The sequence below is a fragment of the Kitasatospora sp. NPDC036993 genome (assembly GCF_055607525.1).
The window spans coordinates 490958-547214 of record NZ_JBVJRP010000002.1; the positions used below are offsets into that span (position 1 = coordinate 490958).

General features: G+C 74.6%; 53 protein-coding genes (2 of these 53 cut by a window edge). 20 read left to right on the top strand and 33 right to left on the bottom strand.

Translation table 11 applies throughout. From position 1 onward, the window contains the following. Positions 1–213, top strand: partial view of a hypothetical protein gene (locus ACZ7C5_RS05545; RefSeq protein ID WP_470322041.1) — the final stretch only. It extends 1479 nt beyond the left edge of the window; 213 of the gene's 1692 nt are visible here — the last part of the coding sequence; the start codon falls outside the window, past its left edge; the stop codon is at positions 211–213. A gap of 438 nt (positions 214–651) precedes the next feature. On the opposite strand, the gene ACZ7C5_RS05550 is transcribed toward ACZ7C5_RS05545, so the two are convergent. From ACZ7C5_RS05550 to ACZ7C5_RS05565, 4 genes are all read right to left on the bottom strand, one after another. Next, a complete protein-coding gene (locus tag ACZ7C5_RS05550) occupies positions 652–1419 on the bottom strand; it encodes an HAD hydrolase family protein (RefSeq protein WP_470322042.1) in 768 nt (255 codons plus the stop codon). Between the two features lie 492 nt (positions 1420–1911). Continuing rightward, entirely contained in the window at positions 1912–3081 is a 1170-nt protein-coding gene (locus ACZ7C5_RS05555; RefSeq protein WP_470322043.1) for a hypothetical protein, read from the bottom strand. A gap of 89 nt (positions 3082–3170) precedes the next feature. Next, entirely contained in the window at positions 3171–3980 is an 810-nt protein-coding gene (locus ACZ7C5_RS05560; protein WP_470322044.1) for a leucyl/phenylalanyl-tRNA--protein transferase, read from the bottom strand. Then, positions 3977–7417, bottom strand: a complete 3441-nt coding sequence (locus ACZ7C5_RS05565) for an amino acid adenylation domain-containing protein (protein WP_470322045.1) — start codon at positions 7415–7417, stop codon at positions 3977–3979. Before ACZ7C5_RS05565 ends, ACZ7C5_RS05560 begins: the two co-directional genes overlap by 4 nt. A gap of 231 nt (positions 7418–7648) precedes the next feature. On the opposite strand from ACZ7C5_RS05565, the gene ACZ7C5_RS05570 reads away from it, so the two are divergent. After that, complete coding sequence (locus ACZ7C5_RS05570) at positions 7649–10870, top strand: putative bifunctional diguanylate cyclase/phosphodiesterase (RefSeq protein ID WP_401084969.1); 3222 nt, start codon at positions 7649–7651, stop codon at positions 10868–10870. 72 nt (positions 10871–10942) lie between these two features. Here the strand turns inward: ACZ7C5_RS05570 and ACZ7C5_RS05575 are convergent, their stop codons facing one another. Then, positions 10943–11254, bottom strand: coding sequence for an ArsR/SmtB family transcription factor (locus ACZ7C5_RS05575; RefSeq protein WP_401084971.1), 312 nt, complete (start codon positions 11252–11254; stop codon positions 10943–10945). Between the two features lie 246 nt (positions 11255–11500). Between ACZ7C5_RS05575 and ACZ7C5_RS05580 the strand changes: the two genes are divergently transcribed. Then, positions 11501–13018 carry an MFS transporter gene (locus ACZ7C5_RS05580; protein WP_401085300.1) on the top strand — a complete coding sequence of 506 codons (1518 nt, stop codon included), beginning with the start codon at positions 11501–11503 and terminating at the stop codon, positions 13016–13018. 61 nt (positions 13019–13079) lie between these two features. Here the strand turns inward: ACZ7C5_RS05580 and ACZ7C5_RS05585 are convergent, their stop codons facing one another. From ACZ7C5_RS05585 to ACZ7C5_RS05595, 3 genes are all read right to left on the bottom strand, one after another. Next, positions 13080–14876, bottom strand: a complete 1797-nt coding sequence (locus ACZ7C5_RS05585) for an alpha/beta fold hydrolase (RefSeq protein WP_401084974.1) — start codon at positions 14874–14876, stop codon at positions 13080–13082. Between the two features lie 164 nt (positions 14877–15040). Beyond that, positions 15041–15886, bottom strand: coding sequence for a helix-turn-helix domain-containing protein (locus ACZ7C5_RS05590; protein WP_401084977.1), 846 nt, complete (start codon positions 15884–15886; stop codon positions 15041–15043). Between the two features lie 180 nt (positions 15887–16066). After that, a complete protein-coding gene (locus tag ACZ7C5_RS05595) occupies positions 16067–16369 on the bottom strand; it encodes a DUF397 domain-containing protein (protein WP_401084979.1) in 303 nt (100 codons plus the stop codon). Between ACZ7C5_RS05595 and ACZ7C5_RS05600 the strand changes: the two genes are divergently transcribed. The 3 genes from ACZ7C5_RS05600 (at position 16362) to ACZ7C5_RS05610 (ending at position 19139) form a co-directional block, all read left to right on the top strand. Beyond that, entirely contained in the window at positions 16362–17051 is a 690-nt protein-coding gene (locus tag ACZ7C5_RS05600) for a CPCC family cysteine-rich protein (protein WP_401084982.1), read from the top strand. The two genes, ACZ7C5_RS05595 and ACZ7C5_RS05600, sit on opposite strands and share 8 nt — an antisense overlap. Positions 17052–17141: 90 nt before the next feature. Next, positions 17142–18233, top strand: a complete 1092-nt coding sequence (locus tag ACZ7C5_RS05605) for a hypothetical protein (RefSeq protein WP_470322046.1) — start codon at positions 17142–17144, stop codon at positions 18231–18233. Between the two features lie 27 nt (positions 18234–18260). Beyond that, positions 18261–19139 (top strand): DUF3592 domain-containing protein, encoded by an 879-nt coding sequence (locus tag ACZ7C5_RS05610; protein ID WP_401084987.1) that lies wholly within the window; start codon positions 18261–18263, stop codon positions 19137–19139. On the opposite strand, the gene ACZ7C5_RS05615 is transcribed toward ACZ7C5_RS05610, so the two are convergent. The 3 genes from ACZ7C5_RS05615 to ACZ7C5_RS05625 form a co-directional block, all read right to left on the bottom strand. Beyond that, positions 19087–19815: a helix-turn-helix domain-containing protein gene (locus ACZ7C5_RS05615; RefSeq protein WP_401085303.1), complete on the bottom strand. Its 729-nt coding sequence runs from the start codon at positions 19813–19815 to the stop codon at positions 19087–19089. The two genes, ACZ7C5_RS05610 and ACZ7C5_RS05615, sit on opposite strands and share 53 nt — an antisense overlap. 355 nt (positions 19816–20170) lie before the next feature. Next, positions 20171–20815 (bottom strand): hypothetical protein, encoded by a 645-nt coding sequence (locus tag ACZ7C5_RS05620; RefSeq protein ID WP_470322047.1) that lies wholly within the window; start codon positions 20813–20815, stop codon positions 20171–20173. Positions 20816–20894: 79 nt separating this feature from the next. Further along, entirely contained in the window at positions 20895–21278 is a 384-nt protein-coding gene (locus tag ACZ7C5_RS05625; protein ID WP_401084994.1) for a VOC family protein, read from the bottom strand. 198 nt (positions 21279–21476) lie between these two features. Here ACZ7C5_RS05625 and ACZ7C5_RS05630 point away from each other — a divergent pair, with 198 nt between their 5' ends. Further along, the gene (locus tag ACZ7C5_RS05630) at positions 21477–21818 is read left to right on the top strand and encodes a hypothetical protein (RefSeq protein ID WP_401084997.1); all 342 of its coding nucleotides are present in this window, start codon (positions 21477–21479) and stop codon (positions 21816–21818) included. 96 nt (positions 21819–21914) lie between these two features. Here ACZ7C5_RS05630 and ACZ7C5_RS05635 read toward each other — a convergent pair whose 3' ends face one another. The 4 genes from ACZ7C5_RS05635 to ACZ7C5_RS05650 all read right to left on the bottom strand — a co-directional run bounded on the left by ACZ7C5_RS05635 (position 21915) and on the right by ACZ7C5_RS05650 (position 24696). Continuing rightward, complete coding sequence (locus ACZ7C5_RS05635; RefSeq protein WP_401084999.1) at positions 21915–22553, bottom strand: flavin reductase family protein; 639 nt, start codon at positions 22551–22553, stop codon at positions 21915–21917. A gap of 181 nt (positions 22554–22734) precedes the next feature. Continuing rightward, on the bottom strand, positions 22735–23172 hold the full coding sequence (locus tag ACZ7C5_RS05640) for an arsenate reductase ArsC (protein ID WP_401085001.1): 438 nt from the start codon (positions 23170–23172) through the stop codon (positions 22735–22737). Further along, a complete protein-coding gene (gene arsB, locus ACZ7C5_RS05645) occupies positions 23165–24259 on the bottom strand; it encodes an ACR3 family arsenite efflux transporter (protein ID WP_401085004.1) in 1095 nt (364 codons plus the stop codon). The genes ACZ7C5_RS05640 and arsB overlap by 8 nt, the downstream gene beginning before the upstream one ends. Further along, on the bottom strand, positions 24256–24696 hold the full coding sequence (locus ACZ7C5_RS05650; RefSeq protein WP_401085006.1) for an ArsR/SmtB family transcription factor: 441 nt from the start codon (positions 24694–24696) through the stop codon (positions 24256–24258). The genes arsB and ACZ7C5_RS05650 overlap by 4 nt, the downstream gene beginning before the upstream one ends. Before the next feature lie 77 nt (positions 24697–24773). Here ACZ7C5_RS05650 and ACZ7C5_RS05655 point away from each other — a divergent pair, with 77 nt between their 5' ends. The 3 genes from ACZ7C5_RS05655 (at position 24774) to ACZ7C5_RS05665 (ending at position 26908) form a co-directional block, all read left to right on the top strand. Beyond that, on the top strand, positions 24774–25202 hold the full coding sequence (locus ACZ7C5_RS05655) for an ArsI/CadI family heavy metal resistance metalloenzyme (protein ID WP_401085009.1): 429 nt from the start codon (positions 24774–24776) through the stop codon (positions 25200–25202). A gap of 177 nt (positions 25203–25379) precedes the next feature. After that, on the top strand, positions 25380–26018 hold the full coding sequence (locus ACZ7C5_RS05660) for a hypothetical protein (protein ID WP_401085012.1): 639 nt from the start codon (positions 25380–25382) through the stop codon (positions 26016–26018). Positions 26019–26080: 62 nt separating this feature from the next. Continuing rightward, on the top strand, positions 26081–26908 hold the full coding sequence (locus ACZ7C5_RS05665; RefSeq protein WP_470322048.1) for a methyltransferase domain-containing protein: 828 nt from the start codon (positions 26081–26083) through the stop codon (positions 26906–26908). 103 nt (positions 26909–27011) lie between these two features. On the opposite strand, the gene ACZ7C5_RS05670 is transcribed toward ACZ7C5_RS05665, so the two are convergent. Further along, positions 27012–27278 (bottom strand): hypothetical protein, encoded by a 267-nt coding sequence (locus ACZ7C5_RS05670; RefSeq protein ID WP_401085017.1) that lies wholly within the window; start codon positions 27276–27278, stop codon positions 27012–27014. Positions 27279–27533: 255 nt separating this feature from the next. Here ACZ7C5_RS05670 and ACZ7C5_RS05675 point away from each other — a divergent pair, with 255 nt between their 5' ends. Then, on the top strand, positions 27534–28763 hold the full coding sequence (locus ACZ7C5_RS05675) for an alpha/beta hydrolase family protein (RefSeq protein WP_470322049.1): 1230 nt from the start codon (positions 27534–27536) through the stop codon (positions 28761–28763). Positions 28764–29412: 649 nt separating this feature from the next. Here ACZ7C5_RS05675 and ACZ7C5_RS05680 read toward each other — a convergent pair. Together ACZ7C5_RS05680 and ACZ7C5_RS05685 are read right to left on the bottom strand one after the other, a co-directional pair. After that, positions 29413–30180, bottom strand: coding sequence for a hypothetical protein (locus ACZ7C5_RS05680; RefSeq protein WP_470322050.1), 768 nt, complete (start codon positions 30178–30180; stop codon positions 29413–29415). Between the two features lie 92 nt (positions 30181–30272). Beyond that, positions 30273–32315: an oxidoreductase gene (locus ACZ7C5_RS05685; protein WP_401085024.1), complete on the bottom strand. Its 2043-nt coding sequence runs from the start codon at positions 32313–32315 to the stop codon at positions 30273–30275. A 233-nt stretch (positions 32316–32548) separates the two neighbouring features. On the opposite strand from ACZ7C5_RS05685, the gene ACZ7C5_RS05690 reads away from it, so the two are divergent. Then, on the top strand, positions 32549–33802 hold the full coding sequence (locus tag ACZ7C5_RS05690) for an FAD binding domain-containing protein (protein WP_401085027.1): 1254 nt from the start codon (positions 32549–32551) through the stop codon (positions 33800–33802). Positions 33803–33853: 51 nt separating this feature from the next. Here ACZ7C5_RS05690 and ACZ7C5_RS05695 read toward each other — a convergent pair whose 3' ends face one another. Beyond that, positions 33854–34429, bottom strand: a complete 576-nt coding sequence (locus ACZ7C5_RS05695; protein WP_188299563.1) for a TerD family protein — start codon at positions 34427–34429, stop codon at positions 33854–33856. Between the two features lie 213 nt (positions 34430–34642). On the opposite strand from ACZ7C5_RS05695, the gene ACZ7C5_RS05700 reads away from it, so the two are divergent. Continuing rightward, positions 34643–34936: a hypothetical protein gene (locus tag ACZ7C5_RS05700; protein ID WP_401085030.1), complete on the top strand. Its 294-nt coding sequence runs from the start codon at positions 34643–34645 to the stop codon at positions 34934–34936. Positions 34937–35025: 89 nt separating this feature from the next. Here ACZ7C5_RS05700 and ACZ7C5_RS05705 read toward each other — a convergent pair whose 3' ends face one another. Next, entirely contained in the window at positions 35026–36606 is a 1581-nt protein-coding gene (locus ACZ7C5_RS05705) for a glycerol-3-phosphate dehydrogenase/oxidase (protein WP_470322051.1), read from the bottom strand. Next, on the bottom strand, positions 36603–37265 hold the full coding sequence (locus tag ACZ7C5_RS05710; RefSeq protein WP_470322052.1) for a TetR/AcrR family transcriptional regulator: 663 nt from the start codon (positions 37263–37265) through the stop codon (positions 36603–36605). Before ACZ7C5_RS05710 ends, ACZ7C5_RS05705 begins: the two co-directional genes overlap by 4 nt. Before the next feature lie 74 nt (positions 37266–37339). Here ACZ7C5_RS05710 and ACZ7C5_RS05715 point away from each other — a divergent pair, with 74 nt between their 5' ends. Together ACZ7C5_RS05715 and ACZ7C5_RS05720 are read left to right on the top strand one after the other, a co-directional pair. After that, complete coding sequence (locus ACZ7C5_RS05715; protein WP_470322053.1) at positions 37340–38908, top strand: FAD-binding oxidoreductase; 1569 nt, start codon at positions 37340–37342, stop codon at positions 38906–38908. Beyond that, positions 38905–39813: a diacylglycerol kinase gene (locus tag ACZ7C5_RS05720; protein ID WP_401085042.1), complete on the top strand. Its 909-nt coding sequence runs from the start codon at positions 38905–38907 to the stop codon at positions 39811–39813. Before ACZ7C5_RS05715 ends, ACZ7C5_RS05720 begins: the two co-directional genes overlap by 4 nt. A gap of 145 nt (positions 39814–39958) precedes the next feature. Here the strand turns inward: ACZ7C5_RS05720 and ACZ7C5_RS05725 are convergent, their stop codons facing one another. The 3 genes from ACZ7C5_RS05725 to ACZ7C5_RS05735 all read right to left on the bottom strand — a co-directional run bounded on the left by ACZ7C5_RS05725 (position 39959) and on the right by ACZ7C5_RS05735 (position 41976). Then, the gene (locus ACZ7C5_RS05725) at positions 39959–40876 is read right to left on the bottom strand and encodes a DUF6891 domain-containing protein (RefSeq protein WP_470322054.1); all 918 of its coding nucleotides are present in this window, start codon (positions 40874–40876) and stop codon (positions 39959–39961) included. Between the two features lie 158 nt (positions 40877–41034). Then, complete coding sequence (locus ACZ7C5_RS05730) at positions 41035–41337, bottom strand: DUF6342 family protein (protein WP_401085047.1); 303 nt, start codon at positions 41335–41337, stop codon at positions 41035–41037. 207 nt (positions 41338–41544) lie between these two features. Beyond that, positions 41545–41976 carry a hypothetical protein gene (locus ACZ7C5_RS05735; protein WP_401085050.1) on the bottom strand — a complete coding sequence of 144 codons (432 nt, stop codon included), beginning with the start codon at positions 41974–41976 and terminating at the stop codon, positions 41545–41547. A 316-nt stretch (positions 41977–42292) separates the two neighbouring features. Between ACZ7C5_RS05735 and ACZ7C5_RS05740 the strand changes: the two genes are divergently transcribed. Beyond that, on the top strand, positions 42293–43441 hold the full coding sequence (locus tag ACZ7C5_RS05740) for a Cmx/CmrA family chloramphenicol efflux MFS transporter (RefSeq protein WP_470322055.1): 1149 nt from the start codon (positions 42293–42295) through the stop codon (positions 43439–43441). Between the two features lie 61 nt (positions 43442–43502). On the opposite strand, the gene ACZ7C5_RS05745 is transcribed toward ACZ7C5_RS05740, so the two are convergent. The 5 genes from ACZ7C5_RS05745 to ACZ7C5_RS05765 all read right to left on the bottom strand — a co-directional run bounded on the left by ACZ7C5_RS05745 (position 43503) and on the right by ACZ7C5_RS05765 (position 50283). Next, positions 43503–44861 carry a DUF2252 domain-containing protein gene (locus ACZ7C5_RS05745; protein ID WP_401085056.1) on the bottom strand — a complete coding sequence of 453 codons (1359 nt, stop codon included), beginning with the start codon at positions 44859–44861 and terminating at the stop codon, positions 43503–43505. Positions 44862–44994: 133 nt separating this feature from the next. Then, positions 44995–47520, bottom strand: coding sequence for an FtsX-like permease family protein (locus tag ACZ7C5_RS05750; RefSeq protein WP_470322056.1), 2526 nt, complete (start codon positions 47518–47520; stop codon positions 44995–44997). Next, positions 47517–48398: an ABC transporter ATP-binding protein gene (locus ACZ7C5_RS05755; protein WP_401085061.1), complete on the bottom strand. Its 882-nt coding sequence runs from the start codon at positions 48396–48398 to the stop codon at positions 47517–47519. Before ACZ7C5_RS05755 ends, ACZ7C5_RS05750 begins: the two co-directional genes overlap by 4 nt. A gap of 105 nt (positions 48399–48503) precedes the next feature. Further along, entirely contained in the window at positions 48504–49298 is a 795-nt protein-coding gene (locus ACZ7C5_RS05760; protein ID WP_401085064.1) for an aminotransferase class IV, read from the bottom strand. Then, a complete protein-coding gene (locus tag ACZ7C5_RS05765; protein ID WP_470322057.1) occupies positions 49291–50283 on the bottom strand; it encodes a GNAT family N-acetyltransferase in 993 nt (330 codons plus the stop codon). The genes ACZ7C5_RS05760 and ACZ7C5_RS05765 overlap by 8 nt, the downstream gene beginning before the upstream one ends. A 166-nt stretch (positions 50284–50449) precedes the next feature. On the opposite strand from ACZ7C5_RS05765, the gene ACZ7C5_RS05770 reads away from it, so the two are divergent. Together ACZ7C5_RS05770 and ACZ7C5_RS05775 are read left to right on the top strand one after the other, a co-directional pair. Further along, positions 50450–51724 (top strand): hypothetical protein, encoded by a 1275-nt coding sequence (locus ACZ7C5_RS05770; RefSeq protein WP_470322058.1) that lies wholly within the window; start codon positions 50450–50452, stop codon positions 51722–51724. Further along, the gene (locus ACZ7C5_RS05775; RefSeq protein ID WP_401085072.1) at positions 51631–52743 is read left to right on the top strand and encodes a glycosyltransferase family 4 protein; all 1113 of its coding nucleotides are present in this window, start codon (positions 51631–51633) and stop codon (positions 52741–52743) included. Before ACZ7C5_RS05770 ends, ACZ7C5_RS05775 begins: the two co-directional genes overlap by 94 nt. Here ACZ7C5_RS05775 and ACZ7C5_RS05780 read toward each other — a convergent pair. The 4 genes from ACZ7C5_RS05780 to ACZ7C5_RS05795 all read right to left on the bottom strand — a co-directional run bounded on the left by ACZ7C5_RS05780 (position 52715) and on the right by ACZ7C5_RS05795 (position 55438). Beyond that, entirely contained in the window at positions 52715–53077 is a 363-nt protein-coding gene (locus ACZ7C5_RS05780; protein ID WP_401085075.1) for a hypothetical protein, read from the bottom strand. The genes ACZ7C5_RS05775 and ACZ7C5_RS05780 overlap by 29 nt on opposite strands. Before the next feature lie 69 nt (positions 53078–53146). Beyond that, on the bottom strand, positions 53147–53803 hold the full coding sequence (locus ACZ7C5_RS05785; protein ID WP_470322059.1) for a response regulator: 657 nt from the start codon (positions 53801–53803) through the stop codon (positions 53147–53149). Further along, the gene (locus ACZ7C5_RS05790; protein WP_470322060.1) at positions 53788–55098 is read right to left on the bottom strand and encodes a sensor histidine kinase; all 1311 of its coding nucleotides are present in this window, start codon (positions 55096–55098) and stop codon (positions 53788–53790) included. The genes ACZ7C5_RS05785 and ACZ7C5_RS05790 overlap by 16 nt, the downstream gene beginning before the upstream one ends. Positions 55099–55108: 10 nt before the next feature. Continuing rightward, positions 55109–55438 carry an EamA family transporter gene (locus ACZ7C5_RS05795; protein ID WP_401085083.1) on the bottom strand — a complete coding sequence of 110 codons (330 nt, stop codon included), beginning with the start codon at positions 55436–55438 and terminating at the stop codon, positions 55109–55111. A gap of 15 nt (positions 55439–55453) precedes the next feature. Between ACZ7C5_RS05795 and ACZ7C5_RS05800 the strand changes: the two genes are divergently transcribed. Beyond that, complete coding sequence (locus tag ACZ7C5_RS05800; RefSeq protein ID WP_401085086.1) at positions 55454–55606, top strand: hypothetical protein; 153 nt, start codon at positions 55454–55456, stop codon at positions 55604–55606. Positions 55607–55884: 278 nt separating this feature from the next. Then, positions 55885–56257: the start of a chitinase gene (locus tag ACZ7C5_RS05805; protein ID WP_401085088.1), read on the top strand. Its footprint extends 938 nt past the window's final position; only the first 373 of its 1311 coding nucleotides appear in the window; its start codon is at positions 55885–55887; the stop codon falls past the right edge of the window.

Here is a 56257-nt window from a genome sequence, read left to right on the forward strand (position 1 = left end):
CCCGACCCGAACTACTGGTCCAACTACCAGAACGGCAACGCGGTCGTCCCGAACCGTCCGGTCTCCTCGACGCTCAACTGGACGGCCGGCGCGACCGTCCCGAACGTCGCGCAGACCTCGGGCGGCAAGGGCGGCATCGTCGACTTCTGGAACCAGGGCTGGGAGGACGCCGACCTCCTGGTCGACCTGCTCGGCTACTACGAGTCGAACTGACCCGTCCGACAGTCTGACGGCCTGATGTTCTGACCGTCAGGTGTCCGACGTCCGGGCAGGGGCGGCGTTCCGTACGGAGCGCCGCCCCTGTCCGCGTTCCGGACGGCCTTCGGCTGCCTGAAGCCGTCATCGTGGCCGAGAAGTCCCCAACGTCTGCCGCGGGTTGGCTCGGCGATGCCGGCCATCGCCTCCCGTGCCGGGAGGTCCCCGCCGTCAGCGAGAGCCGCTGCCCCGGTGTGCGGAGGACGAGCCGGGCCCCGCAGGTGGCGACTCACGTCGCCGACCAGAGCGATCCGCACCCGGCGCTCCACGAACCGCCACCGCCCGTCCGCGCCGCGCGCGATGCGGTCGTGGTACCGGCCGCCCGCGATGACCTGGAGCGGCAGCCCGGGCAGTGCCTGGAGCACGGTGACGTACGAGCGCGCGGCCGTCCGGTGACTACCGGCCGGGGGCCGCGGCCAGCCGGGAGATCTCGGCCGCCACGGCCTCAGGCTCGGCGGTGACGGTGACCCGGGCGACGCCGTCCAGGCCCGGGTGGGCGCCGACCCGCACCGAGTGCCGGGCGTTGCGCAGCAGGTCGAGGTCGTTGATGTCGTTGCCGAAGGCGTTGTAGGCGTCGATCCCCAGCGAGGACAGCGCCTCCCACTTGTTGGTGGTGCCCGGGGCGAAGTCGATGATCGCCTCGTCGAGGTGGTGGTTGACGGTCATCCCCAGCGTGCGGCCGGCCTCGGCGAGGGCCGCCAGGTCGGTCGCGTCGACCACCAGGAACTTGACGACGGCGGGGAGTTCGGCGAGTTCCACCCGGCGGGCGAGGCCGCCCTGGTCGACCCGGCCGCGGATCGGGTGGTCGGCCGGTCCGGTGTAGGCGTAGTCCCACGGGCCGTCCGCGAGGTAACCCGCCCGGAACCGCTCGGCCTCGGCCAGCAGCCGGCCCAGCTCATCCGCCTCGAACGCGGCCCGCGCCCGCACCCGGCCGTCGACGGAGACCAGGCTGCCGTTCCCGCCGATCAGCGTCGCGGTGGGGAACACCCCGTCCAGGACCGGCAGGAGGTCGCGGACCGGCCGGGCCGAGGCGAAGACCAGCTGGTGACCGGCCCGCTCGCAGTCCTCGATCGCGGCGAGGATCCGGCGGTCGATCGTCCGCCCGTCGAAGCAGAGGGTGCCGTCGATGTCGAAGACCGTGGTGCGGGCGCTGGTAGTGATCACCCCGCGATGGTATCCAGCCGCTGTCGTACACGACCCACCGGCCATGGCCCGCCTCCGGACCGGGCCCGCCGGCAGCGGCTGGTGACCGACTCGGCGAGGGCCCGAGGGCGTCCCTGTCCCCCTGACCTCGCCGGTCAGGCCCGGACCCGTTCCGCGACACCGCCCACGGGTTCGCCGCCGCCCGGGCCGCCTCGCCGCCACGGCCGCGGCCTTCGCACTCACCGCCCGCGGCGGGCCCGGCGGCTAGACCGCCGGGGGCAGGCCGTTCCGGCGGCGCTGCTCGGCGAACGACATCCGGCCGTGGCCTCAAGTCCCAGCTCGTCCACCACGGTCGGGAGTCTAGGACCCCGCACCGACAGAATCCGCGCCGACGGACTCCGGCCGGTCCGGCCGCCCGGCCACCCGGGAGGCGGCCCGAGGATCCGAGCCCGGCGATGACGAGGGCCCCTCGGTCGGTGAACTCGACCGAGGGGCCCATGTGATGACGAAAGATCAGCTACTGCTTGGCCGCGGGGCTGGCAGCGTCGCCGAGCCGGCGAGCAGGGGCCACTCCCGGTGGAACGGCGGCAGTGGCAGCCTGCCCTCGATGACCGGGGCGCCGAAGACCTTCAGGTGGGCGAGCAGCGAGCCGTTCAGGTCGACGCCGCCGACCAGTGACCAACTGCCCTGCGCCTTCGGCGGGTTGCCGGAGGAGTCGGCGACCAGCGAGCCTTCGGCCTGGGCGCGCAGATAGGGGGCGACGGTGGTCTCCACGCCGACGGTGTCGTACAGGCCGAGGCTGATCTCGGCGCCGAGCGCCGCCCGTACGCCCGCCTTGTCGTTGAGCCGCACGTGCACCGGGGTGATCTTGGTCTCGGCGCTGGTGACCGGGGTCCAGCCCTTGCCTCCGGTGTAGTCGGCGCGCACGCCGTCGCCGGTCAGGCCCGCGGTCGCCTTGAGGTCCTTGACCAGCGGGGTCGCCGTGATGCCGCGCGGGTCGACGGGGACGCTGCCGTCGGCCTCGGTGCTGCCGAGGAGTTCGGCCAGGGTGGCCGGACGGGTGGTCAGGGCGAGCGTGTCGCCCGCGCCGGGGCGGACGCCGGTGACGGCGACCAGCGCGCCCTGCGGTGCGGCGGCGGTGGGCGGGCTGGCGATCAGCTGCCCGGGCTGGACGGCGGCAGTCGCCGCCGTGGGGGCGGCGCTCGGGGCAGCACTCGGGACGGCGCTCGGCGAGGCCGGGGCGGTGGCGGCCCGCCCCGCCGCCGACAGCACCGCCGTCCCGCCCGCCGGGTCGTACGCGATCAGCTGGAGGTTCTTCGCCGCCGCCGCGACCGCGCCACCGTCCTTGCCGGGGTTGCCGATCGCGGCCTGCCGGTCCCCGGCGGGCGCGGCGGTGACGGGCACCTTGACGGTGGTCGGACGGCCGCCGGCGGGGCTGCCCGCCTTGGCGCGCGGGGTGCCGCCGGCGGGCTTGGCGACAGCGGCCGGGCTGCCCCCGGCGGCGGTCGCGGCCGGTTCCGCGACGGTGGCGGTGGCGGTGGCGACGGCCGGTACGGCACCGGCCTGGGAGGTACCGGGATCGGCCGGCCCGCACGCGGCGGCCCCGGCGAGGACGAGGGTGAGGGTGAGGGTGAGAGTGAGGGCGGCGGGGCCGACGGCCCTGCCTATGGAACTCTTGAACACGCGGCGTCATGTTACTGACGGGGAATAAGTTTGTCGAAGACAGACCAAAGATCGGACCGGGCTGGTCCGACCGCAGGTCAGCCCCCAGGTCAGCCCAGGCGCGCCGCCGGCAGCGGCGCCCGCTCCAGCACACCGGTTCCGCCGCCGGACAGCTCCGCGAGGTACCGCGACCGCGCCATCGGCTCGGCACCCAGGCTCCGTACGTGCGGACCGTCCCACTGGGCGTCGAGCAGCCGCCCGCCCGCCGCGGCGAACCGCGCCCCGAGGTCGGCGACGGCGACCCGGGCGGCGTCCGGGCGGCGGTGGAACATCGAGTCCAGGCTCAGCACCGGCCCGACCGTGACCCCGAACACCCCGCCGACCAGCTCCTCCCCCTCCCACACCTCCCCGCTGTGCGCCGCCCCCAGCTCGTGCAGCCGCAGCATCGCCGCCGCCAACTCATCGGTGAGCCACACCGGTTGGCGCCCCTCGGCGCAGGCCTCCAGCACCTGCCCGAAGGCCCGGTCGGCGCTCGTCCACCACGAGGACCGGTTGCGCAGCCGCCGCGCCAGCCGGCTCCCGAGCCGTACGGCGCCGGGGGCGATCACCGGCCGCGGGTCGGGCGACCACCAGGCCAGCGCGTACGGGTCAGCCCCGCCCGGCAGCAGTGCCACCTCGCCCGCCTCGACGGCCTCGCCGTACACCGCCTCGTTGTACGCGCTCGTGTAGACGTCCGCCGCCGGCAGCGGGAACAGCCCGTGCCGGTAGGCCGCCAGCAGTTCCCCGGCACCGGGCGCCCCGCCTGAGCTGCCGGAACAGCCGGAACAGCCGGAACCGAGCGACCCGCCGAAGGCCACCGGTCCTTCCCCCGGCCCGCGTCGCAGGTCCAACGCGTCCAGGGCGGCGCCGAAGGAGCTCACGACGCCGCCCGCAGGAAGCCCTCGCGCTCCAGCCCGGACAGGTAGTGGTCGATCAACCCCGCGTCCACCGGCGGAAGTTCGATCCCGCTCCCGGCCAGCGCCGCGTCCGCGTTCGTCCGCTCGAACAGCGGGAACGTCGGCCGGAAGTACATCTCGCTGATCGACAGTTCCGACCCCGGGGCGCGGTCCACGAACAGCGGGACGAACGGTGCGATCGGGTGCGTCGGGTTCCCCGCGGCGAACCGGATCATCCGCTGCACCCAGTCCCCGTACGGCAGTCGGGCGATCCGGTGCCCGCGGGCCCGCAGCCGCCCGGCGAGGTCGGCGAGGACGCCGGGCCGCGGGGAGGTGAGGTGGTAGGCCTCGCCGGCGGCGGGTGCGTGGGCGGCGATGTGGGCGATGGCCCGGGCGAAGCGGTCGGCCGGGACGAAGTCCAGCAGCAGCTGCACGTCCGGGCTGGTCCCGCTGTCGGCCAGGTAGGCGATCAGCGCGCACAGTTCGGTGCCGGTGTTCATCACCCCGTCCGCCAGGTCCCCGGTGACGTCGTTGGTGCGCAGCACGGTGACCGGCAGCCCGGCGGCCGCCGCGTTGTGCAGCAGCTGCTCGGCGACCCACTTGCTCTCGACGTAGCCGACGCCGAGCCGTTCGGGGTGGGCGAGCGGGGTCCGTTCGGTGACCTTCGGGACGCCGGCCGCGCCGAAGCCGGCCAGCACCGCGAGGGTGGAGAGGTAGTGCACGGGGATGCCCCGGCTGTGCCCGGCGAGCCGGACGACCTCCCGGGTGCCGCCGACGTTGGCCCCCCGCAACTGGTGGTACGGGTAGAGGAAGTTGACCTGTCCGCCGAGGTGGTGGATGGCGTCCAGGTGTTCGGCCATCCAGTGGAACCGGCGGTCCGTCAGCCCCAGTCGCGGCCGGGTGAGGTCGCCGGCCAGCGGCACCACCCGCGGGTCGGCGAGGTCGTGCCGCAGGAAGCGCTGCTGCGCGGCCCGCAGCCGTTCCAGCGCGTGCTCCTCGTCGGGCGCGCGGACCAGGCAGTGGATGCGCGCCCCGGTGGTGGCGAGCAGCGCGTGCAGCAGGTGGGCGCCGCAGAAGCCGGTGGCGCCGGTGAGCAGGATCTCGGCGGGGTCGGCGCGGGAGGGCGCCGGGCTCCAGGACTGCCGGATGCCCTCGGCGAGCCGGGCCTCCGCGAACCAGTCGACGGCGGCCTCGGGCCGTCCGACGCCGGCGGGGGCCTGCGCCCGCGACTTCGCACCCGCCTCCGCACTCGACTCGGCACCCGCCTCCGCGCGCGCCGCCTGCAACGCCCCCGCGAAGGCCCGCAGTACGGGTGCGCGCAGCAGCGCCCGGGTGAGCGTCCGCACCTGCCCGACGTCGATGCCGAACATGATCCGGGCCCTGGCCAGCATCTCCATCGCGAGCAGCGAGGTACCGCCGAGCGCGAAGAAGTCGCCGTCCGGGCCGACGTGTTCGACGCCGAGCAGCTCCGCCCACAGCCGCCCGACGGCCTCCTCCACCGCCCCCGCGCCGGATACCCCGGCTGCCGAGGAAGCGGGCGCCGGAGAAGCGGGTGCCGCCGGACGCACCGGGGCGTGCGGCAGCCGCCGCCGGTCGATCTTCCCCGCGGCCGTGAGCGGCATCGCCTCCAGCGGCACGAACCGCGCCGGCACCAGGTACTCCGGCAGCCGCTCGGCCAGGAACGCCCGGAGCCCCGCCGCACCGTCGGCCGCCCCGGCGGCGGGCGTGTAGTACGCGGTGAGCGTCCGGGTGCCGTCCGCCGCCTGCCCGTCGGCCGCGACCCTGGTCTGCCGGACGTCCGGGTGGGCGGCCAGGACGGCTTCGATCTCGGCCGGGTCCACCCGGTGCCCGCGCACCTTCACCTGGTCGTCGAAGCGCCCCAGGATCTCCAACTGCCCGTCCGCCCGCCAGCGTCCGGCGTCACCGGTGCGGTACATCCGCTCACCGGGCAGCGGCGCGTACGGGTCGGGCAGGAAGGACTCGGCGGTCAGCCCGGCCTGCCGCCAGTAGCCGCGGGCCAGGCCGGGCCCGCCGAGGTGGATCTGCCCCTTCTCCCCGGGCCGGACGGGGCGCAGCCGCGGGTCCAGCACGTGCACCCGCACGCCGGGCAGCGGCCGTCCGATCGGCACCGGCGCGGCGGAGGCGCCGGGACCCCCGCCCAGCAGCTCCGCCGTGACCAGGCAGAGCGTCGAGGTGACGGCCGCCTCGGTGACCCCGTACGCGTTGAGCAGCCGCGCGCCGGGCAGCCGTTCCAGGCAGCGCAGGCAGTCGTCGGCGTGCACCGCGTCCCCGCCGACCACGACCAGCCGCAGGCCCCGCGGCCCGGGGCCGCCGGGCGGGAGCAGGTCGAGCAGGTGGTGCCAGTAGGCGGGGGTGAAGTCGGCGACGGCCAGGCCGAGCCCGGGCAGCCGGCCGGCCAGCTCGGTGGGCGCCCAGGTGCCGCCCGCGCTCCCGCCGCCGCCCAGGACGACCGTCGCGCCCGCGAGCAGGGCGCCGAGCACCTGCTCCAGCGCGGTGTCGGAGCCCAGCGCGGCCAGGTTCAGGACGTGTTCGCCGGGGCGCAGCCGGTAGGCGTGGACGATCCGGTCGAGGGTGAACAGCAGTGCGCGGTGGGTGACCGGCACGCCCTTGGGGCGGCCGGTCGTGCCGGAGGTGTAGATCAGGTAGGCGAGGTCGTCGGGGAGGGCGCCGTCCTGTCCGAGCAGGTCCGCACCGGGAGGCCCTGGCACGTCCGCACCGGGAGGGCCCGACACGTCCGCGCCGAAAGGCCCCGGCACGTCCGCGCCGGAGAGCCCGGGCGCGGAGACTCGCACCACTCCCGGGAGTTCGTCACCGTCCGCGCCCCCGGCGGAACCCTCCGCGACCAGCACCCGCGCCCCGCAGTCCTCGACCAGCCGGGCCAGCCGCCGCCGCGGGTGCGCCGGGTCCAGCGGCAGGAAGGCCCCGCCGGCCTTGAGCACCGCCAGCCAGGCGGTCACCAGCCCCGCCCCGCGCTCCAGGCAGACCGGCACCACCTGTTCGGGACCGACCCCGTGCGCCCGCAGCGCGGCGGCCAACCGGTCGCTGCGCAGGTCGAGTTCGCGGTAGCTCAGGGTGGCGTCCTCGGCGAGGACGGCGACCGCCTCCGGGTCGTGCGCCGCCCGCGCGCGGAACAGCCCGTGCACCGTGTCCGCGAATCCGGCCGCCTCCCGCCGGACGGGGGTGCCGCCGGCGAAGCCCAGCCCGGCCGGGCGCCACGCGCGTTCCACCCACTCCCGGCAGTCGGCCGGGCCGGCCGGCCCGTGGACCTGCTGCCAGCCGGCCGGAACGGTCAGGCCACCGGGCCAGATCGCATACTGACCGTGGCCGTTGCGGACCACGGCGTGACGCCCGGAGTTCACATCCGCCCGTACGCCCTGTGCGCTGTCTGCTGCGTCGTCCACCGGCTTGACCTCGTGCTGTGGCGGCAGAATGCTGGGGAGTGCGACATTTCCGACTATACGCACTCCTGCCTTGTCGAGGACGTCCGGTCGCACCCCCACCGGACGCCTCGCTGCTGCGCGAAAGCGCCCATCCGTCCCACCGGGCCGGCTCCGTACCCTCCGGCCCGTCCCGCCCTCGCCCGAACTCCCCCGCCCGACCGGTGGGGTGATGTCGCGGAGGAGGTAGCTTCGTTGACTCGCCGGCGACACCGCCTGATGGTCCTTTACCTGCTCTGGATGGTGCTGTTCACCGGCATCTACTACGCGAATCCGGGCCAGCGGATCATCTGGTGGACGGGCATCGGCCTGGGCGGCGTCGTCGCCATCGTGGCCGGCGTCCGGCTCAACCGCCCCGCCCACGCGCGGTTCTGGTACGTGCTGGCGCTCGCCAACCTCAGCTTCACCGTGGGTGAGGTGGTACAGGCCGTCCAACTGGACATCCTGCACCTGCCCAACCCCTTCCCCTCCGTCGCGGACGGCTTCTACCTCGCCGAGTACGTGCTGTACGCGGTCGGCGTGCTGGGCTTCATCCGCTGGCGCACGGCCCGTCAGGACCTCGCCGGGCTGCTCGACGCCCTCATCCCCACCATCGGGATCGCCCTGCTCGCCTGGATCTACCTGATCCTCCCGTACGCCAGGAACCCGGACCTCGACTGGTTCCAGAAGGCCGTCTCGATCGCCTACCCGCTGGGCGATGTGGTCGTGCTCGCCCTGCTGCTGCGCCTGCTGACCCCGCGCGGCGGCAACTCCCGCTCGCTGCAACTGCTCGCCGTCGGCTCGCTCGGCATCCTGGTCTCCGACGTGCTGTACGGGCTGATCCAGCTGCACGGCACCTGGCACATCGGCACGCCGGTCGAACTCGGCTGGGCCGCCTTCTACACCGCCTGGGGCGCGGCCGCGCTGCACCCGTCGATGGTCGAGCTGACCCGGCCGGTGCCCACCCAGCAGCCGGACCTGGGCACCGCCCGGCTGGTGCTGCTCACCCTCGCCTCGCTCATCGCGCCCGCCATCCTGATCATCGAGGCACTGGCCGGCAACACCAGCAACGCGGGCGTGATCGGCGCCTTCTCCGCGCTGCTCTACCTGCTGGTGCTGGCCCGGCTGGCGGTGGTCGTCTCCGCCCGCAGGCAGGCCGTGGCGCGCGAACGGGCGCTGCGCGAGGCGGGCGCCCGGCTGACCGCGGCCGTCACGGTGGAGGAGGTCGCGAACGCCGTCCAGTCCGCCGCCTCCACCCTGATGCCGACCGAGCCCGGGCACGTCGCCCTGCTCACGGTGGCCGGGGACGGCGTGCTGCACGTCCGGCACGCCGGGAGCGGCGCCGCGCCGCACGCACCCGGGGACGCCGCGCGCTCCGACGAGGTGCTGGCCCTCGCCACCGCCAGAAGGACGCTGCTGCTGCCCGTCGCGTCCCTCGGCCCGAGCCCCGGGCGCGACCCCCTGGACCCCGGGCGCGACCTGCCGGGCCCCGGCCGCGACCGCCCGGGCCCCGAGGGCGAGCGGCGCACCCGCCTCGGCGGCATGCCGTACGCCCTGGTCTGCCCGCTCACCCTCGCCGAGCGCCCCTCGGGCGACCCGCTGATCGGCGCGCTGATCGTCACCGGCACCGAGCAGGAGCTGATCAGCCTCTGGGGCTCGCTGGAGATCCTCGCCGGGCAGGCGGCCCTCGCCGTCGAGCGGGTGGTGCTGAGCCAGGAGGTCGCCCGCCGCGACAGCGAGCTGTACTTCCGCACCCTGGTGCAGAACTCCAGCGACGTCATCCTGATCCTCGACGCCGACGACGGCGTGCGCTACGCCTCCCCCTCCGCCGAGACGGTGCTCGGCCACCCCGGCCTGGCGGGCACCCTGCTGACCGACCTCGTCCCGCCCGAGGACAGCCGGGAGGTCGGCAAGGCGCTGGCCCGGATGCGCGGGGCCGCCGACCAGCCCAGGAGCGAGCAGCCCCGCGAGCACTGGCGGCTGCTGCGGCAGGACCACACCCCGATCGAGGTCGAGGTCCGCTTCAACGACCTGCGCGCCGACCCGACCGTCGGCGCCCTGGTGCTCACCCTGCGCGACGTGACCGAGCAGCGGCAGATGGAGCGCGAGCTGACCCACCGGGCCTTCCACGACTCGCTGACCGGCCTGGCCAACCGGGTGCTGTTCCAGGACCGGGTCGGGCACGCGCTCTCCCGGGGCGAGCGCAGCGGGGCCGTCACCGGGGTGCTCTTCATCGACCTGGACGACTTCAAGGTGGTCAACGACACCCAGGGCCACGCGGTCGGCGACGAACTGCTGGTCGCCGTCTCGCTGCGGATCTCCACCGCGCTGCGCGCCTCGGACACCGCCGCCAGGCTCGGCGGCGACGAGTTCGCCGTCCTGGTGGAGGACGCGCGGCGGCCCTCCGACGTGGACACCATCGCGGCCGGCGTGCTGGCGGTGTTCGCCGAACCGTTCCGGCTCAAGGCGGGCGCGGTGCGGGTGACCGCCAGCATCGGCGTGGCGACCACCGAGGACAGCGTGGACGCGGCCGAGCTGCTCACCCACGCCGACCTCGCGCTCTACTCCGCCAAGGCGGCCGGCCGCCGCCAGTGGTGCCACTACCGGCCGGCCCTCCAGACCGGGATGGTGGAGCGGCACGAGCTGAACGAGCACCTGGACTCGGCGATCGCGGAATCGGCCTTCCAGCTGTACTACCAGCCGATCGTCGACCTTCGCTCGGGCGACCTGGTCGCCTTCGAGGCGCTGGTCCGCTGGCCGCACGACCGGCGCGGCATGGTGCTGCCCGACGAGTTCATCGCCCTCGCCGAGGAGAGCGGCCAGATCGTCCCGCTGGGCGCCTGGGTGCTGGAGCGCGCCGCCCAGGAGGTCGCCGCCTGGCACGCCGCGAGCTCGGCGCTCCGTACCGCCGCCGGCCGGCCGCCGCTGCGGGTGAACGTCAACGTCTCGGCCCGCCAGTTCCGCGACGCGGGCTTCGTGGAGGTGGTCCGCCAGGCACTGGCCACCTCCGGCATCGACCCGCACACCCTCGTCCTGGAGCTCACCGAGTCCGTGCTGATGCGCCGCGACGACCGCATCCACGCCGACATGGCCACCCTGTCCGGCCTCGGCGTCGGCATCGCCATCGACGACTTCGGCACCGGCTACTCGTCGCTGTCCTACCTGCGCGAGTTCCCGATCTCGCTGCTCAAGATCGACAAGTCCTTCATCGACGGCCTCGGCCACTCGCCCCAGCAGTACGCCCTGGTCGAGGGCATCACCCGGATCGCCGACACCCTCGGTGTCCAGGTCATCGCGGAGGGCATCGAGCACCCGGAGCAGCGGAACCTGCTCGCCGCGATGGGCTGCCCGCTCGGCCAGGGCTACCTCTTCGCCCACCCCATGGACTCGGCGCAGGCGCGCGCCCTGGTCCGCAAGACGGCCTACGAACCCGCCTGAGGGCGGGCCCGGGTGGGCCGGCCCACCCAGCAACGGCCCACCGCGGACGGACCCACCCGGGCTTCCGGACGCTCAGGAGTCCGTGCGGAGCAGGTCGAGCAGCCCAGGGAATCGCCGGTCGAGCTCCTCGCGGCGCAGCGTGGCCGCACGGCTGTTGCCCCGGTCGACCTGGCGGATCAGTCCGGCCTCGCGCATCACCCGGAAGTGGTGGGTGAGCGTGGACTTGGAGACCGGCAGGTCGAAGGAGGCGCAGGTGCGCGCCGCCCCCTCGGCCTCCCGCAGCAGGGCGGAGATCACCCCGTAGCGCAGCGGATCGGCGAGCGCGTTGAGCACGGTCCGCAGGTCCATCTCCTCGGTCGAGGGGTGGCCTTCCGGGTCGGGCATCGGATCCTCCATCCTCGGGCGTCCTCAGGTATGGGTTGCATCGTACCTCGGTCGCATGCCACCGTGAGGTTCGATCAAATCCTTACCTGGCCGTCGGGACCGACGGCCGGTCCGAGCCTGGAGTCACGCCCCTTGCGTACGCAGAGCCTGCCCTCCGCCGTACCCGCGACCCGCCCCGCACCACGGCCACAGCCCGGGCTCGCCCTGACGCTGGCGTCCGTCCTCCTCGCGGTGTTCGTCGTCCCGATGTCCATCTCCGGCACCGCCGTCGCCCTCCCCCGGATCGGCGCCGGCACCCACGCCGGCCTGGCCCCGCTCCAGTGGGTGGTCAACGCCTTCAACGTGGCCTTCGCCTGCTTCACCCTGGTCTGGGGCTCCGTCGCCGACGTCGTCGGCCGGGTCAGGGCCTTCGCGGCCGGCGTCGCCCTCTACGCCCTCGGCTCGCTGGCCGGCGCCGTGGCCCCCGGCGTGCTCTGGCTGGACGCCGCCCGCGCCCTCACCGGCATCGGCGGCGCCGCGATCTTCTCCTGCGGCGCCGCGATCCTCTCCACCGCCTTCGACGGCCCGGCCCGCGCCAGGGCCTTCGCGCTGTTCGGCACCGTCGCCGGCGTCGGCGTCGCCGTCGGCCCGACCCTGTCCGGTGTGCTGGTGCAGGGGCTCGGCTGGCGCTGGGTGTTCGCGGCACACGCCGTCGCCGTCGCGCTCGTCCTGCCCGCGCTGCGCACGATCTCCCGTACGGTGCCGGCACCGCCCGCCCCGTCCTCGGGGACGGCCAGGACCGGCCGCGGGCGGATCGACGTCCCCGGCAGCGCGCTGTTCGTGCTCGCCATGGTGCTGCTCACCACCGCCATCGTGCAGGGCTCCCAGTGGGGTTGGGGCAGCTCGGCGGTGCTCGGCCTGTTCTTCGGCGCGGCGCTCGTGCTGGCCGTCTTCGCCGTCGTCGAGCGCCGCACCGCCCACCCGATGCTGGACCTCGGCGTGCTGCGCGACCGCCGCTTCGTCGGCCTCTGCCTGGTGCCGGTGGCCGCCTCCTTCGGCTTCGTCACCGTGCTCACCTACCTGCCGAGCTACCTGACCGCCGTCACCGGCCGCGGCACCGGCGCCGCCGGGCTGCTGATGCTGCTGCTCACCGCGCCGGTGCTGGCGCTCCCGATGCTCGCCGCCCGGCTGGTCACCCGGGGCGTGCCCGCGCTCACCCTGATCCGCCTCAGCCTGGTCTGCCTGGTGGCCGGCGACCTCGCCCTCACCCTGCTCTCCCCCTCCGCCACCGTCCTGCTGCTCGCCGCCCCGATGCTGGTCACCGGCGCCGGGATGGGCCTGTCGGCCGGCCTGGTCGACGGGCAGGCCCTGGCACTGGCCGACCCGGCCAAGGCGGGCATGGCGGCGGGCTTCCTCAACACCCTGCGCCTCGGCAGCGAGGCCGTCGCCGTGGCGGTCTACGGCTCCGCGCTGGCCACCGTGCTCGGCGGCCGGATCGCCGACGGCATCGGCGCGCACCCGGGCGCCGCCGGCGGGGCCGCCCGGACCGCCGAGGCCACCGATGTCGCCGCGGTCACCGACCGGGCGGCCGGCGGGGACTTCGCGGGCGCCGCCGAACTGTCCGGCGCCACCGACCGGCACGCCTTCACGGACTTCCTCGCGCACGCCTACGACTCGGCCTTCCACTCCGTGCTGTGGGGCCTCGCGGTGGCCGGCGCGGTGCTGTCGGTCGTCATCGCGCTCCTGCTGCGCGACGGCGGGCGGCCGCGCCAGGACGGGGCCTGAGCGGCGCCGGTGGACGGCCCGCCGCAGAGCCGCTGCGGCGGGCCGTCCTGCCTCCCGGGGATCAGCCGAGCGGCAGCTCCAGGACGGCTTCGCCGTCGTTCGGCGAGCTGACGGTGGTGGTGGTGACGACGGTGACCGCGTTCGCGGTCGAGTACAGCGGGTCGCGGCTGTTGACGACCAGCGCCAGCCGGTGCCCTGCGGACAGGTCGTAGGAGGTGGGCTGGAGCCGCCAGCTGACGGCGGCGTCGGTGTCCGGGGTCAGGTTGTCGGCGGTGTAGGGCTCGTGGGTGATGATCCGCGCGCTGCCGTCCGGTGCGACGTCGTACAGGTACGCCACCAGCACGGCGGTGTCGGTGGTGCTGCGCACGGTGAGCCGTACGGTGGCGGCGCCCCGGATGCGCCGGGCGACGGCGCCCGAGCCGGTGAGCGCGTCGGTCTCCCAGACCAGCAGCCGGGAGGGATCGAACGTCGCCCGGTCGTAGGGCTTGGGGTTGCCGAACCACTCCTTCTGCCCGGTCTTGAGCAGCTCACCCGCGTCGGCCTCGGTCAGGCTTCCCGCGAGGAACTCCCGCGACCAGCCCGTGGCCGGCTTGTCGGTCAGCTCGCCCTCGCCGGTGAGGTGCCAGGTCTCGCCGTCCGTGGTGACCTCGTCCCACGACGCGTACGACTCGCGGCGGGCCGGGACGGTGATCCGCTTGGTGCCGATGATGGTGCCGGTGGTCTCGTAGGTGAACATGGACTGGTTGACCACCTGGGGCCAGCCCGGCACGTCGTTGTCCTGGCCGAGCAGGTGGTGGTCCAGCCAGGCGAAGGCCTCCTGGATCGGCACCGCCAGCCCGGGGAACGGGATTCCGGGCACCAGGCCGGCCAGACCGGGGCCCTCGGGGGCGCCGTGGTCGCCGATCCACAGGTTCAGGTGCTTCGGCACGGTGAGCGCCGTGAACGTGTCGATCACCGGGGCGACCGGGAACAGGGTCTCGTGCCAGGTGTTCGAGATGAACGTCGGGATGCCGCGTTCGTTGGTCCTGTCCACGTAGGTCTGCGGGGAGCGCTCGGTGCCCCAGGCGACGACCTTGTCGAGGTTCCGGCCGGCCGCGAAGTCGTCGAGGACGTCCAGGGTCTCCTGGTCGAACTTCTCCTCCCGCGGGCCGCCGGTGAAGGCGATCAGCGCCTCCACCGCCTTCACGTGCCGGGTGCCGTTGTCGTAGAGGCTGGTGGCCAGGTTGCCCCAGGTACTCAGGGCGACGACCGCGGAGACCCGGGCCTTCTCGTCGTGGGCGGCGACCAGCTGGCTGATCCCGGAACCGTAGGACTCGCCGAGGAAGCCGACCTTGCCGGGGCCGAAGTGCCGCTCCGCGAAGTCGATCACCTTCTCACCGTCGGCCCAGTCCTTCTTGCCGCCGACGTCGATGAAGCCCTGCGAGGTGGACACCCAGCCCTTGATGCCGATACCGCGCGGGGTGTACGCGAGGACGTGGTACCCCTTCCGTGCCAGCGTGAGGTACAGGTACAGGAACGGCAGCCAGCCGTACGGGTTCCAGCCCGCCGGCACGATCACGACCGGGTGCGGATTGCCGTCGCGCAGCTTGATGGCCAGCCCGGACAGCCGGACGCCGCCGGCGCCCTCGATCCCGGACAGCTCGGTCACGGCCTTCTCCCGCACCTCGCCGACCAGCTCCGCCAGCGCCGGCGGCAGCTGCACCCCCGACTCGCCCCGGAGAGCCGCGAGCAAGGCCTCGGCCACCCCGACCACGGACGCACTGGGGATCAGACCGTCGCCCCAGATGCCGTTGGTGGCGATGTCGGTGAGCGTGGCCTCGGTGATCGCCGGGATCGGCTCTCCACTGATACTCGTCATGTGAACCACCCTTTTCCGTGACGGATACTGACCGCATCCTGATCACGGCAGGGGTCATGCCAAACTGACCGCTCGTCAGATTCATCAGTATGGGCGGCGTTCTCTGTCAAGTTCCATAATGAAAAGATGAGTTGTGCTATCGGTTCACCGAGAACCGGGCACCCTCACCTCCCCGCGAGCGCATCGACCGCCGAGCCGACCAGTGCCCGGGCCCGGTCCCCGTACACGGCCATGGCGGACAACTTCTCGAAGGCGTCCAGGTAGTGGGCGATCTCGCGGGGCCTGGTCACGGTCAGGCTGGCCGTGAGGGTCTCCACCTCGACCCTGCCGCCGTCGTAGACGCTGAACGTCTCCAGCGGCCACACCTCCCGTTCCGCACCGGCCGGGATGACCCCCAGCGAGACGGCGGGCAGCGAGGTCGCGGCCAGCAGGTCCACGAGCTGCCCGCGCATCGTCCCGGCGTCGCCGACCCGGTGGCGCAGCACCGACTCCTCCATCAGCAGCGCGAACCGCTGCCTGCCCTCCCTGACGATGCGCGACCGCGCGAGCCGGGCGTCGACCGCCTCGGCGACGTCGTCGGGCGTGCCGTGGAAGCGGGTGATGGCGGACAGCAGCGCCGTCGCGTACGCGCGGCTCTGGAGGAATCCGGGGACGAGCGTGGAGCTGTAGACCCGGAAGACCTCGGTGCGCTCGAACAGCGGCACGTACGAGTTCTGCAACCGCGTGAGCCCGGTGCGCTGGAGACGCCGCCACTCCACGTACATCGACTCGGCGGACCGCGTCGCGGCGATGAGGTCGGCGGACTGCTCCTCCGCGCCGCAGAGCCGGCACCAGGTGCGGATGTCCTCGTCGGACGGGGAGGTCAGCGCGTTGATGATCCTGGAGGACTTGGAGGGGTGCCAGCCGGCCCGGAGGGCCAGCTCGCGCCCGTTGATTCCGGCGTCGCGGCACAACTCCCGGAGCCGGGAGGCGACTTCCTTCCGGGCCGCTTCCGCACTGCTGGACGGCATGACTGAGGGCATGGTTCACCTGCCTGGGAGCGTCGGGGTGGACTGCCGGAGAGCCTAGCCACACCCCGGCCCCATCACCGAGCCGATTGCATCTACGTGCAGAGGAGTTGGGCCCGGTGTCGCCGCCGCACGAGGCGCCGGCCGGCCCGACGAGTCGGACCGGCCGCCTCGCCGTCGTGCTCAGACCTCGGCGCCGGCGGCGAACGTCACGAACGCCTCCCAGGCCGTGGGCGAGAACGCGAGGTGGGGTCCGCTCTTGTCCTTGGAGTCGCGGACGAGGACGGCGGTGGTCGTCTCGGCGACCTCGACGCACTGGCTGCCCTCGTTGGTGCTGTGGCTGCTCCTGAACCAGCTGAGTTCGCTGCTCGCTTCTCCCCCTCGACGCGGGATGGCGCGGACCTTTCGACGGTACGCCGCCCGCCCGCGCCCGGAAACCGGTTCGCCGTCACCCGGGCCGGCGGGCCAGACTGCCGGGATGGACACCCGCCGACCCTGCCCCTGCTGCGGCCACCTCGTCTTCGACGTCCGGGACGGCTGGCCCGGCTCGTTCGTCGTCTGCCCGGTCTGCCACTGGGAGGACGACCCCTCACAGCTGCGCTGGCCGCTCAGGCCGGACGGCGCCAACAGCGTCCCGCTGGTCGAGGCCCAGCGGAACGTCCGGGAGTACGGCGCCTGCGACCAGCGCGGCCGCCGCTTCGTCCGCCCGGCGACGCCCGACGAGCCGCTCGACCCCGCCTGGCGGCCCGTCGACCTGGCCGTGGACGTCTTCGAGGACTGGCGGGACGCGGTGCGGCGCCCCTGGCCCGAGGACCGATCCGTGCTGTGCTGGTGGCTCCCGGCCTTCTGGGACAACACCGAGGACGAAGGCCTGCCACCGGTCCCCGACCCCCTCACCATCGACGTCGGCTCCGTCCGCGACGAGAGCGGCCTCCACGCCGTCCTGAAGCGCGAACTGCGGTTCCCGGCGTTCTACGGCATGAACTGGGCGGCGTTCCGGGACTCGATCACCGGCCTGGTCCCGATGCCGGGGGAGCTGCGCTTCGTCCACTGGGCCGAGTTGGAGCACCACGCCCCGCACGCGGCGGCGGCGCTCCGCGAGCAGCTGGCCCGATTCGCGACGCCCGACCGGGACTTCACCGTCCGCTACGACTCCGACGACCGGTAGCCGCGGACACGGCCTCGGCACGGGCACGGTGACGATCTCGTTGCGGAATCGGTCTGTCGGCCGCCATCCCCACCCGGCACAATCACCGGTATGACGACCACCACCGGCTCGCCTCCCACGCGCAACACGCCGGTCGCCCTCGCCCGCGGCTTCCTGACGGGCGGCGTGACCGGAGGATCGCTCGCCGCGATGGTCGTCGGCGTCGTCGTCGAGAACGCGCCGCTGTTCATCGCCGGGCTGGCCCTTCCCTTCGCCTACGGCGGGCTGCTGTACCTCGCCGGCATGCCGCGAAGGGCCCGGGAGGCGGCCCTCGTGCCGCGGACGGCGCTCGCGATGATCGAGAGCCGGGACGTCCCCCAGAGCGAGATGACCGACCGGCCGGTGCGGTTCGACCTCACCGTCGCGCCGGACGACGGGCCCGCGTTCCGGGTGGAGTTCACCCAGGACATCAACGTCGCTGACCTCCCCGACTACCGGCCGGGCGGCGTCGTGGTCGTCCGCTACCCGCCGGACAGCCCGGTGAAGGTGCGGATCGTGAAGCGGCCGATTCCCGAGTGGGAGGAGCGGGCGGCCGGCGCGCGGCTGGACTCGGCACCCGAGTCGACCAGGCTGAGCGAACCGCCCGACGGCTGTGCCGTCGGCTTCCTCGGGTTCGTCGGGCTGCTGCTCGCCGCGGCGGCCGTGGTCTTCCTGTTCCGCGTGGACCTGTTCGAGGACAAGGCCACCGAGTCGCCGTCCTCGTCGGCACCGCCCTCGGTCTCCTCGACCTCGTCGACCAGGGTGGTGACGGGAGGGTCCGGCACCGTCGAGCTCGGCCCCGGGCAGTCGTTCCTCACCGAGGGCGAACTGCGCGAGGACATCGACTCGGTGACCCGGCACGGTGAGCAGAACCTGGCGACCAACCTCGTCGTGCAGGACCGCCTGCTGCTGGTGACCTTCGCCTCGGACGACACGAAGGCCCAGGCGTTCCCGGTGTCGGCGCTCCCCTACGAACGCTTCCCCGCCCTGGTCGAGGAGGCGAGGAGCGGCCTCGGCGGCCGGAGCGCGCAGAGCTGGAACATCGTCGTCTCCCGGCTCGGCGGGGCCGTCACCATCGTGGTCAGCGTGACCGGGCCCGAGGGCTCCGCCGTGCTCCAGGCGGACGACCAGGGCCGGGTGCTTCGGCGCACCGCGGCGCACTGACCCCACCGAACGAGGAACGGGCGGCTCATGAGCTGGAGTTGGCACGGAGTTCTGGTCCTGTGCTGCGGGGTGTTCGGCACCCTGGCGGTGCTCGGGTACGGCCTGTCGCTGGCCGGCCTGACCAAGGCGCAACGGGCGGTCCGGGTGCCGGGGCGGATCGAGCGGGTGGGCGAGCCCAGGAACGGGGGCTCGCAGAAGGACGGGATAGCGGTGGTCGTCCGCTTCCGGGACCCGTCCAGCGGTGAGGAGCACGTCGTCACCAACGACGGCCAGTGCGGCGACCGGATCATCGCGGCCTGGGTGGGCCGGGAGGTCGGGGTGCGGTACCCGCCGCGGCGCCCGCACGCCTTCCGGTTCGTGGACGACCTCCAGGCGGGCCGGCGCGGGCTCGGCTGGCCGGCCTTCTGGACGGTCCTGGTGTACTGCGGCCTGGTGGCCCTCGCGGCGGTCGACTGGTCCTGGCCGTGGGCCCTGGTCGGGGGCGGCGCGCCGGGGACGTTCCTCGCCGCGTTCCACCTGCCGGGGGACCGGCAGCAGGCGCAGGCCCGTCTCGACAGGCTGACCGCCATGGCGGCGGTGCCCGGTCGCGTCGTCGCCGTCCTCAAGACCGTGGAGACGGACGCGGACGGCGACGTCACGACCAGCCGGACGCCCGTCGTCACCTTCACCACCCACGAGGGGGTGGCCGTCACGGCCCACTACCCCGCGCGCCTGCCGGACGCCGCCGTCACGTACGGGCAGGACCTCGTGATCCACTACACCCCCGAGGATCCGGCCGACTTCACGCCGGACCTCGCGGCCGAGCACCGGGGCGGGAGGAGTGACCTCGGCTGCGGGATCGGGGCACTCGTCGTCATGGCGGGGACGGCCATCGCGGGCGGGGTGCTGCTCTGGCTGTGGCGCTGACGCGCCAACGGCCCGCCGCTGTCGGAGCGGTGGGCCGTTGAGGGGAGATCCGGCCGGTCAGACCTCGGTGGTGGCGGCGAACGGGACCCCCCAGTCCAGCATGCTCGCTCCTGCTCAGCGGCATAACCTGGATGGCCATCCCCCGCATCCGTCCCACCTCCAACAAATGATGCAGTTGCTCCTCGTGAACGTCCCAACCTCCCAGAGGCCGTGGAAGGACACTCTCGTCGATGACCCAGCTGAAGATCGCACGCGGCCATCGCGCCAGGACTTCCTGGCGAGCGATTCTGGACGTTACCCGCTCCTCGATGACCTCTTCCGTCAACAACGGCTGCCTCATCCCGTACAAAGCTCGCGCGTGCGCCTCGGTTTGCAGCAATCCCGGGATGAGCAGGGTGCTGTGTTCATGGACCTCGACCGCCACGGGCTCCAGTTCGGCATAGCCCCGGAACCAGGCCGGATGGCGCACACGGGCCTTGTTCCGCGCCTTCATCACGTCATCCCTCGCGACAGCCAGCAGTCCGCCCGCGTTGAGCTCCCGGTCCACCGCGACCAGCAACTCGGGCTGCGGGGTCCGCAGTCCACGCTCCACCGCGCTGACCAGCTGCTCGCCGTAGCCGATGCGTTCGCCGAGTTCCTTCCGCGTCAGCCCGGTCTGCTCCCGCAGGAGTTTGATCTGCTTCGAGTTTCACCTCTCCCTCACCACCACCGTGCGCCGGGGCACCACCCTCCGCATCGAGATCAGCGACCCCCGAGGCGACAAACTCCCCGTCCTCCCCCTCGTCCACACCCCCAACGCCCAGACCGGACGCGGCCTCACCCTCGTCGACGCCCTCTGCCACCGCTGGGGCACCATCCCCCGCCACCCCAACGCCAAGACCGTATGGGCCGAGATCGACCTCCCCGACCCGGCCCCCACCACCGATCCGGCCACCACCCCCGACACCCCTGAACCCCGCCATACCCCCACGCCCCGATCAACCACCAGGAGTGGGAAGCCGGCCCCACCGACTACCCACTCCGTCACCGGTCTACCGACCGTCGATCCCGAAGGTGCCGTCGAACAGCGCCACGGTCGCGGCCACGTCCGCGACGAACCGGGCGACCTCCTCCCGCGCCTGCCCGACCCGCTCCTCCTGCCCCGCCGCCAGTGTGGCCGCCCGGCCGTCGAGTTCGGCCGTCTGCCGCTCCAGCCGCCTCCTGCCCCAGGAGGTGCGGGCCCGGTCGGCCCGGCCCCGCAGCTCGTCGGCCCGGCGGGGCAGCCCCGCCAGCTCGGAGGACTCGGACAGCGCGGCGTCCACGGCGCCGACGGCGGCCAGTTGGGCCCGGTACAGCGCCGGCCGCACCGGCCCGACCGCCAACAGGAACGCGTCGCTGCCGAGTCGGTGTCCCTGGGCTCTGGAGTCCCCGGCGATCCGTACGTCCTGCTCGAAGGAGGCGACGTGAGGATTGCGGTCGTCCTCGAACGTCAGCTTCGCCCGCAGGATCCAACCGGCCAGCTCGACATCGGGCGGAGTGGCGGCGACCGCGTCGGCGACCAGCTGCCAGTTCCGCGATCCGATCCGCAGGAGGTCGGCGAACGTCCGGACGCAGCTCTCACCCGCCAGCGCCGCCGGATCGTAGCCCTCCCGCCGTATTCCGGCGATCGCCGCTTCCATCATGTCTGCCACCGACATCAAGGCCCTCCAGCCACCGGGACACGGGAAGCCGACCGAGCCGGCTCCCCCACTCCCCGCGTCCTCCCCCGCACGACCGTCAGGGATGCGCGGCGGCCCGGTCGGACTCGCTGCGCAGGACACAGAATTCGTTGCCCTCGGGGTCGGCGAGGATGGCCCAGCCCGCACCGTCGGGCTTCCGGTGATCGGCGACGAGGGTGGCACCGAGGCCGAACAGCCGCTCCACCTCCTCGTCGCGCGAGGTCTCCGGCCGCAGGCACAGGTGCACCCGGTTCTTGACCGTCTTGGCCTCGGGCACCTCGTTGAAGTACAGCACCAGGCCGCCCGCCAGCAGCACCTGCGTCTCCCGGTCCCCCGGCCGGCAGTCGGCCTCCAGCGGACGGCCCGTCACACCACTCCAGAACCGCGCCAGCCCATAGGCATCCGCACAGTCGATCGCCACGTTCTGCAACACCGAAACCATGCGTGCGAGTCTTCCCGATCTTCCCGCCGGAGGCCAACGGGCCGGGCCCGCTCCACGCGGGCGCCGCCCCACGCGGGGGCGCCATCCGACTCGCCCGCCTGACCCCACCCTGACCTGCGGCGATGCCGCCCGGGTGCAGGCCCTCGGGGACGTGCCTACGGTGGAAGCAGTAGCCCAGAGCATCCGGGAGGTTACGCCATGACTTCCGAGAAGAAGCCAGTCCAGCTCAAGGCACGCACGGTAGGCGGCCATGTGGTCGCCAACGCACCGATCAGCGGCGACTTCGAGGCCACCCTGACCGATGCGGACGGCAAGCCGATCGTGGGGCGTCAGGTCACCTTCTACAGCACCGCGAGCGGCCAGCGGGTCGGCTCCGCGACCACCGACCAGAGCGGGATCGCCAAGCTGAACTCCGGCTCCAAGATCCTCGACCCGGTCATCGTCGCCAGCACCCTCACCACGGGCTGCGAGGCCCGGTTCGAGGGCGACGACGAGTACCAGGCCGCCTCCGCCCACGCCGGCACCGCGGTCGGCGTCTAGCCGAACCACCCACCGGGCAGAGCCTGTCGGCACCTGGGGAGTGGGAAGTCGGCCGGGCCGGCCTCCCGCCCCCTTCGCGAGACCGTCCGCGGTGGCTCAGGCGGCCGCCGACCGGAGTCCGTGCGGCATGTTCCAGCCCTCGGCGAGCCTCGACGGGTGGACGTTCTGCCCGCCACCGAAGAACTCACAGAACTTCATGATCAGCGGGTCCCAGCCGAGCGGGTCCACGTAGTGCGTCCCGGGGATGACCAACTCCTCCTCCACGTGGGCGCGGAGGACCTCGACCTGGAAGGCGGTGGCGTGCGGCTCGGGAACGCCGAAGGGGTGGGCCGAGACGACCCTGCACTCCAGCTGGACCGGGCACTCCGCCGCCCTGGGAGCTCGGACCAGGTCCGACGCCTGCTCGGTCAGCCCGGCCGTCGAGAACTTGTCCGGCTCGTACCGGTAGCCCTGCTCCACCTTGTAGTCCGGTACGGCCGGCCTCCCGGTGGTGAGCGCGATCCGGTCGACGGCGTCGACCATCGCCGACGAGGGCAGGTTGAGCACGCACTCGCCCTCCCGCCGTAGATTCGCCGTGGTCTGGGCGTTGTTGCCGAGACCGAGCATGCAGGACTGGCCCAGCCACCACGCCGAGGAGATCGGCGCGAGGTTCGCCGTGCCGTCCTCGTTGAGTGTGCTGACCAGCACCACCGGGGTTCCGAAGTACAGGACCTTGAGCCCGGGGACGACGTGCATGCGCGGTGCCTTTCACGGAGTGCGGGGTGGACCGGCCCGCGATCAGGACCACGAGCCCACACCGACCCTCTCCGAGCGGGGCCACCGGCACCGGCGGAAACACGACGTCACGTTCCGGACAGGCGCGGCGGTCGCCGATGCGCGCGTGCCGGGAGTGAGGCGTTTCGCCTCACTCCCCTTCTCACGCTGCGGGCGCGACGCCGAGTTCCGCCAGCAGGCCGCGGACGCGCCGCTCGATCTCGTCGCGGATCGGACGCACGGCCTCGACGCCCTGGCCGGCCGGGTCACTCAACTCCCAGTCCAGGTAGCGCTTTCCGGGGAAGTACGGGCAGGCGTCGCCGCAGCCCATGGTGATCACCACGTCCGAGGTCCGGACCGCCTCGGCGGTGAGGACCTTGGGCGTCTCGGCGGCGAGGTCGATCCCCACCTCTCCCATCGCCAGGACCACGGCCGGGTTGACGGTGTCGGCGGGCGCCGAACCGGCCGAGCGGACCTCGACCCGGTCGCCGCCGAGGTGCGCGAGGAAGGCGGCCCCCATCTGGGAGCGGCCCGCGTTGTGCACGCAGACGAACAGCACCGAGGGCCTGGACGGCGTGGACTCGGAATTGGGCTCAGGCACGGACGGAACCTCCGGCGTCGGTGGCGGACTGGGGGAAGTAGCGGCGGGCGGCGAGCGCCACGTGGACGAGGCCGATGAGGACGGGCACCTCGATCAGCGGCCCGACGACTCCGGCGAGGGCCTGGCCGCTGGTCGCGCCGAAGGTGGCGATGGCGACGGCGATGGCCAGTTCGAAGTTGTTGCCCGCGGCGGTGAACGCGAGGGTGGTGGCGCGCGGGTACTCCAGACCCACCGCGCGGCCCAGCGCCAGGGAACCGGCCCACATGACGGCGAAGTAGACCAGCAGCGGCAGCGCGATCCGGGCGACGTCCAGGGGCCGCGCGGTGATCGCCCGGCCCTGGAGGGCGAACAGGACGACGATCGTGAACAGCAGTCCGTACAGCGCGAACGGGCCGATCCGCGGCAGCAGCGCGGTCTCGTACCAGGTGCGGCCGCGCGCCTTCTCGCCCAGGCGGCGGGTGAGGAAGCCGGCGGCGAGCGGGATGCCGAGGAAGATCAGCACGCTGCGGGCGATCTCCCAGACCGAGACGTCGAGCGCCGCCTGCTCCAGGCCCAGCCGGCCGGGCAGCACGGAGAGGTAGAACCAGCCCAGCGCGCCGAAGGCGACCACCTGGAACACGGAGTTCAGGGCGACGAGGACGGCGGCGGCCTCCCGGTCGCCGCAGGCCAGGTCGTTCCAGATGATCACCATGGCGATGCAGCGGGCGAGGCCGACGATGATCAGCCCGGTGCGGTACTCCGGCAGGTCGGGCAGCAGCAGCCAGGCGAGGGCGAACATCACGGCGGGCCCGACCAGCCAGTTCAGCACCAGCGAGGGGATCAGCAGACGGCGGTCGCGGGTGACGGTGTCGAGGCGGTCGTAACGGACCTTGGCGAGCACCGGGTACATCATCACCAGCAGGCCGAGCGCGATCGGCAGCGAGACGCCGGTGACGGTCACCTTCGCGAGCGCGTCGCCCAGGCCGGGGACGAGCCGGCCGAGGCCGATGCCGAGGGCCATCGCGGCGAGGATCCAGAGGGCGAGGTAGCGGTCGGTGAACGACAGCCGGCCGGCCGCGGGGGCGGGCGTCCCGGGTGCGGCGCTCATGTGGCGGCTCCAGCGGGCTCGGCGCAGGCCGACTCGGCGCGGGCCGGCCCGCCCGTCGGGCGGGTGAGGATGCCCGCGAGGCGGTCGGTGGTCGCGGGGACCAGCCGGTAGTACACCCAGGTGCCCCGGCGCTCGGAGTCGATCAGCCCGGCCTGGCGCAGCAGCTTCAGGTGATGGGAGATCGTCGGCTGGGACAGGTCGAAGGCCGGGGTCAGGTCGCAGACGCACACCTCGCCGCCCGCGCCGGAGGCGATCATCGACAGCAGCCGCAGCCGGACCGGATCGCCCAGCGCCTTGAACAGCGGCGCCAGTTCGGCGGCCTGCGCCTCGTCCAGCGGGGCGCCCAGCAGCCCGGGGCAGCAGCCGTCCCGGTCACCGGCCCCGCGGTCGTCAAGGCTGTCGTCCTGGCCGAGTACCCGAAGTTCCTGTTTCGACATGCCTCTATGTTGACGAACTTCGATCCAAGCCGCAATCTTGCATCGAAAGATATCGATCCAACCTGATGGAGGCCACCGTGTCCCGTGTCCAGCTCGCCCTGCGCGTCGCCGACCTCGAAGGCTCCGTCGCCTTCTACTCCAAGCTCTTCGGCACCGAACCCGCCAAGCGCCGCCCCGGCTACGCCAACTTCGCCATCGCCGAGCCCCCGCTGAAGCTGGTCCTCATCGAGGGCGAGCCGGGCGAGGACACCCGGCTGGACCACCTCGGCGTCGAGGTCGCCTCCACCGAGCAGGTCACCGCCGCCACCACCCGCCTCCGGGACGCCGGCCTCGCCACCTTCGAGGAGAACGACACCTCCTGCTGCTACGCCGTCCAGGACAAGGTCTGGGTGACCGCCCCCGGCAAGGAACCCTGGGAGGTCTACGTCGTCAAGGCCGACGCCGACACCCTCGGCAAGAGCGCCGACAGCGCCCCCGCCACCTGCTGCACCGGCGACGCGAGCTGAACCCGTCCGGCATGGGAAGTCGGCCCGCCCGACTTCCCACTCCGAGCCCTCCCGGCTGTTTTCGGCCGGATCCGGCGCCCCGGGAGCGGTGTTCCGGCCTCCCTTCGTGTCCGTCCCCGCACACACTTCCGCCACAACCGATGCTGGGCGCAGCTGACGACACCCGGAGGTGGACGGATGAGGACCAGGCCCAGGACCAGGAGCGCAGTGCGCGCGGTGGCCGCCGCACTGCTGATCGCCGCGGCGACCGCCCAGGCCACGACCCAGGCACAGGCGCAACCCCGGGAGGAGGTGCCCCAGCCCGGGCTGATCGCCACCACCGACCTGCCGCCGGACTCCCTCACCTGGCAGGTCTCGTCGATCGGCCCCGGCTGGAAGGACGACGCCCCCTGCCTCTGGAACTGGGCGGGTCCGGCGGTCTCCGAGGACCGCCTCTTCACCGCGAACTTCATGACCTCCGAGACCGCCGCCGCCACCGAGAACGTCATCGTGCTGCCGACCGAGGCCGAGGCCGTCGCCACGCTCGACTCCGTGCGGCAGTACCTCGCCGGCTGCGCGGACCGGACCCGGGCCTCGTCCCCGACCTCCGTGGTGACCGGGTACGACCACGGCACGGTCGACGTCGAGGAGGGCGCGACGGTCGGCGGCGTGCACCTTCAGAAGGTCCCGGCCTGGGAGGGCTACCGCAACTTCCTGTACGGCGTGGGCCGGGACGGCAACACCGTCGCCATCGTCGAGTGGGAGAGCAACTGGACCCAGCCCGACGTCCCCGCCTTCAAGGAGACCGTCCGCGCCGCCGTGAACAAGCTGTATTGATCCCCGGGGGCCGCGGTGGGGCACGAACGGACGGGCCGTCACCTCCGGTTACGGTGAGCGCCATGACGGACCCGCGCCCCACCTCGGCCTTCCACTCCGCCAACGCCGCCAACCGCGACCCGGCGGTCACCGGCCGGCTGGTCACCGCGCTGGACGTGCAGGCCGCCAACCCCGGGGTACGGCGGCTGCGCGCCTGGGCGCACGACCGGCTCGCCGCGCGCCCCGGGGAGCGGGCACTGGACGTCGGCGCGGGCACCGGTTCGGAGACGCAGGTGCTCGCGGCGGCGGTCGCCCCGGAGGGCGACGCGATCGGCATCGAGCCCCACCCCGGTCTGCGGGCCGTCGCCGAGCAGCGCGCCGCCGAGGCCGGCAGCCGGGCCCGGTTCCTGGACGGCGACGCGCTCGCACTGCCACTGCCCGACGGCGAGTCGGACGTGGTCTGGTGCGAACGCGTCCTCCAGCACCTCACCGATCCGGCGGGGGCCGTCGCCGAGATGGCCCGGGTGCTGCGCCCCGGCGGCCGGATCGCCCTGCTGGACACCGACTGGTCCACCTTCGTGCTGCACCCGACGGCCCCGGAGATCCGCCCCGCGCTGGCCACCGTCGTCCAGGGCGCCGCCGCCCAGCCCGACGCCGGACGCAGCCTCGCGGGCCGGCTGGTCGAGGCGGGGCTGACCGTCGACCACCTCGGCGGCGACGTCCTGCTGCACGACTCCCACGCGGTCGCCCGGCCGATCGTCCGCGGGCTCGGCGCGGCGGCCGTCGGCCGGGGCCTGATCACCGAGGAGCAGCGCGACCGGCTCTACGCCGGCCTCGACGCGGCCGCCGGGGCCGGGACGTTCCACCTGTCGGTGACGATGTTCGCCGCCGTCGCCCACCGGCCGCGCTGACCCGCCGGCCGCACTGACCACCGGCCGGGCTGACCCGCCGGCCGCCGGCCCTGACCGCGCCCACGACACCGCCCGGAGCGGCACCGGACAACGCGGGGCAGGTTCACCGGCGGCGCAGCGCCGCCTCGCAGAGCCGGCAGCGCTGCTGCTCCAGCTCGGGCGGGTACCACGGCTCGCCCGGCCGGACGGGGCGGTAGTGGGAGTGCTCCATCGGAACGGTGTCCAGCCCGCACAGGGTCCGCGCCTGCGGGTCCTCCGGGACGTCCGGGTCCTGTCCGGCGACGTGCACGGCGACCACGCCCGGCCCGACACCCTCGGGGCCGAGGGTCTGGTCCGGGGCCAGTTCGAAGAGGACGACGATCGAGGCCACGGTCCCACCGTGGCGGGCGGCGGCCGTCCACGCATTTCGATCTTCACCCTGCCGGGCGCTGCCCGGGCCGCCGCCGGCGCCGCCACCCCGCTCGGGTGGCGCCGGACTCTCCCGCACCCTCCCGCCCTCGCGCACCCCTCGCGCACCCCTCGCGCATCAGCCCGGGGATGTACATCCGTGGGCCAATGGCAGGTGACGGAGGATCAACCGGCGGGCCGATGCCGCCGATCCGCCGCCCGTGACAGCGTTCCGCGCATGGACACCACGCCGATCGCAGCCCACGCCGGACCGACGCGCCGTCGGGTGCTGGGCGCCGCCCTCGCGCTGGGCGCCGCCGCCCCACTGGGCCTCGCCCTCCCCGCCTCGGCAGCTCCCTCTTCCTCACCGCCTCCCGCCACCCCCGGGCGGCTCACCCTGCCCGCGCCCACCGGCCCCTTCCCGGTCGGCATGGTGCCGCTGCACCTGCGCGACGAGTCCCGGCCGGACCCGAACGCCAGGCCCGGACGGTACCGCGAGCTGATGGCCACCGTCTGGTACCCGGCCAGGACCGCCGACGCCGCGTCGTACCCGCTCGCCCCCTGGATGACCGAGGGCGCCCTGAAGGCCTTCCTCGACGACGTCGGATTCCCGCTCCCCCTCTCCCTCGCCCCGCTCACCTCGGGCCACCAGGGCGCCCCCGTCCACCGGACCGGCCGGCCGCTGCCCGTCGTCCTCTACTCGCACGGCGCGGGCAGCCACCGGGCCGACCACACCATCGTGGTCCAGGAGTTGGCCAGCCACGGCTTCGCCGTCGTCACCGTCGACCACACCCACGACGGCATCACCGAGTTCCCGGACGGGACGGTCGTCACCCGGGACGCCGCCGCCCCGGGGCTGTACCCGCGGGACTACGCCGCCGACCTGCTCTTCCTGCTCGACCGCGTCGTCGACCTCGCCAACGGCCGCAACCCCGACGTCGACGGGCGCACCCTCCCGGCCGGTCTGCCCGGCGGCCTGGACGCGCGGAACATCGGCGCCTTCGGCTGGTCCAAGGGCGGCACCGGCACCGCCCTCGCCCTGGTCGCCGACCGACGCATCCGCGCCGGGCTCGCCATCGACGGGCCGATGGCCTCCAACCCCGCCATCACCACCGACATCGACCGGCCCTTCATGATGATGACCGCCGACTTCGCCCGGGCCACCAACCCGTACGCCGAAACCTTCTGGGGCCACCTGCGCGGCTGGCGCCTCGACGTCCAGGCCACCGGCGCCGTGCACAACTCGTACGGCGACAACATGACGCTGATCCCCCAGGCGGGCCGGCTGCTCGGCATGACCGAGGAGCAGATCCGGTCCAAGGTCGGCACCCTCGACCCCCAGCGCGGGATCCGCGTCCAACAGGCCTACCCGCGCGCCTTCTTCGACCTCCACCTGCGGGGCCGGCACTGCGGCGACCTGCTCGACGGACCGTCGCCGGCCTTCCCCGAGGTCGTGTACCACCCGTAGACCCGGTACGGCGCGGGCGGCCACCGCGGGGGTGCGGCCGCCCGCCCCGCCTACCCGTGGCCGGCCGGCACCGTACCCGCACCGCCCAGCGCTTCACCACATAGGCCCCGGCCCATGCCTACAGGTCCACAACCAGCCCGCCGAGCAGGCTCCACAGTACAACTCACAGTTACTTCACAACTGCACCTCCACCAATTGATCACCCAAAGACCTCCGGGAACCGAGAGCGCCCCATCCAACGAACGGATAGGGCGCTCCTGAAGACGGGCTCGACGAGATTTCGCGATCCCCGGGCTACTGACGAACGAACGGCTCCTGACCGGCGTCCACTCCGGTCATCCCGAGCTGCTCGCCGTTATTGCCCTTGCCATACTGAAACACTCGTCTTCCAGGACCCGGTGACGGCCGGTTCCGGAGCCTTCCCCACCGTGCACGAGGCGACCAGCGGCAGCACGCACACCCGCAGCTCCGGCACATACCGCCTCGAAAGCCACGGAGAGCCGATCACGTGTTATCCCCCTCGCCCCGGAGGCACCGTGGGCCTCATGAGCCCCTGCCGCCGTCCCGGCATTCTGGCAGGCGCGCTCGGCGGCGACCGCACCGCGGCCCCCACCGGACGCCTGGGCGTTCGGTGGGGGCCTGGAGGGACTCAGACGCGCTTGGCCTCGGAGGCGGTGGCGGTCGGGACGGTGGTGGGGACGGCGGTCGGGAGGGCCGTGGGGGCGGTGGTGCTGCCGGCGTGGGTGCCGAGGGTGCGTTCGACCTTGGCGACGGCGGTGCGGTACTGCATCGAGGCGGTCTGTTCGTTGCTGCCCTGGCGTTCGAAGTAGCCGAAGAGCATGGTGACCGTGCCGAAGCGTTCGATGCCGACGTAGCCGTTGAGCTGGACGCCGGCCAGGGTGCCGTCGAGGTGGACGGCGGGGGCGTCCTTGCGGTCGCCGAGGGTGACCGGGCTGACGGTGAAGGTCACGGAGTCCTGGGTGCCCGCCTCGAAGGTGATGCTGTGGCAGCTCTTCAGGGCGTCGGTGGCGTTCTTGAAGTCGGCGGTGAGCCGGTCGGAGGACTCGGCGGCGAGGGCCTGGGTGACCATCGGGTTGCCGTCCGGGCCGTCGAGTTCGACCGCGGCGTGGGTGACCTGCGGTCCGGTCTGGGTGGCGTGCATGTTGATCAGGTCGCTGAGTGCGGCGCAGCCGGTCACCGGGGTCTGGCTCCCGCCCGGACTGGGGCTCTGCGTCACCGAGATCGCGGTGTAGCCGGGGCCGAGGTCGGCCGGGGTCAGCAGGGCCGGCTTCAGCTGGTCGGCGGTGGGCAGGGTCTCGGCGGGTGCGGCCGAGGCCGGCCGGACCGCCGGGCCCAGGGCGACCGCCACGACGGCGGTGGCGGCGGCGAGGACGTGGATGGGCCTGGGAAAGGGCATACGGGGCCCCCGGTCGAGGGTTCGGGCAGGGACGAGGCAACCAGTGTCCCACCGGGGGCCCTGCGCGGCGCGCGGGCGGGAATCTCCGCAGGTCAGATGGATGCGGCCAGTTCGGTGCCCTGCTGGATGGCCCGCTTGGCGTCCAGTTCGGCGGCCACGTCGGCGCCACCGATCAGGTGCACCGGCAGGCCGCGCTCGCGCAGCGCCTCGTACAGCTCGCGGCGCGGCTCCTGGCCGGTGCAGAGCACGACGGTGTCCACGGGGAGCAGTTGGCGCTCGCCGTCGACGGTGAAGTGCAGGCCGGCGTCGTCGATCAGGTCGTAGGTGACGCCGGGGACCATCACCACGCCGCGGTGCTTGAGTTCGGTGCGGTGGATCCAGCCGGTGGTCTTGCCGAGGCCGGCGCCGACCTTGCCGGTCCTGCGCTGGAGCAGGTGGACGCTGCGCGGGGGCTCGGGCCGCTCGGGGGCGCGCAGGCCGCCGCGCTCGCGGTACTCCGGGTCGATGCCCCACTTGGCCTGGAACACCGGCGGGTTGAGGCCGGCCTCGTCGCCCTGGTCGGTGAGGAACCCGGCCACGTCGAAGCCGATGCCGCCCGCGCCGAGGATGGCGACCCGCTTGCCGACCGGCGCGCCGTCGCGCAGCACGTCGAGGTAGCCGAGCACGCTGGGGTGGTCGATTCCGGGGATGTCGGCGGGAGTTCGGGGGGTGACGCCGGTGGCGAGGACGATCTCGTCGTGGCCCCGCTCGGCCAGCTGCCCGGCGGTGACGGTGGCGCCGAGCCGCTGGGTGACGGCCAACTCGGCCAGCCGGGTGCGGAAGTAGCGCAGCGTCTCGTCGAACTCCTCCTTGCCGGGGATGCGCCGGGCGATGTCCAGCTGCCCGCCGATCTCCTCGGCGGCGTCGTACAGGGTGACCTGGTGGCCGCGTTCGGCGGCGGAGACGGCGAACGCGAGGCCGGCCGGGCCCGCGCCGACGACGCCGATACGCTTGCGCGACATCACCGGACCGAGGACGAGTTCGGTCTCGTGGCAGGCGCGCGGGTTGACCAGGCAGGAGGTGATCTTGAGGCTGAAGGTGTGGTCGAGGCAGGCCTGGTTGCAGCCGATGCAGGTGTTGATGGCCTCGGCGCGGTCGTCGCGGGCCTTGGCGACGAAGTCGGCGTCGGCGAGCAGCGGGCGGGCCATCGAGACCAGGTCGGCGCTGCCCTCGGCGAGCAGGTTCTCGGCGATCTCGGGCGTGTTGATGCGGTTGGTGGCGACCAGCGGGATGCCGACCTTGCCCATCACCTTCCTGGTCACCCAGCCGAAGGCGCCGCGCGGCACCGAGGTGGCGATGGTGGGGATGCGGGCCTCGTGCCAGCCGATGCCGCTGTTGATGACGGTCGCCCCGGCGGCCTCGACGGCCTGGGCGAGCCGTACGACCTCGTCCAGGGTGGAGCCGCCGGGCACCAGGTCGAGCATGGAGAGGCGGTAGACGATGATGAAGTCCTCGCCGACCCGCTCGCGGACCCTGCGGACGATCTCCACCGGGAAGCGCATCCGCCGCTCGTACGGGCCGCCCCACTCGTCCTCGCGGTGGTTGGTCGCGGCGACGATGAACTCGTTGATCAGGTAGCCCTCGGAGCCCATGATCTCGACGCCGTCGTACCCGGCGCGGCGGGCCAGCCCGGCGCAGCGGGCGAAGTCCTCGATGGTCTGCTCGACCTGCCCGGCGGTGAGTTCGTTGGGCACGAAGGGGCTGATCGGGGCCTGGAGCGCGCTGGGGGCGACGAGGTCCCGGTGGTAGGCGTAGCGGCCGAAGTGCAGGATCTGGAGGGCGATCTTCCCGCCGGCGGCGTGCACCGCGTCGGTGACCACCCGGTGCTTGTCGGCCTCCTCCTCGGTGGTCAGCATCGCGCCGCCCTCCCAGGGGCGCCCGGCCTCGTTGGGGGCGATGCCGCCGGTGACGATCAGGCCGACGCCGCCGCGGGCCCGTTCGGCGTAGAAGGCGGCCATCCGCTCGTAGCCGCCGGGGGCCTCCTCCAGGCCGACGTGCATGGAACCCATGATCACGCGGTTGGGCAGGGTGGTGAAGCCGAGGTCGAGCGGGCTGAGCAGGTGCGGGTAGCGGCTGCTGCCGGGGTGGGCGCTCATCGACGTCTCCTGGGGCGCGGGCGGGGGCGGACCGGGGGCTTTGTTACCGCAGAGTAGGTGACGGGCGCCGCAGTATGCAACTAGTTGCATAAGCCCGTTGCGCAAGGCCTGTCGGGACCGTGCTCCGGATGACTCGAACACCACTCCGGGGCCCGCTCGTCGGCGTATCGTCGTGTCCCGGACAGCGCGGGGGGACGGCGCTGGGACATCGCGAGTTCGGGAGAGGAGCGACCGTGCGAGGTGGCTCGGTGGCCGTGGTCGGGGGCAGCATCGCCGGGAGCGCCTTCGCCGGCGCCGCCGCCCGGCTCGGCGCGGAACGGGTGGTGGTGCTGGAGCGCAGCCCCGGCCGGCTGGAGGACCGGGGTGTGGGGCTCTGCACCCACGACGACCGCTTCGACGAACTGGTCAGGACCGGACACCTCGCCGCGGACACCCGCCGCCACCGCCTCACCGTGCGCCACTGGGTCACCCGGGGCGCGGCCGGCGAGGGCGACGGACCGGACGGCTGCGGGCGGCTGCTCTGGGCCCAGCCCTTCGCGTTCCACTCGCACCACTGGGGCGTGCTCTGGCAGGCACTGCGCGAACGGACGCCCGAGCAGGTCGAGTTCCGGCTGGGCACCACGGTGACGGCGGTCGGCAACGGGCCCGGCGGCGAACCCGGCAGCGCCTGGACCGAGGACGCCGACGGCGGCCGCGAGACGTACGACCTGGTGATCGGCGCCGACGGCTACCGCTCGGTGGTCCGCACGGCCGTCTGCCCGCAGGCCGAGCCCGAGTACGCCGGGTACGTGTGCTGGCGCGGCAGTTACGACTCCGCCCTGCTGGCCGGGCTGCCCGGCGGAGCGGCGCCCTGGCCGGAGGAGCACTGCACCACCGTCTGCTACCCCGGCGGCCAGGTGGTGATCTACCGCATCCCCGGGCTCGAACCCGGCAGCACCCAGGTGAACTGGGTCTTCTACGCCCCCACCCCCGCCTGGCTGCGGCTGGACGGCCCGACCAGCATCCCGGCGGGCAGCCTCACCGACGCGCGGCTGGACGAGCTGCGGCAGCTCTCGGAGCGGAACCTGCCGCCGTACTGGGCCGGGGTGGTCGCGCTGACCCCGCGCGAACGGACCTTCCTCCAGCCGATCTACGACCTGGCCGCCCCGCGCCGCACGGCCGGCCGGCTGCTGATCGGCGGGGACGCGGCCACCGTGGTGCGCCCGCACAACACCAGCGGCGCGGTGAAGGCGATGCAGGACGCCCACGCCTTCGAGCTGGCCGGGCGGGAGGCCGTCTCCTGGACCGACCTGCTGGCCGCCTATGACCGCGAACGGACGGCGGCCGGGCGGGAGTTGGTGGAGCTGGGCCGCGCCCTAGGCCGGGCCCAGGTCACCGGTTCGCCGGACTGGTCGGGGATGGACGCACCCGCCATGGCCGCCTGGTGGCAGCACCAGCTCACCGGCACCGGGGGTTTCGGCGGCCACGCGCTCGGCCGCAAGGGCTGAGCGCGCGCCGCGGCCGTCGAAACCCCGTCGATCCGGACCGGGACGGAACGGTCAGACGTTGACGCCGTAGTCGGTCGCGATGCCGCGCAGCCCGGAGGCGTACCCCTGGCCGATGGCACGGAACTTCCACTCGGTGCCGTTGCGGTACAGCTCGCCGAAGACCATCGCGGTCTCGGTCGAGGCGTCCTCGGTCAGGTCGTAGCGCGCGATCTCCTGGCCGTTGGCCTGGTTGAGAACCCGGATGAACGCGTTGCGCACCTGGCCGAAGCTCTGCAGCCGGGCGTCGGCGTCGTAGATCGACACCGGGAAGACCACCTTGGCCACGTCGGCCGGCACGCGGTCCAGGTCGACCTTGATCTGCTCGTCGTCCCCGTCCCCGCCGCCGGTCAGGTTGTCGCCACTGTGCTCGACCGAACCATCGGGGCTGCGGAGGTTGTTGAAGAAGACGAAGTGCTGGTCCGAGACCACCTTGCCCAGCGCGTTGCACAGCAGCGCGCTGGCGTCCAGGTCGTAGTCGGCTCCCGTGGTGGTGCGCACGTCCCAGCCGAGACCGACGATCACGGCGCTCAGACCGGGCGCCTCCTTGCTCAACGAGACGTTGCCGCCCTTGGCCAGCGAAACTCCCACAATGCCCTCCTCGATCTCTCCCTGCGAACGAATCTACAACACTGTAGAGATCAGGAGAATCCATCGGGAGGCGGGCCCCGCCCCGGGAATTTCTCAGGGCAGCGGACGGGAACTCCGGCCGCCGCGCTCCGCATGCCGAGCACCCCGGCGGGGGGCCGCCCTACACTGACAGTGGATTTCCCCTCGTCGCAGGCCCTGTCGCCGGAGGTCCCGATGCGCCAGCGGTACAGCTTCCACCTCGACCAGGACGGGCACTCGGTGACCGTCAACGTCCGGTCCGGCTGGATCACCGAGACCGAGCTCCTGGTCGACGGCAAGGAGTGCGCCTTCCACCGTGTCCACGGGCACGGCGTCTACCCGCTGACCCTCGCCGCCCAGGTCGCCGAGGAACCGCCGGAGCCGCTCGCGGTGCGACTGGACCGCACCGGCCGGACCGAGCACCCGCTCTCCTGCGTCCTGGAGATGGCCGGCGCCGAGCGCCCGATGCCCGAGCGCACGGCGCGCTGAAACCGCTCGTTCGGGTGGTTTGCCCATGAATGCCACGAAACCTTACGATCCGGGCCTGGCCCCCTTCCCCCGCGCCGCGTCCTGACGCGTCAGCCCGTCAGGCGCTCCCCGAGGCGCTCCGCCACGATCTCCTCGACGGCCTGCCGGGCCCGCTCGGCGTCCTCGGCGACCAGCCCGATCCTGGTCCGGCGGTCCAGCACGTCGGCGGCGTCCAGCGCGCCCTCGTGGGTGACGGCGTGGGCGATCTCGGCGCGGGTCACGTCCAGGCCCTCCGCGACCGGCGTCAACTCCCCTGCCGCGATCACCTCGTGGCCCGCGCCGCCGTGGCGGGCCGACAGCGAGGACGGCACCTCCGCCCCGGAGAGCGAGCGGCTGTCCCGGTGCCCGGGGGCGCCGATCAGCGGCAGCCTGGCCGTCCAGCAGGCGCGGGCGGGCAGGCCGCGCAGCCGGACGGCGGTGTCCACCGCGTCCTCGGCCATCCGGCGATAGGTGGTGAGCTTGCCGCCGACCACGGTGATCACCCCGGACGGGCCCTCCAGCACCGCGTGCTCGCGCGAGATGTCGGCGGTGCTGCCGTCCCCGGTGTCGATCAGCGGGCGCAGCCCGGCGTAGGCGCCGCGCACGTCCGACCTGGTCAGCGCGGTGGCGAGGGCGGCGTTGACGGTGTCGAGGAGGAAGGTGAGCTCGGCCTCGGTGGGCTGGGGCTCGTCCGGGACCGGGCCCGGGGCGTCCTCGTCGGTCAGTCCGATCGCCACCCGGCCGAGCTGCTGCGGCAGCGCGAAGACGAACCTGCTGGTGGAGCCGGGCACCGGCACGGTGAGGGCGGCGGTCGGGCCGCCGAGCGCCGCCGCGTCCACCAGCAGGTGGGTGCCCCGGCTGGGCCGGAGTCTGATCGAGGACTCCACCTCGCCGGCCCAGACGCCGGTGGCGTTGATCACCGCGCCGGCCCGGACGGCCAGTTCCCGCCCGGTCAGGGTGTCGACCAGCCGGGCCGAGGTGCCGGTGACCCGCTCCGCGCGCACCCTGGTCAGCACGCTCGCGCCGTACTGCGCGGCGGTCCTGGCCAGCGCGACCACCAGCCGGGCGTCGTCCACGAGTTGGCCGTCGTGGGCGACCAGCGCGCCGCGCAGCCCGTCCGTCCGCACGCCCGGGACCAGCGTGCGGGTCCGGGCGGCGTCGATCCGGCGCACCCGGGGCAGCAGCGCGCCCGGGGTGCCGGCCGTCAGGCGCAGTGCGTCCCCGGCGTGGAAGCCGGTGCGGATCAGCGCGGCCTGGCCGGGGCGCAGCAGGTCCGGGAGCAGCGGTACGAGTTGGGGCAGCGCCCGGATCAGGTGCGGGGCGGTGCGGGTCATCAGCACGCCGCGCTCGACCGCGCTCTCCCTGGCCACCCTGATCCGCCCGGAGGCGAGGTAGCGCAGGCCGCCGTGCACCAGCTTGGAGCTCCAGCGGCTCGTCCCGAAGGCGAGGTCGCGGGCCTCGACGAGCACCGTGCGCAGACCGCGCGAGGCGGCGTCCAGGGCCACCCCGGCGCCGGTGACGCCGCCTCCGATCACCAGGAGGTCGATCCGGGCGTCGTCGCCGAGTGCTTCGAGCTCCAGCGTGCGGCGGGCGGCGTCGAGTCGGGAGGTTCCGGCGTATGGGCCGGCGTGCGGGCCTGCGGTGGGGGTCACGGCGCGAGGTATCCGTTCAGTGCTCTGGCCAGTTCGCGCCGCCAGGCCGCCTCGGGCAGCAGGGAGGCGACCATGCGGTGCGACTGGACGGTGGACTGGGCGATCAGCAGGACCATGGCGGCCAGTTCGAGCGGCTCGCCGGCCCGGACCGAGCCGTGCTCCTGGCCCCGTTCGATGCCGGAGCGCAGCGCCTCCAGCAGGCCGCGCTGGCTGGCGCCGAGCCGCTCGACGACGTACTGGAGCAGCAGGTCGGAGTCGTCGGAGCGGAGCAGCGCGCCGAGCACCGGGTGGTCGCGCAGCCGGACGGCGACCTCCACCACCCGCTCGACGAAGGTCTCCCGGTCGCGGACGTCCAGCTCGGTGCCCTCCAGGGTGGCCAGGATCTCCCGGGTGAGCAGGGCGCCGATCACCGCCCGGACGTCCGGCCAGCGGCGGTAGACGGTCGGGCGACTGACCCCGGCGCGGCGGGCGATCTCGGACAGCTGGGTGCGGCGCACGCCGAGGTGCACGATCAGGTCGGCGGCGGCGTCCAGGATCGCGTCGTCGGTGCTGCGGGCCCCGGGTGGCCGGCCCGGCCCCTGGGTCCGGTCCGATGTCGGGGTCCGGCCCGATGTCGGGGGCTGGCCTGGCGTCTGAGGCTCGGCGTTACTACTTGACATGATGTGTGAAACTGTAACGCATGGCACCTGAGACGCAAGCGGGACCGGCCGGCGCCGCACTTCCGCTCCCCCCGATGAAGTGGGACGCCTGGGGCGACCCGGCGCTCGCCAAGGAGCTGTCCGCCGACATCAAGGGACTGCTCGCCGCCGCCCTCGGCGTCACCGGGGACGCCGCCCCCGGGCCGAGCGCCGAGGAGGTCGTGCTGCGCCCGTCCCGGATCGCCGCCGAGGACCTCAAGGCGCTGGCCGACGCCGTCGGCGAGGCGCACGTCAGCGCCGCCGACGCCGACCGGCTGCCCCGCGCCGGCGGCAAGTCCACCCCCGACCTGCTGCGCCGCCGCAGCCGCGAACCGCAGGACGCGCCCGACGCCGTCGTGCTGCCCGGCACCGAGCAGGAGATCGCCGCCGTCCTCGCGGTGTGCGCCGAACGCCGCGTCGCCGTCGTCCCGTTCGGCGGCGGCACCAGCGTGGTCGGCGGCCTCGACCCGGAGCGCGGCCCGTTCGAGGCCGTCGTCTCGCTCGACCTGCGCCGCTTCGACCGACTGCACGACCTGGACGAGACCTCCGGCGAGGCCGTCCTCGGCGCGGGCCTCACCGGCCCGGCGGCGGAGGCGCTGCTCGCCGAACGCGGCTGGGAACTCGGCCACTACCCGCAGAGCTTCCGCTACGCCACCATCGGCGGCTTCGCGGCCACCCGCTCCTCCGGCCAGGACTCCGCCGGGTACGGGCGCTTCGACGAGATGGTGCGCGGGCTGCGCGTCGTCACCCCCGCCGGGGTGCTCGACCTCGGCCGCGCCCCCGCCTCGGCCGCCGGCCCCGACCTGCGCCAGCTGTTCCTCGGCTCCGAGGGCACCCTCGGCGTGATCACCGCCGTCCGGCTGCGCGTCCACCCGCTGCCCGCCGTCAAGGCGTACGAGGCGTGGAGCTTCCCCGACTTCGCCACCGGCACGGCCGCGCTGCGCACCGTCGAGCAGCAGGGAGCGGGCCCCACCGTGATCCGGCTCTCCGACGAGGCCGAGACCATGATCAACCTGGCCATGACCGAGCAGATCGGCGGCGCCCCCGCCGTCACCGGCTGCCTGGCCGTCACCGTCTTCGAGGGCGGCGCCGCCCAGGTCGCCGCCCGGCAGCGGCTCACCCGGGACACCCTGCTCGCCGCCGGCGGCACCTCGCTCGGCGAGGCCCCCGCCCTGGCCTGGGAGCACGGCCGGTTCAACGCCCCCTACCTGCGCGACTCGCTGCTCAGCGCGGGCGCGCTGTGCGAGACCCTGGAGACCGCGGCCGGCTGGAGCCGGCTGCCCGCCCTGCGGGCCGCCGTCACCGAGGCACTGACCGGGGCCCTGCCCGGCTCCCTCGTGCTCTGCCACATCTCGCACGTCTACCCGACCGGCGCCTCGCTCTACTTCACCGTCGTCGCCGCGCTCGGCGAGGACCCGCTCACCCGCTGGGGCGCCGCCAAGCGCGCCGCCGGGGACGCCATCCTCGGCGCGGGCGGCACCATCAGCCACCACCACGCCGTCGGCGCGGACCACCGGCCCTGGATGACCGAGGAGGTCGGCGAACTGGGCGTGCGCATCCTGCGCGCCGTCAAGGCCGAACTCGACCCGGCGGGCATCCTCAACCCCGGCAAGCTGATCCCGTGACCGGCGTGAGAACCGTCCGCAGGGTCGCCGTTCTCACCAACCCGGCGGCGGGCATCGGCCACGCCGAACCCGCCGCCCGCCGGGCCACCGCCCGGCTGCGGGCCCTCGGCGTCCAGGTCGAACCGCACGCCGGACGCTCCCCCGAGGACGCCGTCCGCCTCGCCCGCGAGGCGGCGGCGGACGGCATGGACGCGGTGGCCGTGGTCGGCGGCGACGGCATGATCAACCTCGCCCTCCAGGCACTGGCCGGCACCCCCGTCCCGCTCGGCGTGATACCGGCCGGCACCGGCAACGACCACGCCCGCGAGTACGGCCTGCCGCTCGGCTCCCCCGAGGACGCCGCCGACGTCATCGCCGCGGGCCGCACCCGCGGCGTCGACCTCGGCCGGATCACCGGCCCGGACGGGACCGTCCGCCGGTACGGCTCCGTCCTCGCCACCGGCTTCGACTCCCTGGTCAGCGACCGCGCCAACCGGCTGCGCTGGCCGCGCGGCCGGATGCGCTACAACCTGGCCATCGTGGCCGAGTTCGCCAACCTGCGCCCGCTGCCCTTCCGCATCACCCTCGCCGACGGCACCGTCATCGAACGCGACCTCACCCTGGCCGCCGTCGGCAACACCCGCAGCTACGGCGGCGGCATGCTGATGTGCCCCGCCGCCCTCCCCGACGACGGGCTGCTCGACCTCACCCTCGTCGACGCCATGCCCCGGCTGCGCATCGCCCGGTTCTTCCCCACCCTCTTCAAGGGCACCCACGTGGGGTACCCCGAAGTCACCACGCTGCGCACCGAGTCGCTGCGGATCGAGTCACCCGGCATCACCGCCTACGCCGACGGGGAGTTCATCACCTCACTCCCGGTGGAGGTCGCCGTGGAGAAGGACGCCCTGCGGGTGCTCGTGCCGTGAGAAGGTGACGCCGTGGTCCGGCCCGACCGGGCGGGCCACGGCGACGGACCACCTCGGACGCGCCCTGACGGCCGCCGGCCTCGGCCTCACCGACTACTGGCGCTGGGCGCGCCGGACCTGACCGCCCGTCCGCCGGAGGCCTCCCTCACCCGCCGAGGCGGCGGCGCCACAGCAGCGGGCGTATCTTGATCGCCTGGGACGGGGCACCGTTCCAGACCGTCGGCAGGCCGGCCGCCGCCAGGGCGGCGACCACCTCGTGCCCGACGGCGACGGTCGTCTCCGGGGAGCCGTCGAAGCCGCCGTACAGCAGGGACAGGCCCCGGCCGAGGGCGGCGGACTCGGTGGACTGGGAGTGGAAGTAGACGAAGCCGCGGGCGCCGGAGGCTCCGGCGGCGCCGATCTCGGCCTCGCCGCAGGAGCGGCAGCAGGAGAAGTCCTCCCGGGCCGTGATGCCGGCGGCCTCCAGGGCGGCGAAGGCCCTGGTGAGGCGCTCCGGATCGGTCTCGCCGACCCAGCCGGTCTGCTCGCCGACGCGCTCCAGCCAGAGCCGGTCGGCGAGTTGCTCGGCCTGGGGGCGCGAGAGCGGGCGGCGGTCACCGGAGACCAGGTGCTCCTCGGCCTGTTCGGCGAGCCGGGCGCGGTCGGTGTAGCCGCAGGCCAGAGTCAGCCGCAGCCGCTCCTCCACGTCCCGGCACTCGCCCGCGTCCAGGTCGAGCGCCGGCACCGCCTCCGGTGCCGGGCCCAGGTCGAGCGGCTGCCAGTCGAGGCCGTCGTCCCAGCCCACCGCGCCGCGCGCCCAGCCCGTCATGACCTCGGCCACCCGCTCGGGATCGGACAGGCTCACCTCGAAGTGCCGCTCGCCCGAACCGTCGCGGTGCTCCAGGGTGTAGTCCTCGCCGTCGGCGTGCCACACCTGGACGTACACGTCGGGCAGGTCCGGTATCCGCTCCACGACCAGGAAGCGGTCGTCCGGCGCGCCGATGCGCCGGACCATCCCCGCCAGTTCGTCCGCGGTCACCCTCAGGTGCCGCGTCTCGTTCCTCTGCACCGCGATCGCCAGCATGGGGCCACCCTTGCACGTACCACTGACAATCCCGGCGGCCGATCGCGCAGTTCAGGCCCGGTGCACCCGGTGACGAACGGCCGCAACGGCCGCAACGGCGGAGGCCCGCACACTCCGCGGAGCGCGCGGGCCTCCGGGCCGCGGGGCGGCGCACCCGCCTAGAACTTCAGGCCGCCCCACTGCTCCTGGGTCACGCCGCCCGCCAGGTACAGGTTGCCCTCCGAGTCCAGGATCGCGACGAACTTCTTCGTGCCGCCCCAGTGGGTCGTGAAGTAGAACTTGTTCTTCGCGTGGTCCACTTCCAGGTTGGTGTTGATCGACAGCTCGATGCTCTGCGGGCCGCTGACCAGCACGTCCCTCTTGGGTGAGCTGTCGTAGACCCGGTTCTGCGTCAGCTTGACGCGGCCGTTGGCGTCGCCGCTCTTCACGTCCGACGCCACGCCGAGGTCGATCTCAGGCATGGAGACCCTCCCCTGCGGTCCCGCGGGGCCCCTGAGGACAAGCCCGCTCTCCAGTGGAATCAACTTCGTTGCCAGGTGAGTCACTTGGCCACCTGGACCGATCGGAAATCTACACAGTCCGGCCATGGAATCCGCGCCTCCGTTTGAAAATTTCCGATACGAGTCAAAAACGAACAAGCATTGACCGATTTTGCTCGCTCGGAAACCTCAGGAGCACCACAGGCCCCATCTGTCCCAAGGGAGTCGGTAAACGGAAGGGGCCCACGCACTCCGGTGAGTGCGCGGGCCTCGGTGCCGCTTCGGGACCGACCGCAGGCGCCAGGCGGGCCGCACCCTGCCGGAGCTCTCGGCGAGGGCCGGCTCTCCGCTGTCGGGGTCGACGGTGTAGACGCGGTAGCCCGCGTCGGTGGTGATCCGGATGTGGTCGGCGTCGGACCACCGCGCCGAGACGAACTCCCCATCTCCCGGGATCTGCTGCTGGACCGTCAGGACCGACCAGCGGCGGGCCGAGGGGCCCGTCCCGGTCTCCAGGCCGACCTGGAAGGTGTTGCTCTCCCGCTCCGACTGACCGCGGTTGACCACGGTCAGCGGCAGCAGCGCGGTGGCGGCCAGGATCCCGCCGATTCTCACACGATTCATCGAACCCCCTTGCGGGGCACCCTAGACGGCCCGCTCCTCCGGACGAATCCGGGAGGCCCCGCTCCGGCGCGACGGGCTCCGGGGCCACCGGAAAACCGGATGCTCCGGCGGCGGACGGTCGGGTAGCCTGCGGGGCATGTCGAGCCCTGAGGCATCCAGGGTGGGGGCTTTCGGTCACGCGCCGTCAGCCCCCTGAAACCCGGAGACCCCGAACCACCGAGGTCCGGGCGAGCGCCGCGCCCGCGCCGCCCGGGGGCTGAGCGTGCGGTGACGAGACGTCCTGTCCTCGTTCCCACCGCCTCCTCGGAGCCTCTCGATGCCCCTTCCGCTGTATCTGCTCGCCCTGGCCGTGTTCGCCATGGGCACCTCGGAGTTCATGCTCGCCGGGCTGCTGCCCGGCCTCGCCGCCGACCTCGGCGTCACCGTCGGTACGGCCGGCGGGCTGACCTCGGCCTTCGCGGTCGGGATGGCCGTCGGCGCGCCGCTGACGGCCGCGCTCGCCCGCAACCGGCCGGGGCGCGGCAGCCTGCTCGGGTTCGTCCTGGTCTTCGCGGCGGCCCATGCCGTCGGGGCCCTCACCGGGAACTTCCCGGTGCTGCTCGCCACCAGGGTGGTCGCCGCGCTCGCCAACGCCGGGTTCCTGGCGGTGGCCCTGACCACCGCCGCCGCCCTCGTCCCGGCGGACCGCAAGGGGCGGGCACTCGCCGTGCTGCTGTCCGGGACGACGGTGGCGACGGTCGCCGGTGTCCCCGGCGGGGCGGTGCTGGGCGCGCTGTTCGGGTGGCGCGCCGCGTTCTGGGCCGTCGCGCTGCTCTGCCTGCCCGCCGCCGCCGGCATCGCCAAGGGCCTTCCGCCCGTCGCCACTTCGGCCGGCGGGCGCCCCGCCCCGGCGCTGCGCGCGGAGGTCGCCGAGCTGCGCCGCCCCGGCCTGCTCCGCGCGATGCTGCTCGCCGCGCTGGTGAACGCGGCGACCTTCGGCGGCTTCACCTTCCTCGCCCCCGTGGTGACCGGCCCCGCCGGGCTCGGTGAGCTGTGGGTACCGGTGGCGCTGGTGCTGTTCGGGACCGGGTCGTTCGCCGGAGTCACCGTCGCCGGGCGGCTCGCGGACCGCCGCCCTGGCCTGGTCCTCGCCGTCGGCGGCCCGCTGCTGCTGGCGGGCTGGCCCGCCCTGGCCGTCCTGGCGGGCGTACCGGCCGCGCTGCTGCCGCTGGTGTTCCTGCTGGGTGCGGTGTCCTTCGCGGTCGGCGGCACGCTGATCACCCGGGTGCTGTACGAGGCGACGGGTGCCCCCACTCTGGCGGGGGCCTACGCGACCGCCGCGCTCAACCTCGGCGCCACCGCGGGGCCGTTGCTCGCCGCCGCCACCCTCGGCACGGCGGCCGGCGACCTCGGGCCGTTCTACGCCGGCGGGCTGCTGGTCGCGGCGGCGCTGCTGGTGGCGACGGTGCGGCCGCGGGTCGGCTGAGCCACGGGTGGCGGTACGGGAAGAAACGGGGGGTACGGGGCCGGGCGCGGTGGGCCCCGGTTCACACCCCCCGCGTCGCCGCCACCCGCCCGTCCGCGACCGCCGCCACCAGCCGGCCGTGGTCGGCCGCCGTCCGGTCCGCGTAGCGCAGCGCGAAGTCGGCGACGGCCTCGGCGAAGGTGTCCGCGCCGCCGAGGTAGCCGGCGATGGCCAGGCGGTCGCCGGTGCGGGCGTGGGCGCGGGCGAGGGTGCGGCCGCAGAGGTCGGCGTAGGCCCGCAGCCCGGCGGGCCGGAAGTCGGAGATGTCCGTGGAGCCCTTCATGTCACGCAGTTGGCGGCCGTAGAAGTGGCGCCCGGCGGGGCCCGTGGTCCAGCCGAGGAAGATGTCGCTGGCGGCCTGCATCAGGTGCTGTCCGGTGACCACCCGGCGGCCGCCGTGGTGGACGGTGACCTCGGCCTCCGGCCGCAGCGGCGGCAGGTGTTCCTCCAGCACCGACCGGCCGGCCTCCTTGAGCTGGAGGAACAGCGGGTCGCGGCCGCCCTGGCCCTCCAGCAGCACGATGTAGCAGCGGGTGCCGACGCTGCCCACACCGACCACCTTGGTCGCCGCGTCCACGAAGCGGTAGCGGTCCAGCAGGACCCTGCGGTCCTCCGCGAGGGTCGACCGGTAGTCGCTGAACACCTTGCCCACGCCGCGCAGTTCGGTCCGCTTCAGCGGCTCGATCAGCGGCGGCTCGCTGACGATCCGGCGCCGCCCGTCCCGTTCCTCGGTGAGCTTGCCGAAGGCCTGGAGGCTGGTGCGGCGCCGGGCGTGCGCGAACTCGGCCTCGGCCCGCTCGCGCTGCCTCGGCCTGCGCAGCAGCGCCGGCAGGTCGGCGGTGTCCACCCGGGCGTACCAGACGTCGAGTTCGCCCCTGCCGGCCAGCTTCCGCATCGCGCCCGCGTACCCCTGGACGGCGGCGAGCGCGGCCCTGCGCGCCTGCCGCTCGTCCTGGCCGTTGTCCCTGGCGGCGACGGCGACGCTGGCGGCGAGCCGCTTGACGTCCCACTCGAAGGGGCCGGGGAAGGTCTCGTCGAAGTCGTTGACGTCGAAGAGCAGCGCGCGCTCCGGCGAGGCGTACACGCCGAAGTTCAACAGGTGGGCGTCGCCGCAGAGCTGGACGGTGAGGCCGGTGTTCGGCAGGGCGCCGAGGTCGGCCGCCAGGACGGCGGCGGCGCCGCGCAGGTAGGCGAACGGGCTGTCCGCCATCCGCCCGTGGCGGATCGGCAGCAGCCCGGCGACCCGGTCCTCGCCCTGCCGCTCCAGCACGCCGAGCGGGTCGGGCCGGTCGGCCGCGGGGATCCACCGGCCGTGGGCGGAGCGGGAGACCCGCTCCCGGGCGGCCCGGCCGTGCCGGCGGCGTTCGGCGGGGGTGGTCATGCGGCGGCTCCGGGCGTCGGCGGGTCGCGGGTCCTTTCCGGCGACGCTAGGACAGGAGTGGGGGAGGGCGCACCGCACGCCCTCCCGCACTCCGCCGTCCGGGTGAACCGGGCGGCCCTCCACCCCCGGCCCGCTACTGCCGTGCCGCGCCCAGCGCCGCCGGCCGGGTCCGCAGCAGGGCCCGGGCCGGCAGCCCGGTCGCCCCGAGGCAGAGCAGCACGGCTCCGGCGGCCAGCGGCAGGACGAGCGTCGGCGGGACGTACGGGGCGGAGTTGGCCACGCCCCTGGCGACCGGCACCAGCGTGAGCGCGGCGATCGCGGCGCCGACCGCGAGCCCGGTCGCGGCCACCAGCAGCGCCTCCCAGCGCACCATGCCGCGCACCTGGCGCCGGGTGGTGCCGGCCAGCCGCAGCAGCGCGACCTCGCGGCGCCGGTCCAGCACCGTCATCACCAGGGTGTTGGCGGCGCTGACGGCGGCGAACCCGCCGAGCACGGCCGCCATCACGCTGTTGGCCCAGCCGCTGAGCTCCAGATCCTTGTCGGACTGGGCGACGAAACCGGCCCGGTCGGTCACCGCGGCGCCGGGCAGCGCGCCCAGCCCGGCGGCCACCGCCGTACGGTCGGCGCCCGGCGCGGTGGCGACCAGCACCTGGCTGTCGTACCCGGCGGTGACGTGCGCGGCCACCGCGGCCCGCGGCAGCAGCGCCTGGCCGACGCCGAGCCCGCGGTCGTACACCGCGACCACGGCGGGCCGCGCGGCGGTGCCGTCGCCGAGCCAGAGCGGTACCCGGTCGCCGACCTTCGCGCCGAGCGAGTCGGCCAGGGTGGCGCTCAGCGCGATGGTGTCGGGGGCGCGGCCGAGGTCGGCGAGCGCACCGCTGCGCACGCCCAGGTCGAGCACCTTCGGCAGCCGGGCCGGGTCGCCGTCCACGGCGAGCACGGGGGCGGAGCCCAGCATGCCGCCGTTCTCGTAGACCACTCCGGTGCGCAGCACGCCGACGGCGGCTGCCACGCCGGGCACCCCGGCGGCCTTCCCGGCGGTCCCGGCCGGCAGGCCGGGGCCGGTGGCGCCGATCACGTGGTCGGCGGTGACGCCGGCCCTGACGTTCTCGCCGGTGGTGTGGCTCACGGTGCTCTGGAGGATCAGCAGGGTGCCGCAGAAGGCGGTGACCAGGACGATCGGGGTGATCGCCGAGGCCAGCCTGCGGGCGTTGGCGCGGGTGTTGTCGGCGGCCAGCGAGCCGGACGCGCCGCCGGCCCGCAGCGGGGCGCCGAGCACCACCGCGGCGATCCCGGCCAGCCAGGGGCCGAGCAGGGCGACGGCCATCATGAAGCACATCACCACGCCGAGCGCGGTCTGGGCGGCCTTGGTGCCGTCGAGGGCGTTGGCGAGGCCGGCGGCCACGGTGCCGCCGACGGCGAAGAGCAGGCCGAGGACGGTGCGCACCCTGCCGGGGCGGGGCGCCTCGACGGCGGCCTCGCCGAGCGCCTGGGCGGCGCGCATCCGGGACGGCCGGCGGGCGGCCAGGAAGCCGGCGGTCAGCGCGGCGAGGGTGCAGACGAGGACGGCGGCGAGCATCGGGACCGGACCGACGTCGAGGCGGACGTCCGCGGGGACGGCGCCGCGGTCGACCAGCTGGCCGAACCACCAGTGGGCGAGGGCCAGTCCGGGCAGGATGCCGAGCGCCGCGGCGAGCGGCGCGACCAGCATCGCCTCGGTGGCGATGGTGCGGCGGATCTGGCGCGGGGTGGCGCCGACGGCGCGCAGCAGGGCGAACTCGCGGGCCCGCTGGCCGGTGGCGAGGGCGACGGTGCTCATCACCACGAAGACCGCGGTCATGGTGGCGTAGCCGCCGAAGGTGCCGCCGAGGGCCGTCAGCATGCTGCGGGCGCCGCCGAGGGCGGGGTGCTCGACGGAGCCCCGGTCGTCCCCGGTGAAGGTCCTGGCGTCGCCGCCGACGGCCTGGCGGACCTGGGCGGCGAGCTGGGCCGTGGGCACGCCCTCGCGGGGCTGTACGGCGATGGCGTCGATCCGGCCGGGGTGGCCGGAGAGGCGGTCGGCCGTGGCGTCGGCGAACCAGGCGGTGGGGCCGGCCTGCTGGGCGGCGGCCAGACCGGAGACCCGGTAGGTCGCGGTGCCGCCGGGTGCGGTGAGCGCGAGGCTCGCGCCGGGCGCCAGGTGGGCGGCGCGCGCCGTGCCGGCGTCCAGCACCACCTCGTTCGCGCCGGGCGCGCGGCCCTCGACCAGTGTGTCGCCGGGACCGGCGATGCCGAGCGCGGCGAAGCCCCGGCCGGTCATGGCCGGCGCCTGGCCGGCGGCGGGCAGCGGGAAGGCGGTGTCGGGGCGGGCGGCCGCGACGCCGGGCAGGGCGGTCAGCCGGCCGACCAGTGCGGCGTCCGTCCGGGCCCGCTCCGGGGTGGCCTGCTCCTGGGTCTCGGTGCCCTCGCCGACCTTGCGCTCGATCTTCACCGCCTGGTCGGCCGCGACCACCACCGGGGCGGCGGCGTAGCGGTCGGTCTCCAGGCTCGCGGTCAGGCCGGTCTGGAGCAGCGTGCCGCAGGCCACCACCACGGCGGCGCCCAGCAGCAGGGCGACCAGGGTGCCCACGAAGGACGCGGGGCGGAAGCGCACCGAGGCGCGCGCGAGTCCGTTCGTCACGCCGCCACTCCCACCGGGCGGGCGGTGAGCGCGACCATCCGGTCCGCGACGGCCTGCGGGCTCGGGTGCGGCAGGTCGTCCACGATCGCGCCGCCGGCCAGGAACAGCACCCGGTCGGCGAAGGAGGCCGCCACCGGGTCGTGGGTCACCATCACCACGGTCGCGCCCATCGAGTCCACGGCCTGCCGCAGCAGGCCCAGCACCTCGTGCGCGGTGCGGGTGTCCAGCGCGCCGGTCGGCTCGTCGGCGAACACCACGTCCGGGCGGGTGATCAGCGCGCGGGCGATCGCCACCCGCTGCTGCTGGCCGCCGGACAGCTGGCCGGGACGCCGCCTGGCGTGCTCGCCCAGGCCGACCCGGGCGAGCAGTTCCCGTGCCCTGGCGCGGTCCTGGCGCTCCCCGGCGAGGCGCTGCGGGAGCAGCACGTTCTGCTCGACGCTCAGCGAGGGCAGCAGGTTGAAGGACTGGAAGACGAAGCCGATCCGGCTGCGGCGCAGCTTGGTGAGCCGGTCCTCGCTCAGTGTGGAGATGTCCTCGCCGCCGAGCCGGACCTGCCCCTGGTCCGGGCGGTCCAGGCCCGCCGCGCACTGGAGGAAGGTGGACTTGCCGGAACCGGACGGGCCCATCACGGCGGTGAAGCTGCCGTGGGCGAGCGCCAGGTCGACGCCGCGCAGTGCCTGCACCGTCGCCTCGCCGCGCCCGTAGGTGCGGCGCACCCCGCGCAGCTCGATCGCGGGGGCCTGGTGCGGGGTGCCCGTGGAGGGGAAGCCGGTGGAGGAGGAGGTGCCGTGGCCGTACCCGTCAGGGCCGTACGGGGCTCCGGCGTACGGGTCCGTCCCGCGCTCGTCGGTCCTGCGGCGGTCTTGGCGGCGTGCCATGGAGGGGCCTTCCTTCGGTTCTGCGTCGCTCGTCGTCAACGTCCTCCAACCTAGGGAGGACGGGACGCGCGAACCATGCAGGTCACCGGCGGACCGGTGGTGGGGTTATCCCCCCACCTCCTCGGCGGAGACCCCCAGGTAGGCGGCCCGCAGCCCGGCGAGCGCCGGGTGCGCGGGGTCGAAGGCCGTACCGTCGACGGCCGCCAGCGGGCGCACCCCGACGCCCGCGTTCACCGCGAACGCGGCGGTGAAGCGGTCCAGCCCGGCCGCGGGCAGCCGTTCGCGGGACTGCGGCCCCCGGTACGCGGCGGACAGCAGCGCCTCGGTGACGCCGGGCAGGCTCGGGCCCTCCGGCCAGACCAGCTTGTCCTCGGCCAGGAAGCCGACGTTCCAGGTCGCGCCCTCGACCACCAGGCCGGCGTCGTCGACCAGCAACACGTCGTCGTAGCCCGCGAGTTGGGCCAGCCTGCGCTGGTGGACCAGGCCGAACAGGCCGACGTGCTTCACCTCGGGCAGCTCCCGCCGGTACGCCGTGGTGCGCACCCGCAGCGGGGCGGGTGCGGCCGTCGCGGCCGGGCGGGTGGTCACCAGCAGGGCGGGCGCGGCGGGGGCGGCGGGGCGCTCCAGGCCGAGCGCCGGGTCGTACACCGTGACCCGGACGATCACCGGCGCGCCGTCGGCGGGCAGTACCGCGCCGATCCGCTCGCGCACCGCCGCCCGGTCCAGGGCGGTACCGAACAGCACCCGGCAGTCCCTGACCAGCCGGTCCAGGTGCAGCGACAGGCCGCGCACCCGGCCCGCCTCGGCGCGCAGCGTGGTGAAGTGCCCGTAGTTGAGCAGCCCCAGGGCGGCCAGCCGCGCCGGGTCGGCGGGGGCGCCGTCGATCTCGATCTCAGCCATCCCCCGAGTCTGCCAGCTGCGGGGACGGCGGCGGGGCGGGCTCCGGCAGCGGCACCGGGCGGTACGGGCTCACCACCGGACGGCCCGCCGCCCTGGCCACCCGCTCGAACTCCTCGATCCGACGGGCCAGGCCCTCCGGCTCCCCGGCGTCCGACCAGCGCCACGCCTCCGCCCACCACTGCGGGCCGCGCACCAGCGGCCGTCCGGCCAGCGCCAGGCAGAGGGCCAGCGTGGAGCGGGCGTACTCGTGCACCCAGCCGTCGCAGCCCCGGTAGTCCGCCGTCTCGTCCAGCCGCAGCCAGCGGCCCTCCTGCCCGGCGGCCAGTATCGGCACCCAGCCGCGCAGCCGGTCGGCGACCAGCAGGAGCAGCCGCCCGTCCTCCTCCCGCACCCGGTGCACGGGGAGTCGGGGCATCCGGGCGAAGGACAGCGAGCGCTTCCAGCCCACCACCCACAGGCCCCGGCGCAGGTAGTAGCGGACCGCCGGCTGCCAGGCCCAGTGCGCCTCCAGCCGGAACCCCGGCAGGCCCTCGGCGGTGGCCGCCGCGTACACCTCGTCCAGCGCGGAAGCCGCGAGCCCGCGCCCGCGCGCGGCCGGGGTCACGTAGAGGGAGGAGACGGCCAGTTGGCTCGGGCCCTTGGTCCAGTTGTCCACCGCGACGGTGCCCACGACCGCGTCCGCACTGGCGTCGGCGCCGGTGTCGGTGTCGGTGTCGGCACCGTCCAGGATCCAGTAGCGCCGGCGGTACAGCTCTCCGCCCGGCCACTCCCGCCCGCTCTCCCCCAGCCGCTCCCGCCACCCGCGCTCCGCCCGCGGCGCCAGCCCGTCCGGGTCCACCCGCTCGCCCAGCTCGCCCTCCACCAGGGACGCCAAGTCCCAGAGCGCGAACCGCCGTTCCTCCCCCGGCCCGACCGCCCGCAGCCGCGGCCCCGCCGCCAGCCGGTCCTGCGCCCGCTCCACCGCCGCACCCCACGACCTCCGCACACGCCGAGGATAGCGGCCGGGCACGGACCATCAGTAGCCCGACGGCCACCGAACGTCAGCGCGGGCACCCGGGGTGTCGTGGGCGGGCCGGTGGTGGGGGAAACCCGACCACAGGACTCGACCTGGCCGTGATGACCCCGCTGAGCTGCGCCGATGCAATGGAGGGGTGACGAAGCGGACGTACTGGTGGTGCGGCGGGTGGCTGGTGGCGGCGGGATGGGCGGGGGCGTTTCCGGTGGTGTCCGGGCTCGGGCCGCACCGGAGTTGGGGGCTCTGCGCGGCCGTCGGGTACCTGGCGGCGGCGCTCGCCGTGGTGGTGCAGCGGCGGCGCGGGCGCGAGGTGTCGGTGGCCGTCGCGGCCGTCGGGGCGGTGCTGGTGCCGCTGCTCGTCCTGGTCCTGGACGGGCGGGGGCAGAGCGAGGTCGGGGTGATCGAGCGTTCCGGGTCGCTGCTGCTGCACACCGGCACGCCGTACCTGGCCGACCCGCAGACCGTCGCCCAGTACTCCCCCTACCTGCCCGGGCTGGCCCTGCTCGGTCTGCCCAGGGCGCTGCTCGGCTCCTCGCCGCTCGGCGACGCCCGGCTCTGGTGCGCGGCGGTGTTCCTGGTCTGCGTGCTGCGGACGGTCCCCGCCGGGCGCAGGCTCGGCGCCGCCGCGCTCACCGTCTCACCGGTGGTGGCGCTGCCGCTCTGCGTCAGCGGGGTGGACCTGCCGCTCACCGGACTCCTCTGGCTCGCCCTGGTCCGCGCCGCCGAACGGCGGCCGGTGGCGGCCGGGTCGGCACTGGCCGCCGCCTGCGCGATGAAGTGGACGGCCTGGCCCGCGCTCGCCGTGCTCGCCGCCCTGCTCGCGGTCGGCGCCGGACGACGCGCGGCACTGCGCGGGACGGCCGTCGCGGTGGGGGCGGCGACTCTCGCGGTGCTGCCGGTGGCGCTGCGGGCACCGGGGCCGCTGGTGGAGCAGGTGTTCGCCTTCCCCACCGGGCGCGGCCCGCTGCCGACCCCGGCCGCCAGCCCGCTGCCCGGACGGCTGCTCGCCGGCCTCGGCCCGGCCGGCTGGTACGCCGCCGTCGCCCTGCTGCTGCTCGCCGGGCTCGCCGTCGGGGCCTCGCTGCTCACCCGCCCGCCCCGCACCGCGGCCGCCGCGGCGCACCGGCTGGCCCTCGGGCTGGCGGCGGCCTTCCTGCTGGCGCCCGCCGGACGGTTCGGCTACCTCGCGCTGCCGCTCGTCCTCGTCCTGCTCTCCCGCTCCCTCACCGCTCCGAAAGGCCTGCCATGGGCACCACCCTCGTCGTCACCAACGACTTCCCGCCGCGTCAGGGCGGCATCGAAACCTTCGTCCGGGCCATGGCCGACCGCGTCCCCGGCGACGACGTCGTGGTCTACACCTCGGCCGAGCCCGGCGCCGAGCGCCACGATGCCGCTCTCCCCTACCCGGTGATCCGCGACCGCTCCCGCACCCTGCTGCCCACCCCGCGCGCCACCCGCAGGGCCGCCGGAATAGCCCGCGCGCACGGCTGCGACCGGGTCTGGTTCGGCGCCGCCGCGCCGCTCGCCGCGATGGCGCCCGGTCTGCGGCGGCTGGCGCCGGGCATCCGGCGCACCGTCGCCACCACGCACGGCCACGAGATCTGGTGGGCCCGCACCCCCGGCGCCCGCGGCCTGCTGCGCCGGATCGGGCGCGGTACGGACGTGGTCACCTTTCTCGGCGAGTACACCCGCGCCAGGATCGCCCCCGCGCTGGGGCCCGGCGCCAGGCTGGCGCGGCTGGTACCCGGCGTCGACCCGGCGCTCTTCCGGCCGGCCGGCGGCGGGGACCCCGCCCCCACCGGGGCGCCGTCCGCCGCACCGGTGGTCCTGTGCGTGGCGCGGCTGGTCCCGCGCAAGGGCCAGGACGTGCTGATCCGCGCCCTGCCCGCGATCCGCCGGGCCGTGCCGGGGACCACCCTGGTGCTGGTCGGCCGGGGCCCGGACGAGGACCGGCTGCGGGGCCTGGCCCGCCGGTCCGCCGAGCCGGGCAGCGTGGTGTTCACCGGCGGCCTCGACCACGCCGGGACGGCCGTCCACTACGCCGGGGCGGACGTCTTCGCGATGCCCTGCCGCACCCGGCGGCTCGGTCTGGAGGCCGAGGGTCTCGGCATCGTCTTCCTGGAGGCGGCCGCAGCGGGCCTCCCGGTGGTGGCCGGCCGCTCCGGCGGCGCCCCGGACACCGTCCTCGACGGCGTCACCGGCACGGTCGTCGACGGCCGCGCCCCCGCCGAGGTGGCCGCGGCCCTGACCCGCATCCTGCTCGCCCCGCCCGCCGAGCGCGCCCGGATGGGCGCGGCGGGGCGGCGCTGGGCGGAGGAGCACTGGACCTGGGAGGCCTCGGCGCGGCGGCTCACCGACCTGCTCGACCCGGGCGTGCCCCTGCCGGAGCCAGCCGCACCGGTCACTCCGGCTGCCCGCGCAGGTGCCTGACCAGCCGTGCGATCGCGGGCGCCCCGCCGTTGGCCAGGACCGCCGCCACCCAGTTCCGCGCCTGGCCCGCCAGGTCGTCCCGGCTCGGGCAGGAGAAGCTGAACAGCCAGACGTGGGCGGACAGATCGCGCTCCGACAGTGCCCGCCACTCCTCGCCCCCGGCCTCGGCCAGCCGGTCCGCGCAGGCCGCCAGCGCCTGGTCCCCGTCCCCGCCCCACTCCTGCCGCAGCCACAGCAGGAAGTTCGTCTGGGCGGTCGTGCTGTCGTCCCTGGTGGCCTCACCCTTCAGCAGTCGGTTGACGATTGCGCTCTGCGGTTCCCGTGTCCTCGCCATGACGCCATCGTTCCGGCACCACAACCACCGTGACAAGTGGATCGGTTGCCGCCCCGCCCGGCCGCGGGCTCACTCCCCCCGCAGGTGCGCCAGCACGGCGAGCACCCGCCGGTTGCCCTCGGTCGGGTCCAGGTCCAGCTTCATGAAGATGTTCCCGCAGTGCTTCACCACCGAGGCCTCGGTGATGCTCAACCGGCCCGCCACGGCCTGGTTGTTGAGGCCCTCGGCCATCAGTCCGAGCACCTCGCGCTCGCGCGGGGTGAGGCGGCCCAGCGGGCGGTCCGCGGACTGACCGCGCAGCAGCACCCTGACCACCTCGGGGTCGATCACCGTGTCCCCGGCGGCGACCCGCCGCAGCCCGTCCAGGAAGTCCGCGACGTCGCCGACCCGGTCCTTCAACAGGTAGCCCAGGCCGGCCGGCTGGGCGCCGGCGGCGGCGAGCAGCCGGGTGGCGTACGGGGTGGCCACGTACTGGGAGAGGACCAGGACGGGCAGCCCCGCGTGGCGCTCGCGCAGGGCGAGGGCGGCGCGCAGGCCCTCGTCGGTGTGGTCGGGGGGCATCCGGACGTCGGTGACCACGATGTCCGGCCGGTCGGCGTCGACGGCCGCGATCAGTGCCGCGGCGTCGCCGACGGCGGCGGTCACCCGGTGGCCGCCGAGGGTGAGGAGTTCGACCAGTCCGGCGCGCAGCAGCACCGCGTCCTCGGCGATCACGACCCGGAGCACGGGACCTCCAGCCGCAGCGTCGTCGGGCCGCCCGTCGGGCTCGTCACCATCAGTCGTCCTCTCAGCAGTGCCACCCGGTCGGCGAGTCCCGCCAGCCCGGTCCCGGCGGCCGGGTCCGCCCCGCCGCGGCCGTCGTCGGTCACCCGGACGACCAGCCGGCCGCCCGCGACCCGCCCGTGGACGGTGATCGCGGTGGCGCCGCTGTGCTTGGCGGCGTTGGTCAGCGCCTCGGTGACGGTGAAGTAGGCGGTGGTCTCCACGGGTGCGGGCAGCCGCTCCGGGAGGTCGAAGTCGGTGGCCACCGGGATCGGGTGGCGCTGCGCGACCTCGTCGACGGCGGCGGCGAGCCCGTGGTCGGTCAGCACCTGCGGGTGGATGCCGCGCACCAGTTCACGCAGCTGCTCCAGGGCCCGCCCGGCCTCGCCGCGCGCCCGGGTGACGAGCTCGGCGGCCCGGCCCTCCTGGTCGCGCAGCTCGTACTCGGCGAGCCCGAGGGTCATGCTGAGCACGACCAGCTGCTGCTGGGCGCCGTCGTGCAGGTCGCGCTCGATCCGGCGCCGCTCGGCCTCGAAGGCGTCGGCCAACCGGGCGCGGGAGCGGGTGAGTTCGAGCACCCGGCGGCCGAGGTCGTCCTCCCTGGGCCCGAGCAGGAAGCGGGCCAGCGCGACCTCGGCGCCGACCAGCAGCGCCCCGGCGTACGCGCAGAACAGCAGACCGGCCAGCCCGGCGGCGGTGAACGGCAGGGCGGCGAGCGGGCCGGAGACGGCGCGCCCGGGGATCAGCATCACCGTCTCCGGGGCGAGCGCCCAGACCACCAGCGGGGAGAGCACGTACGCGCCGGAGAGCACCAGCAGCGCGGTGAAGCCGAGCGAGGCGGCGGCCAGGACGGTCGAGGTCAGCACGGCGTGGCCGAGTTCGCGCCAGGTGGCCCGCTCGCGAAGCCGGGTGCGGACGCGGGCGCGGCGGCCCGCCCCCGGCAGGCCGCGGTGCGGGTCGGGCAGCGGGAGCGGGTCGACCAGCCGCAGCCGCCACCGGGCAACCCCGGCGGCGGGGATGCCCGCGAGCACCAGGGCCAGCAGCACCGGCAGTCCGACACCGACCACCGACAGGCCCAGCCCGAGCACCAGCAGCACCGCGAGGACCACCAGCAGCACCGGCCCGAACAGCGCGCCGCCGAGCAGGTACGCCCAGCAGCGCGGCGCCCAGCGGGTGAACGGGAAGCGCAGCGGGTGCGCCCGCAGCGCCTCGCGCGCGGAGGCCGGCTGCCGCTGCCCCGTGCTGCTCCCCTCGTTCACCCGGTCCACCCTAACCGACGGGCTGACGACCCTTCGGGGCCTCGCCCGCGGCCCCCTCGGAGGCCGCCTCGCAGGCCCCGGCCCCGGCCCGGCGTGGCCTGGTCAGCGCGACGGCCGCGATCACCAGCGCGCCGCCGACCAGGGCGTTCCAGCCCACCGGCTCGTGCAGGAGGGCCGCGCCGAGCGCCGTCGACCAGAGCGGCATCACGTACGTGACGGCGGAGGCCACCGCCGTTCCGGCGCCGCGGACCAGTGCCAGGTTGAGCAGGTACGCCAGGCCGGTGCCGATCACGCCGATCGTCAGCAGGGTCTCGGTGATGCCCGCGCTGGCGCTCACCATGCTCCGGCCGACTGTGTGCTGGTCCCGATCCGTCCCGCCGTCCACCGGACGCTGACGCTCACCGGCCCGACCGGCCGCCCGTGGTCCCCGGCGGTCAGCGGGCTGCTGGCGGACATGGGCGCGGGGAGCGGGGAGGGTGCCGGGGCGGGTGCCGCCCTCGGGGCCTGACCTGCCACGACGCAGACCTGCCGGCTGTCGGGCGCGGGCGCGCGCCTGCCCGTCCACGCGGTTCGTGTTCTCCCCGGCCACCCGTCGACTCCGGGGCCCGGCCGCCCGGAGACGAGGGAGCTTGACCTCTTTGGGGTTGACCGTCATTCCCGACAGGTCTATACCAGTGAGCACCTTCGGCAACTCCCCGGCACCGAGGGCCCGTTCGGCCGTCACGCCGCCCCCACACCCGGCGCGACCAGGCCGCTCCCCACCGCCGTTTCCTGGAAAGGCCTCCGATGGAACGCGCTCTTCCCCCACACCGCACCCCGCCCGCCCCGCGCGGCCGCCGTTCCCGGCGGGCCGCGCTCGCCGTGGCGGGCGTGCTCGGACTGCTCGTCGGCGGCGTCGCCGCCCTGGCCGCCACCGGCTCCGCCGCCGCGGACACCACCCGTGGCACCGCCGCCGGAGGGCTCGGCAGCAACTGGTACGCCTCGGCGCCCTACCTGATGCCCGAGGACAACAGCCCGCCGGACGCCGCCGCCGTGATGGACGCCACCGGCCAGAAGGCCTTCCAGCTGGCGTTCATCCTGGCCCAGGGCAACAGCTGTTCGCCCGCCTGGGGCGGCACCTCCTCGATCGACACCGACACCACCATGCCGGGCGTCATCC

Coding starts and splice junctions, on each gene's coding strand:
- ACZ7C5_RS05575 (WP_401084971.1), bottom strand. CDS start 11,254: ATGCCCGACCCGGAAGGCCACCCCTCGACCGAGGAGATGGACCTGCGG.
- ACZ7C5_RS05580 (WP_401085300.1), top strand. CDS start 11,501: ATGTCCATCTCCGGCACCGCCGTCGCCCTCCCCCGGATCGGCGCCGGC.
- ACZ7C5_RS05585 (WP_401084974.1), bottom strand. CDS start 14,876: ATGACGAGTATCAGTGGAGAGCCGATCCCGGCGATCACCGAGGCCACG.
- ACZ7C5_RS05590 (WP_401084977.1), bottom strand. CDS start 15,886: ATGCCGTCCAGCAGTGCGGAAGCGGCCCGGAAGGAAGTCGCCTCCCGG.
- ACZ7C5_RS05600 (WP_401084982.1), top strand. CDS start 16,362: ATGGACACCCGCCGACCCTGCCCCTGCTGCGGCCACCTCGTCTTCGAC.
- ACZ7C5_RS05605 (WP_470322046.1), top strand. CDS start 17,142: ATGACGACCACCACCGGCTCGCCTCCCACGCGCAACACGCCGGTCGCC.
- ACZ7C5_RS05610 (WP_401084987.1), top strand. CDS start 18,261: ATGAGCTGGAGTTGGCACGGAGTTCTGGTCCTGTGCTGCGGGGTGTTC.
- ACZ7C5_RS05620 (WP_470322047.1), bottom strand. CDS start 20,815: ATGTCGGTGGCAGACATGATGGAAGCGGCGATCGCCGGAATACGGCGG.
- ACZ7C5_RS05625 (WP_401084994.1), bottom strand. CDS start 21,278: ATGGTTTCGGTGTTGCAGAACGTGGCGATCGACTGTGCGGATGCCTAT.
- ACZ7C5_RS05630 (WP_401084997.1), top strand. CDS start 21,477: ATGACTTCCGAGAAGAAGCCAGTCCAGCTCAAGGCACGCACGGTAGGC.
- ACZ7C5_RS05635 (WP_401084999.1), bottom strand. CDS start 22,553: ATGCACGTCGTCCCCGGGCTCAAGGTCCTGTACTTCGGAACCCCGGTG.
- arsB (WP_401085004.1), bottom strand. CDS start 24,259: ATGAGCGCCGCACCCGGGACGCCCGCCCCCGCGGCCGGCCGGCTGTCG.
- ACZ7C5_RS05650 (WP_401085006.1), bottom strand. CDS start 24,696: ATGTCGAAACAGGAACTTCGGGTACTCGGCCAGGACGACAGCCTTGAC.
- ACZ7C5_RS05660 (WP_401085012.1), top strand. CDS start 25,380: ATGAGGACCAGGCCCAGGACCAGGAGCGCAGTGCGCGCGGTGGCCGCC.
- ACZ7C5_RS05665 (WP_470322048.1), top strand. CDS start 26,081: ATGACGGACCCGCGCCCCACCTCGGCCTTCCACTCCGCCAACGCCGCC.
- ACZ7C5_RS05675 (WP_470322049.1), top strand. CDS start 27,534: ATGGACACCACGCCGATCGCAGCCCACGCCGGACCGACGCGCCGTCGG.
- ACZ7C5_RS05680 (WP_470322050.1), bottom strand. CDS start 30,180: ATGCCCTTTCCCAGGCCCATCCACGTCCTCGCCGCCGCCACCGCCGTC.
- ACZ7C5_RS05685 (WP_401085024.1), bottom strand. CDS start 32,315: ATGAGCGCCCACCCCGGCAGCAGCCGCTACCCGCACCTGCTCAGCCCG.
- ACZ7C5_RS05700 (WP_401085030.1), top strand. CDS start 34,643: ATGCGCCAGCGGTACAGCTTCCACCTCGACCAGGACGGGCACTCGGTG.
- ACZ7C5_RS05710 (WP_470322052.1), bottom strand. CDS start 37,265: ATGTCAAGTAGTAACGCCGAGCCTCAGACGCCAGGCCAGCCCCCGACA.
- ACZ7C5_RS05715 (WP_470322053.1), top strand. CDS start 37,340: ATGAAGTGGGACGCCTGGGGCGACCCGGCGCTCGCCAAGGAGCTGTCC.
- ACZ7C5_RS05725 (WP_470322054.1), bottom strand. CDS start 40,876: ATGCTGGCGATCGCGGTGCAGAGGAACGAGACGCGGCACCTGAGGGTG.
- ACZ7C5_RS05730 (WP_401085047.1), bottom strand. CDS start 41,337: ATGCCTGAGATCGACCTCGGCGTGGCGTCGGACGTGAAGAGCGGCGAC.
- ACZ7C5_RS05735 (WP_401085050.1), bottom strand. CDS start 41,976: ATGAATCGTGTGAGAATCGGCGGGATCCTGGCCGCCACCGCGCTGCTG.
- ACZ7C5_RS05740 (WP_470322055.1), top strand. CDS start 42,293: ATGCCCCTTCCGCTGTATCTGCTCGCCCTGGCCGTGTTCGCCATGGGC.
- ACZ7C5_RS05745 (WP_401085056.1), bottom strand. CDS start 44,861: ATGACCACCCCCGCCGAACGCCGCCGGCACGGCCGGGCCGCCCGGGAG.
- ACZ7C5_RS05755 (WP_401085061.1), bottom strand. CDS start 48,398: ATGGCACGCCGCCAAGACCGCCGCAGGACCGACGAGCGCGGGACGGAC.
- ACZ7C5_RS05760 (WP_401085064.1), bottom strand. CDS start 49,298: ATGGCTGAGATCGAGATCGACGGCGCCCCCGCCGACCCGGCGCGGCTG.
- ACZ7C5_RS05775 (WP_401085072.1), top strand. CDS start 51,631: ATGGCCGACCGCGTCCCCGGCGACGACGTCGTGGTCTACACCTCGGCC.
- ACZ7C5_RS05780 (WP_401085075.1), bottom strand. CDS start 53,077: ATGGCGAGGACACGGGAACCGCAGAGCGCAATCGTCAACCGACTGCTG.
- ACZ7C5_RS05795 (WP_401085083.1), bottom strand. CDS start 55,438: ATGGTGAGCGCCAGCGCGGGCATCACCGAGACCCTGCTGACGATCGGC.